Source organism: Cupriavidus sp. 22TCCZM01-5 (genome assembly GCF_057798915.1).
Window position 1 is genome coordinate 1 of the sequence record NZ_JBYOJR010000017.1, and the last position, 57,413, is coordinate 57,413.

General features: G+C 67.0%; 46 protein-coding genes and 1 tRNA gene (1 of these 47 running past the window's edge). 16 read left to right on the plus strand and 31 right to left on the minus strand.

Annotation, left to right across the window (positions count from 1 at the left end):
* The coding region (locus AC3FNH_RS17015; RefSeq protein WP_488720909.1) for an ATP-binding cassette domain-containing protein at positions 1–394 on the minus strand (394 nt) is incomplete at its 3' end.
* A gap of 333 nt (positions 395–727) precedes the next feature.
* Complete coding sequence (locus AC3FNH_RS17020) at positions 728–2,347, minus strand: GMC family oxidoreductase (RefSeq protein ID WP_488720910.1); 1,620 nt, start codon at positions 2,345–2,347, stop codon at positions 728–730.
* A gap of 265 nt (positions 2,348–2,612) precedes the next feature.
* Here AC3FNH_RS17020 and AC3FNH_RS17025 point away from each other — a divergent pair, with 265 nt between their 5' ends.
* Positions 2,613–3,500: a LysR family transcriptional regulator gene (locus AC3FNH_RS17025; RefSeq protein ID WP_488720911.1), complete on the plus strand. Its 888-nt coding sequence runs from the start codon at positions 2,613–2,615 to the stop codon at positions 3,498–3,500.
* On the opposite strand, the gene AC3FNH_RS17030 is transcribed toward AC3FNH_RS17025, so the two are convergent.
* The 3 genes from AC3FNH_RS17030 to AC3FNH_RS17040 form a co-directional block, all read right to left on the minus strand.
* A complete protein-coding gene (locus tag AC3FNH_RS17030; protein WP_488720976.1) occupies positions 3,497–4,327 on the minus strand; it encodes an alpha/beta hydrolase in 831 nt (276 codons plus the stop codon). The genes AC3FNH_RS17025 and AC3FNH_RS17030 overlap by 4 nt on opposite strands.
* Positions 4,328–4,495: 168 nt before the next feature.
* Positions 4,496–4,939, minus strand: coding sequence for a Cu(I)-responsive transcriptional regulator (gene cueR, locus AC3FNH_RS17035; protein ID WP_276098947.1), 444 nt, complete (start codon positions 4,937–4,939; stop codon positions 4,496–4,498).
* Positions 4,936–7,395: a heavy metal translocating P-type ATPase gene (locus tag AC3FNH_RS17040; RefSeq protein WP_488720912.1), complete on the minus strand. Its 2,460-nt coding sequence runs from the start codon at positions 7,393–7,395 to the stop codon at positions 4,936–4,938. Before AC3FNH_RS17040 ends, cueR begins: the two co-directional genes overlap by 4 nt.
* A 200-nt stretch (positions 7,396–7,595) precedes the next feature.
* On the opposite strand from AC3FNH_RS17040, the gene AC3FNH_RS17045 reads away from it, so the two are divergent.
* On the plus strand, positions 7,596–7,796 hold the full coding sequence (locus AC3FNH_RS17045; RefSeq protein ID WP_276098949.1) for a heavy-metal-associated domain-containing protein: 201 nt from the start codon (positions 7,596–7,598) through the stop codon (positions 7,794–7,796).
* Between the two features lie 91 nt (positions 7,797–7,887).
* On the opposite strand, the gene AC3FNH_RS17050 is transcribed toward AC3FNH_RS17045, so the two are convergent.
* Together AC3FNH_RS17050 and AC3FNH_RS17055 are read right to left on the minus strand one after the other, a co-directional pair.
* Complete coding sequence (locus AC3FNH_RS17050) at positions 7,888–8,613, minus strand: OmpW/AlkL family protein (RefSeq protein WP_276098950.1); 726 nt, start codon at positions 8,611–8,613, stop codon at positions 7,888–7,890.
* A gap of 278 nt (positions 8,614–8,891) precedes the next feature.
* The gene (locus AC3FNH_RS17055) at positions 8,892–10,853 is read right to left on the minus strand and encodes an alkyl/aryl-sulfatase (protein WP_488720913.1); all 1,962 of its coding nucleotides are present in this window, start codon (positions 10,851–10,853) and stop codon (positions 8,892–8,894) included.
* Between the two features lie 216 nt (positions 10,854–11,069).
* Between AC3FNH_RS17055 and AC3FNH_RS17060 the strand changes: the two genes are divergently transcribed.
* Positions 11,070–11,687, plus strand: coding sequence for a TetR/AcrR family transcriptional regulator (locus AC3FNH_RS17060; protein WP_488720914.1), 618 nt, complete (start codon positions 11,070–11,072; stop codon positions 11,685–11,687).
* 18 nt (positions 11,688–11,705) lie between these two features.
* Here AC3FNH_RS17060 and AC3FNH_RS17065 read toward each other — a convergent pair whose 3' ends face one another.
* Together AC3FNH_RS17065 and AC3FNH_RS17070 are read right to left on the minus strand one after the other, a co-directional pair.
* Entirely contained in the window at positions 11,706–12,662 is a 957-nt protein-coding gene (locus tag AC3FNH_RS17065) for a delta(1)-pyrroline-2-carboxylate reductase family protein (RefSeq protein WP_488720915.1), read from the minus strand.
* 60 nt (positions 12,663–12,722) lie between these two features.
* Positions 12,723–13,736: an aldo/keto reductase gene (locus tag AC3FNH_RS17070; protein ID WP_488720916.1), complete on the minus strand. Its 1,014-nt coding sequence runs from the start codon at positions 13,734–13,736 to the stop codon at positions 12,723–12,725.
* 96 nt (positions 13,737–13,832) lie between these two features.
* Here AC3FNH_RS17070 and AC3FNH_RS17075 point away from each other — a divergent pair, with 96 nt between their 5' ends.
* Positions 13,833–14,771 carry a LysR family transcriptional regulator gene (locus tag AC3FNH_RS17075; protein ID WP_276098953.1) on the plus strand — a complete coding sequence of 313 codons (939 nt, stop codon included), beginning with the start codon at positions 13,833–13,835 and terminating at the stop codon, positions 14,769–14,771.
* Here AC3FNH_RS17075 and pbpC read toward each other — a convergent pair.
* The 4 genes from pbpC to AC3FNH_RS17095 form a co-directional block, all read right to left on the minus strand.
* On the minus strand, positions 14,757–16,961 hold the full coding sequence (gene pbpC / locus AC3FNH_RS17080; RefSeq protein ID WP_488720977.1) for a penicillin-binding protein 1C: 2,205 nt from the start codon (positions 16,959–16,961) through the stop codon (positions 14,757–14,759). The two genes, AC3FNH_RS17075 and pbpC, sit on opposite strands and share 15 nt — an antisense overlap.
* Before the next feature lie 26 nt (positions 16,962–16,987).
* Complete coding sequence (locus AC3FNH_RS17085; RefSeq protein WP_488720917.1) at positions 16,988–17,698, minus strand: lysoplasmalogenase; 711 nt, start codon at positions 17,696–17,698, stop codon at positions 16,988–16,990.
* On the minus strand, positions 17,695–23,772 hold the full coding sequence (locus AC3FNH_RS17090; RefSeq protein WP_488720918.1) for an alpha-2-macroglobulin family protein: 6,078 nt from the start codon (positions 23,770–23,772) through the stop codon (positions 17,695–17,697). The genes AC3FNH_RS17085 and AC3FNH_RS17090 overlap by 4 nt, the downstream gene beginning before the upstream one ends.
* 97 nt (positions 23,773–23,869) lie before the next feature.
* Entirely contained in the window at positions 23,870–24,343 is a 474-nt protein-coding gene (locus tag AC3FNH_RS17095; RefSeq protein WP_224080162.1) for an Lrp/AsnC family transcriptional regulator, read from the minus strand.
* Between the two features lie 156 nt (positions 24,344–24,499).
* Here AC3FNH_RS17095 and phhA point away from each other — a divergent pair, with 156 nt between their 5' ends.
* The 4 genes from phhA (at position 24,500) to AC3FNH_RS17115 (ending at position 28,443) form a co-directional block, all read left to right on the plus strand.
* Entirely contained in the window at positions 24,500–25,450 is a 951-nt protein-coding gene (gene phhA / locus AC3FNH_RS17100; RefSeq protein WP_276098957.1) for a phenylalanine 4-monooxygenase, read from the plus strand.
* A 99-nt stretch (positions 25,451–25,549) separates the two neighbouring features.
* Positions 25,550–25,852 carry a 4a-hydroxytetrahydrobiopterin dehydratase gene (locus AC3FNH_RS17105; protein ID WP_488720919.1) on the plus strand — a complete coding sequence of 101 codons (303 nt, stop codon included), beginning with the start codon at positions 25,550–25,552 and terminating at the stop codon, positions 25,850–25,852.
* Positions 25,853–26,042: 190 nt separating this feature from the next.
* On the plus strand, positions 26,043–26,747 hold the full coding sequence (locus tag AC3FNH_RS17110; RefSeq protein ID WP_488720920.1) for a response regulator transcription factor: 705 nt from the start codon (positions 26,043–26,045) through the stop codon (positions 26,745–26,747).
* 61 nt (positions 26,748–26,808) lie between these two features.
* Positions 26,809–28,443: a sensor histidine kinase gene (locus AC3FNH_RS17115; RefSeq protein ID WP_488720921.1), complete on the plus strand. Its 1,635-nt coding sequence runs from the start codon at positions 26,809–26,811 to the stop codon at positions 28,441–28,443.
* A gap of 23 nt (positions 28,444–28,466) precedes the next feature.
* On the opposite strand, the gene AC3FNH_RS17120 is transcribed toward AC3FNH_RS17115, so the two are convergent.
* The gene (locus AC3FNH_RS17120; RefSeq protein WP_488720922.1) at positions 28,467–28,988 is read right to left on the minus strand and encodes an SET domain-containing protein; all 522 of its coding nucleotides are present in this window, start codon (positions 28,986–28,988) and stop codon (positions 28,467–28,469) included.
* Positions 28,989–30,053: 1,065 nt separating this feature from the next.
* Between AC3FNH_RS17120 and AC3FNH_RS17125 the strand changes: the two genes are divergently transcribed.
* Together AC3FNH_RS17125 and AC3FNH_RS17130 are read left to right on the plus strand one after the other, a co-directional pair.
* A complete protein-coding gene (locus tag AC3FNH_RS17125) occupies positions 30,054–30,332 on the plus strand; it encodes an HU family DNA-binding protein (protein WP_211946049.1) in 279 nt (92 codons plus the stop codon).
* A 252-nt stretch (positions 30,333–30,584) separates the two neighbouring features.
* Complete coding sequence (locus AC3FNH_RS17130) at positions 30,585–31,559, plus strand: DUF2272 domain-containing protein (RefSeq protein ID WP_488720923.1); 975 nt, start codon at positions 30,585–30,587, stop codon at positions 31,557–31,559.
* A gap of 65 nt (positions 31,560–31,624) precedes the next feature.
* Here the strand turns inward: AC3FNH_RS17130 and dinB are convergent, their stop codons facing one another.
* The 3 genes from dinB to AC3FNH_RS17145 all read right to left on the minus strand — a co-directional run bounded on the left by dinB (position 31,625) and on the right by AC3FNH_RS17145 (position 35,069).
* Positions 31,625–32,710 (minus strand): DNA polymerase IV, encoded by a 1,086-nt coding sequence (dinB, locus tag AC3FNH_RS17135; RefSeq protein ID WP_276098963.1) that lies wholly within the window; start codon positions 32,708–32,710, stop codon positions 31,625–31,627.
* A gap of 150 nt (positions 32,711–32,860) precedes the next feature.
* A complete protein-coding gene (gene rarD / locus AC3FNH_RS17140) occupies positions 32,861–33,772 on the minus strand; it encodes an EamA family transporter RarD (RefSeq protein ID WP_488720924.1) in 912 nt (303 codons plus the stop codon).
* 163 nt (positions 33,773–33,935) lie between these two features.
* Entirely contained in the window at positions 33,936–35,069 is a 1,134-nt protein-coding gene (locus AC3FNH_RS17145) for a TRAP transporter substrate-binding protein (protein WP_488720925.1), read from the minus strand.
* A gap of 478 nt (positions 35,070–35,547) precedes the next feature.
* Between AC3FNH_RS17145 and AC3FNH_RS17150 the strand changes: the two genes are divergently transcribed.
* Complete coding sequence (locus AC3FNH_RS17150; protein WP_276098967.1) at positions 35,548–37,143, plus strand: carbohydrate porin; 1,596 nt, start codon at positions 35,548–35,550, stop codon at positions 37,141–37,143.
* On the opposite strand, the gene AC3FNH_RS17155 is transcribed toward AC3FNH_RS17150, so the two are convergent.
* The 10 genes from AC3FNH_RS17155 to def form a co-directional block, all read right to left on the minus strand.
* Positions 37,127–37,855 (minus strand): aquaporin, encoded by a 729-nt coding sequence (locus AC3FNH_RS17155; RefSeq protein WP_276098968.1) that lies wholly within the window; start codon positions 37,853–37,855, stop codon positions 37,127–37,129. The genes AC3FNH_RS17150 and AC3FNH_RS17155 overlap by 17 nt on opposite strands.
* Before the next feature lie 353 nt (positions 37,856–38,208).
* Entirely contained in the window at positions 38,209–38,700 is a 492-nt protein-coding gene (locus tag AC3FNH_RS17160) for a hypothetical protein (RefSeq protein WP_488720926.1), read from the minus strand.
* A 231-nt stretch (positions 38,701–38,931) separates the two neighbouring features.
* Positions 38,932–39,007 (minus strand) — tRNA-Phe (locus AC3FNH_RS17165).
* Between the two features lie 52 nt (positions 39,008–39,059).
* Positions 39,060–39,770, minus strand: coding sequence for a response regulator (locus AC3FNH_RS17170; protein WP_276098970.1), 711 nt, complete (start codon positions 39,768–39,770; stop codon positions 39,060–39,062).
* A gap of 51 nt (positions 39,771–39,821) precedes the next feature.
* Positions 39,822–42,257 carry a sensor histidine kinase gene (locus tag AC3FNH_RS17175; RefSeq protein ID WP_276098971.1) on the minus strand — a complete coding sequence of 812 codons (2,436 nt, stop codon included), beginning with the start codon at positions 42,255–42,257 and terminating at the stop codon, positions 39,822–39,824.
* On the minus strand, positions 42,254–43,108 hold the full coding sequence (locus tag AC3FNH_RS17180) for a DUF4390 domain-containing protein (protein ID WP_276098972.1): 855 nt from the start codon (positions 43,106–43,108) through the stop codon (positions 42,254–42,256). The genes AC3FNH_RS17175 and AC3FNH_RS17180 overlap by 4 nt, the downstream gene beginning before the upstream one ends.
* Positions 43,109–43,117: 9 nt before the next feature.
* Positions 43,118–44,491 carry a 16S rRNA (cytosine(967)-C(5))-methyltransferase RsmB gene (rsmB, locus tag AC3FNH_RS17185; protein ID WP_488720927.1) on the minus strand — a complete coding sequence of 458 codons (1,374 nt, stop codon included), beginning with the start codon at positions 44,489–44,491 and terminating at the stop codon, positions 43,118–43,120.
* Positions 44,492–44,668: 177 nt separating this feature from the next.
* Entirely contained in the window at positions 44,669–45,529 is an 861-nt protein-coding gene (htpX, locus tag AC3FNH_RS17190) for a zinc metalloprotease HtpX (RefSeq protein ID WP_488720978.1), read from the minus strand.
* 203 nt (positions 45,530–45,732) lie between these two features.
* Positions 45,733–46,737: a methionyl-tRNA formyltransferase gene (gene fmt / locus AC3FNH_RS17195; protein WP_488720928.1), complete on the minus strand. Its 1,005-nt coding sequence runs from the start codon at positions 46,735–46,737 to the stop codon at positions 45,733–45,735.
* A 128-nt stretch (positions 46,738–46,865) separates the two neighbouring features.
* Positions 46,866–47,372, minus strand: a complete 507-nt coding sequence (def, locus tag AC3FNH_RS17200) for a peptide deformylase (protein WP_276098975.1) — start codon at positions 47,370–47,372, stop codon at positions 46,866–46,868.
* A gap of 161 nt (positions 47,373–47,533) precedes the next feature.
* Here def and AC3FNH_RS17205 point away from each other — a divergent pair, with 161 nt between their 5' ends.
* The 4 genes from AC3FNH_RS17205 to AC3FNH_RS17220 all read left to right on the plus strand — a co-directional run bounded on the left by AC3FNH_RS17205 (position 47,534) and on the right by AC3FNH_RS17220 (position 53,161).
* A complete protein-coding gene (locus AC3FNH_RS17205; RefSeq protein ID WP_488720929.1) occupies positions 47,534–48,703 on the plus strand; it encodes a LysM peptidoglycan-binding domain-containing protein in 1,170 nt (389 codons plus the stop codon).
* Positions 48,700–49,839 carry a DNA-processing protein DprA gene (gene dprA / locus AC3FNH_RS17210; protein WP_488720930.1) on the plus strand — a complete coding sequence of 380 codons (1,140 nt, stop codon included), beginning with the start codon at positions 48,700–48,702 and terminating at the stop codon, positions 49,837–49,839. The genes AC3FNH_RS17205 and dprA overlap by 4 nt, the downstream gene beginning before the upstream one ends.
* 79 nt (positions 49,840–49,918) lie before the next feature.
* Complete coding sequence (locus AC3FNH_RS17215) at positions 49,919–50,323, plus strand: thioredoxin family protein (protein ID WP_488720931.1); 405 nt, start codon at positions 49,919–49,921, stop codon at positions 50,321–50,323.
* 147 nt (positions 50,324–50,470) lie between these two features.
* Entirely contained in the window at positions 50,471–53,161 is a 2,691-nt protein-coding gene (locus AC3FNH_RS17220; protein WP_276098979.1) for a DNA topoisomerase III, read from the plus strand.
* A gap of 75 nt (positions 53,162–53,236) precedes the next feature.
* Here the strand turns inward: AC3FNH_RS17220 and AC3FNH_RS17225 are convergent, their stop codons facing one another.
* A complete protein-coding gene (locus AC3FNH_RS17225; protein WP_276098980.1) occupies positions 53,237–54,142 on the minus strand; it encodes a LysR family transcriptional regulator in 906 nt (301 codons plus the stop codon).
* A gap of 187 nt (positions 54,143–54,329) precedes the next feature.
* Here AC3FNH_RS17225 and AC3FNH_RS17230 point away from each other — a divergent pair, with 187 nt between their 5' ends.
* The gene (locus AC3FNH_RS17230) at positions 54,330–54,548 is read left to right on the plus strand and encodes a hypothetical protein (RefSeq protein WP_276098981.1); all 219 of its coding nucleotides are present in this window, start codon (positions 54,330–54,332) and stop codon (positions 54,546–54,548) included.
* Positions 54,549–54,807: 259 nt separating this feature from the next.
* Here AC3FNH_RS17230 and AC3FNH_RS17235 read toward each other — a convergent pair whose 3' ends face one another.
* From AC3FNH_RS17235 to AC3FNH_RS17245, 3 genes are all read right to left on the minus strand, one after another.
* Positions 54,808–55,257, minus strand: a complete 450-nt coding sequence (locus AC3FNH_RS17235; protein WP_488720932.1) for a hypothetical protein — start codon at positions 55,255–55,257, stop codon at positions 54,808–54,810.
* Positions 55,258–55,460: 203 nt separating this feature from the next.
* Complete coding sequence (locus AC3FNH_RS17240; RefSeq protein WP_211946023.1) at positions 55,461–55,655, minus strand: YbdD/YjiX family protein; 195 nt, start codon at positions 55,653–55,655, stop codon at positions 55,461–55,463.
* Between the two features lie 25 nt (positions 55,656–55,680).
* Positions 55,681–57,413, minus strand: partial view of a carbon starvation CstA family protein gene (locus AC3FNH_RS17245; protein WP_488720933.1) — the 3' portion only. The gene runs 340 nt beyond the window's last position; only the last 1,733 of its 2,073 coding nucleotides appear in the window; the start codon falls outside the window, past its right edge — the gene reads right to left on this strand; it ends in the stop codon at positions 55,681–55,683.

The following is a 57,413-nucleotide window of genomic DNA, read 5'->3' on the forward strand; positions in this document are numbered from 1 at the left end:
TCGCGCGGTCGTTGAGCACGTCGAGCGAACGCTCGCTGCGCCAGAACTGGAACGCGGTGCCCAACTGGCGCTGCAGGCCGATGCGCACGTTCTCCATCACCGTCAGGTGCGGGAACACGGCCGAGATCTGGAACGAGCGGATCACGCCGCGGCGCGCGATCTGCGCGGGCTTCTCGCGCGTGATGTCGACGCCGTTGAAGAGGATGGTGCCGGTGGTCGGCTCCAGGAACTTGGTGAGCAGGTTGAAGCAGGTGGTCTTGCCGGCGCCGTTGGGCCCGATCAGCGCATGGATCGAGCCGCGGCGCACGCGCAGGCTGACGTCGCTCACCGCCGTGAAACCCTTGAATTCCTTCGTCAGGTTTCGCGTTTCCAGGATGGTTTCCTGTTGATTCATAGTCTCCTGCCCGCCCTGTTGCTGAACTGCCGGCTTGTGCCCGGCACCACTGACAATCGGTTCGAACTCGGCGTTTCGCCGTTGGGTCGCTTTAGTGTTTTTTTGCGCGGCGCGACTACCGCTGTTACCGGTGGCAGCTCTCACCATGTGCTGGGTGGTGCACCAACCGCAACGTCTATTGTGTGCGCCTGTTGCATCGCAAAACATCGGGGTTTGCACTATAAGACATGAACCGCGTGTCAGGTTTTTGACGCGCTGCGACAAGGACTTGCGGACGATCGGGCTCCCGAGCCCCCCCCCCTTTTGGGGCATGCCCCGGGACACGCTCCGTGCTCAGGCCGCGAGTTGCTGGCGACGGTCCTCGCGCAGCATGTCGCTGGCCCGTTCGGCAATCATGATCGTCGGCGAATTCGTGTTACCCGAGGTGATCAGCGGCATCACCGAAGCGTCCACTACCCGCAACCCGTCGATGCCAAGCACGCGCAACCGGTGGTCCACCACGGCAAGCGGATCCTCCGCGCGGCCCATGCGGCACGTGCCGACCGGATGGAAGATCGTCGTGCCGATATTGCCGGCAGCCTCGGCCAGCGCCTCATCGGTTTCGAAGCCGGGCCCCGGCAGCCATTCCTCCGGGCGGTATGGCGCAAGCGCGGGCGACGCCACGATGCGCCGCGTGAGCCGCAGCGAATCCGCCGCGACCTTGCGGTCTTCCTCCGTGGACAGGTAGTTCGGAGCGATCACGGGAGCCTGGCGGAAATCAGCGCTGTCGATATGCACGCTGCCGCGCGATGTCGGCCGCAGATTGCAGACGCTGGCCGTGAATGCATTGAACGCATGCAGCGGCTCGCCGAACTTGTCGAGCGACAGCGGCTGCACATGGTACTCCAGGTTCGGGCGCGCCTGCGCGGCATCCGAACGCGCGAACGCGCCGAGCTGCGATGGCGCCATGCTCATCGGCCCGCTCTGATTGAAGGCGTACTCCAGGCCGATGCCGAGCTTGCCCCACCAGCTCGCCGCGCGCGTGTTCAGCGTGCGCACGCCGTTTACCTTGACCACCGAGCGCAGCTGCAAGTGGTCCTGGAGGTTCTCGCCCACGCCCGGCAATGCGTGCCGCACCGGAATGCCCAGGGCCTGCAGCCGCTCGCCCTGCCCGATACCCGACAGCTCCAGCAGCTGCGGCGTGTTGACCGCGCCCGCGGCCAGGATGACTTCATGCCGCGCCGCCGCGCTGTGCGCCTGCCCGCCGCCGACATAGTTCACGCCGGTGCAGCGGCGCCCCTCGAAGGTCAGCGCGCTGACCTGCGCGCCGGTGACGATGGTCAGGTTGGGCCGGTCCGCCGCGCGCCGCAGGAACGCCTTGGAAGTGTTCCAGCGGATGCCGCGACGCTGGTTGACCTCGAAGTAGCCGACGCCAAAGTTGTCGCCGCGGTTGAAGTCATCGGTGCGCGGGATGCCGGCCTGCTCGGCCGCCTCGATGAACCGCTCCAGGATGTCCCACTGCAGGCGTTGCGCCTCGACGCGCCATTCGCCGCCGGCGCCATGGAATTCACTGGCGCCGCGATGGTGGTCTTCGCTGCGCTTGAACAGCGGCAGCACATTGTCCCAGCGCCAGCCGTCGTCACCGGTCAGGCGCGCCCAGTCGTCGTAGTCCTCGCGCTGGCCGCGCATGTAGATCATGCCGTTGATCGACGACGAACCGCCCAGCACGCGGCCGCGCGGATAGCCAAGCGAACGCCCGTTGAGCCCCTTTTCCGCCACCGTGCGATACAGCCAGTCCGTGCGCGGATTGCCGATGCAGTACAGGTAGCCGACCGGGATATGGATCCAGTGGTAGTCGTCCTTGCCGCCCGCTTCCAGCAACAGCACATTCACGTCGGCGTCCTGCGTCAGGCGGTTGGCCAGCACGCAGCCGGCCGAGCCGGCGCCCACGATGATGTAGTCGAAGGTCTCCATACGAGTCGTCTTGTCTCCGCTTGTTGTGTTCTGGTGTCCGCCGGCAAAGTCCGCCGCACAGTCGCACAGTCGCACAGTCGCACAGTCGCACAGTCGCACAGTCGGCCGGCAACGTCCCATCTTTGCGTCGGGTGAAGATGGCTGGCGCGCCTGCCACCCCGTTCCGCAAGGTTGGCGCAGTTGCACGGCCCCGTCCAATGATTTATCGTCAATCGCAATATAAGCCGCCCAAAATATTGCACCGCACACTCGCGCGCCCCTGAACGTGGACCTCCATCACTTGCGCGCCTTCGTTGCCGTCGCCCGCGAAGGCAACCTCACCCGTGCCGCCCGGCGGCTTCACCTGACGCAGCCGGCCGTGAGCCTGCAGCTGAAGGCACTGCAATCGGCCTGGCGCATGCGCGTATTCGAACGCACCGCCGCCGGCCTCACGCTGACCGCGGACGGCGCCGCGCTGCTGCCGCTGGCCGAGCGCATCCTCGACAGCGTCGGCGACCTGCAGCACACCGTCGACGCGATGCACAGCACCGTGCGCGGCAAGCTCGCCATTGGCACCATCCTCGATCCCGAGTTCACGCGGCTTGGCGTCATGCTGCGCACGCTGGTCGAACGCCATCCGCAGATCGGCACCGAGCTGCGCCATGGCATGTCGGGCTGGGTGCTGCAGCAGGTGCGCAGCGGCGCGCTCGACGTCGGCTTCTATCTCGGGCAGCCGCCCGATGCCGGCTTCCATGCGCTGGCGCTGACGCCGTTCTCGTATTACGTGGTCGCCCCCAAGGGCTGGAAGGAGCGCACCGCGCTGCGCTCATGGGCGCAGCTCGCGACGCTGCCGTGGATCTGGACACCGCCCGAGTCCGCACACAACCGGCTGCTCTCGGCGCGCTTTGCCGAAGCCGGCGTGGATGCCGCCAGCGTGCACAAGGTCGCGCACGTGGACCAGGAGGCTTCGATGCTCGATCTCGTGCGCTCCGGCGTCGGCCTGTCGCTCGTGCGCGATTCCATTGCGCTGCGCGAGTCGCATGCGCACGGTCTCGTGGTCGTGGAAGGCATGTCGGTGCAGACCGAACTGACGCTGGTCGCGCTGGCCAGCCGGCGCGATGACCCCGTGGTAAGCGCCGTGTTCGGCGTGGCGGAATCCGTATTCCGCGCTTAACGCTGCAGCGGCGCCAGATGCCGCCGCAGCCATTCCGTCAGCGCGGCGAACACTTCGCTGCGCAAGGGCTCGGCCTCGTTGAAGACCTCGTGGTACCCCTGGTCGAACCACACCTGCTCGCGCAGGTCGGCCGGCGCATGCTCGAAGAAGGTACGGCTGCCGGCCGGATCGACGACGCGGTCGGCGCCGCCCACCAGCATCAGCATGGGGGCTTCGAGCCGCGCCGCATCGGCCTGCGCCTGGGCCATGCCGTGGATAAAGCTCTCCAGCACGCCTGCCGTGATCGTCGTCTGCACAAGCGGATCGGCGCGGTAGCGTGCGACGACCTGCGGATCGTGCGACAGCATGCGCGCATCGATCGGGTTCGGCACGCGCAGCCGTGGCGCGAGGGTCAGCAGCACCCGGTGCAGTGTCATCATGGCCGGCGACAGCCGCAATGCCAGCGCCGGTGACGACAGCACCAGCGCGCGCACCGGCCGCACGCGCGCGGTCGCGAAGCGCGCCGCCACCAGGCCGCCCATGCTGTGGCCGAGCAGGATCGGCAGTTCGTTCCACGCACGCACTGCCGCATCGTGGATTTCCGCGAGGTCGTCGAGATAGCTATCGGGATGATCGGCCACCATGCGCGCGCCACCGCTGGCGCCGTGGCCGCGCTGGTCATAGGCGCGCACGCGCAGGCCCAGTCCGCACAGCACCTCGGCCACATGCTGGTAGCGGCCGCTGTGCTCCGCCAGGCCGTGCACGATCAGCACACAGCCCAGCGGTGCGGACCCGCCGCGCGGGTCCGGCTCCCAGGTGCGCAGCAGCAGTTCCGTGCCGTCGCGCATGCGTTGCCGGCTTTGCAACGCTACCAGGTCCCGCACCGCCTCCGGCGCATCTGCGCGCGCTGACTGCCCGCCCTCGGCAGGATGAACGGGGTCTTCCGTCATGGGCTTGTCCATCCGCTGCTCTCCTCCGGCTGCCCCGCCCGCCGCCGGGGGGCACTGCGCTTCGGGTTATGGTCCGGGTTCCCCTGCACCGCCGTACGCGTCATGGCAATGCGCATGGCCATCCGGTTGTGCGAAGTCGGCAAGGATCGGGCAATCGGGCCGGTCGTCGCCGCTGCACGACTCGGCCAGCGCGCGCAGCGTATCGCGCATGGCGGCGAGTTCGGCAATGCGCTTTTCCAGGTCGGCCACATGCCGCAGGGTCATCGCCTTCACGTCGGCGCTGGCGCGCTGGCGGTCATGCCACAGCGACAGCAGCCCGCGAATCTCGTCGAGCGAGAACCCGAGATTACGGGCGCGCCGCACGAAGCGCAAGGTGTGCACGGCACGCTCGTCGTAGCGGCGATAGCCGCCTTCGGTGCGCGGCGGCGCGTCGACGAGGCCGATGGACTCGTAGTGCCGGATCATCTTGGCGGAAACGCCCGAGGACTCCGCTGCCTGTCCGATGTTCATGCCCTGGCTCCCTGTTCGCCGGCGCCGGCACCGGGATGCCAGCGGCGCAGCAGCAGCGCGTTGCTGACGACGCTCACGCTGGAAAATGCCATCGCCGCGCCGGCGACCACCGGATTGAGCAGCCCCGCCGCCGCCAGTGGAATGCCCACCACGTTGTAGAAGAACGCCCAGAACAGGTTCTGGCGGATCTTGCGCACGGTGCGGTGCGACACGGCCAGCGCATCGGCCACCAGCGCGGGATCGCCGCGCATCAGCGTGATGCCTGCGGCGTGCATGGCCACGTCGGTGCCGGTCGACATGGCAATGCCGACATCGGCCGCGGCCAGCGCCGGCGCGTCGTTGATGCCGTCGCCGACCATGGCCACGACCGCACCGTCCTGGCCCAGCGCACGCACGCGCGCGGCCTTGTCTTCCGGCAGTACTTCGGCCTGCACTTCGTCAAGGCCCAGCGCCTGCGCCACGCGCGCGGCCGCGCCGCGGTTGTCGCCAGTCAGCATCACCGTGCGCACGCCGGCCGCGCGCAGCCGTGCGATCGCCGCAGGCGCGCCGGGCTTGATGGCATCGCCAAAGGCCACCAGGCCAGCGACGCGCGGCGGCTGTGTTTCGACCAGCCACGATACCGTGCGGCCTTCGTCGCGCAAGCGGTCGGCCACGGCCTGCAGCGTACCCGCATCAGCGCCCAGCGCTTCACGCAGCCGTTCGCTGCCGAGCTGCAAGGCTTGCCCTTCGACCACGCCGGCAATGCCGCGCCCCGGCAGCGCCTGCACGTCGGTGGCTGCCGGCGCTGCCATGCCGCGCGCCTGCGCTGCGTTCAGCACCGCGCGCGCCAGGGGGTGCTCGCTGCCGGCCTGCAGCGCTGCGAGCCGTGCCAGCAGCCGCGCGCCGTCGGCATCGTCCGCGTCGGCAGCATGCAGGGCCACGACTTCCGGCCGCCCCACCGTCAGCGTGCCGGTCTTGTCGAAGGCCACCACGCTCACGCGGTGGGCAATCTCCAGCGCCTCGGCGTCCTTGATCAGGATGCCCGCGCGCGCGCCAGCACCGGTGCCGGCCATGATCGCGGTCGGCGTGGCCAGCCCCAGCGCGCACGGGCAGGCAATCACCAGCACCGCCACGGCATTGAGCAGCGCAGCTTCCCAGTCGCCCGCGAACAGGCCCCAGCCGAGCAGCGCGGCGAGCGCGATGCCAAGCACCACGGGCACGAATACCGCGCTGACCTGGTCCACCAGGCGCTGGATCGGCGCCTTGGCCGCCTGCGCGTGTTCGACCATGCGGATGATGCGGGCCAGCACGGTCTCGGCGCCCACCGCCACGGTGCGCGCGACGAGCAGCCCTTCGAAGTTGATCGCGCCGCCGGTAACCTTGTCGCCGGGGCCCTTGGGCACGGGCAGGCTCTCGCCGGTCAGCATCGATTCGTCCGCATGGCTCGTGCCCTCGACGACCACGGCATCGACCGGGATCCGCTCGCCGGGTCGCACCACCACTTCGTCATCCACGCGCACCGAACCCAGCGGCACGGTCACTTCCTGCCCTACACGGCGCACGCGTGCGGTGTCGGGCCGCAACGCGGCGAGCGCGCGGATAGCATCGGCGGTCTGGCGCTTGGCGCGCGTCTCCAGCCACTTGCCCAGCCGTACCAGCGTGATCACCACGGCCGCGCTTTCGAAATAAAGATGCGGCATGCCGCCCGGCGAACGCCACATCAGCCACAACGACAAGCCGTAGGCCGCGCTCGTGCCCAGGGCCACTAGCAGGTCCATGTTGCCGGCGCCGGCACGCACGGCCTTCCACCCGGCCTTGTAGAAGCGCCAGCCGAACACGAATTGCACCGGCGTGGCCAGCAGCCACTGCACCCAGGCCGGCAGCATCCAGTGCACGCCGAACCATTGGAGCACCATGGGGGCCACCAGCGGCAGCGACAGTGCCGCCGAGACGATCACGGGCCAGGGGCCGCTCCAGAAGTCCCGGGCGGCAGCATCGCGCGCCGCGGCAGGCAGGGTTTCGGTCACCGGCGTCGCGCCGTAGCCCGCGCGCGCCACGGCGGCCGCAAGCGCGCCGGCATCGGCGGCGCCGCGCAGCAGTGTCACGCTGGCGCGCTCGGTCGCCAGGTTGACCTGGGCATCGAGCACGCCAGGCACTGCCCGCAGCGCACGTTCGACGCGGCCGACGCACGACGCGCAGGTCATATCGGAGATATCGAGTTCCACCGTTTCGCACGGCACTTCATACCCGGCATCCGCGACGGCCTTGGCCGCGGCAGGCAGCACGGCGCCGCTGTCCGCGTAAAGCGTGGCCTGCTCGGTAGCCAGGTTCACGGCAACGTCCCGCACGCCCGGCACCCTGGCCAGCGCATTCTCGACACGCCGCACGCACGAAGCGCAGGTCATGCCATCGATCGGCAGCCGCCATTCCGGCGCCTGGCTGCCTGTCAGGGAAGGGGAAAGGCTGGCATTCGACATCGCTGGACTTATCCACAGTTTCGGTGACTGCATGATGGACCTTACCATGATAGGAAGGTCAAGGATGTTCTCAGTGCCGCAAACTGCCCTTGTGCTGACCGACACCTCGTTTTGCTTGCGCTTCCCACCATGGGAAGGTTCAAACTACGTCTGTCGCGGCAATCGCGCCGCCAGTCCATGTCAATCAGGAGATCCCAGCCATGATCCAGTTCCAGGTCGAAGGCATGTCGTGCAACCACTGCGTCGGCGCGATCACGCGTGCGGTGCAGGAGATCGACCCCGGCGCGCGCGTTTCCGCCGATGTGCCGGCACAGTCGGTAAAGGTGGAAAGCGGCGCCGATGTGCAGGCGTTGCGGGCCGCCATCGAGGAGGCTGGTTATCCGGTTAAGTCCGCCGCGTAAGACCGGGCGCCACGTGCGCTGACGACCCAAGCGAAACGGGGCGCCGTGGGCGCCCCGTTTTCGCATCTGTCGTAACCGCAACCCGAACCGGTCAGAATTTGTAGCCCACGTTGAGGAACGTCACCACCGGATCGATCTTGATCTTGGTGTGCGAAACGATCGTCGTCGCGCCCGCCTGCGTGGTGAGCGTGGCACGCGTCGACAGCGGCAGGTAGGACACCGACAGGCCGACAAACCAGTTGTCGGTGATGGCGTAGTTGGCACCGATATTGAACACCGGGTTCCACGAGCTTTCGGCATTGGCGCTCATCCTGGCGCCGGGAATGCCAAAGGTATGGTCGACGAAATTCTGGTTGGTGATGGATTCATCCGTGAACCACGTGTAGTTCACGCCCAGGCCCACGTACGGACGGAACTTTGTCTTGGCGTCAAAGAAGTGGTACTTCACCAGCAGCGCCGGACTCCACTGCCGGACCGACCCCAGCTTTCCATATTGCGCGAAGTCGCCAGTGCCCTTGACATCATGCTTGGGCGGAATGCCGACGACGAACTCGCCGGAGATGTTGTCAGTGAAGTAATGCGTGAAGGCAAGGCCCAGCGTGTCGGCGGTCTCGACTTCCGCGCCGGTGTTCGGGCGGGTCAGGCCTACCGGGTGGCCATTGATGCTGTCCACCGTGAGCGGATCTGCCGAGCTGTTCGGCATGACACGGAACCAGCCCAGGCTGACGATATTGCTACCTGCGGATTGTGCCTGCGCGGTACCTGCCAGCGCCATGACAGCGCCTGCCGCCAGCATCTTCTTATAAGTCAATTTCATAGTCCTCGTATTCCTCTTCGGGTTACTACCGAAGAGCATTATCCGGCCTACGGTGACAGGACTGTTTCATCAACGATACTGATTCATAGAAGGGCTCCCCTAAACAAAGGGTTTACCAGTAGGAAAACCGCATCGAGGCTGACCTCGGCCTCCGGCACCGCAGCATTCGCGCAACGTTTTTGCGGCGTAGCGCAAAAAACCCTCGAATCTTTAGGGGTTTGGGCGGGCGGCGGCAGGTTTTTCCCGTATCGCCGCCCGGATGACGCAAACCTGTTGCGTCAGGGCGTCACGATGGCGAAGTTGGTATCGAACTTGTCCATCAGGCCTACCCACGTACGCAGTGCGCCGGCATCGCCGTCGACGCGGGCCCGTCCGGCCTGAACCTCGGCCGGCAGCGTGGTCTGGCCGGCCAGCACGCCGGCCAGGGTCTGGCGCGGCATGCTTATCGTTACCTGAGGGGCAACATGCTGGGCGTCGGCCTTGTAGCGGAACACGCCGTTCTCCACCGTCAGTGCATAGCGCTTGCCGGTATCGGGCTGAATCCAGTTGATGGCCAGCTTTTGCCCGGCTGCGCGCTCGCCATTCAGGCGGATCGCCAGGTAATCCAGGAACATGGTGTCGGTCATGGCTCGCAGCACATCGGGACTCGACGTGCGCGCCCCCGAATCCTTCGGCATGCCATGGCGCAGTTCCTGCGCGCCACTCAGGAAGGCGCTGCGCCAAGTGGCCGACTCGGTCTGGTAGCCGAGCTGCTCGAAGGCATCGGCTTCCAGGTCGCGCGCCGCCTGGTTGGACTGATCGGCGAAGACCACATGCTTCATGACCTCGGCCACCCAGCGGTACTCGCCGCGCGCGTACGACGCCCTGGCCTGCTCGATCACCTTGTCCGCGCCACCCATGAACGCGACATAGTGCCTGGCTGCCTCTTCCGGCGGCAGCGGGTAGAGGTTGGCGGGGTTGCCGTCATACCAGCCCAGGTAGCGCTGGTAGATGGCCTTGGCGTTGTGGTTGACGGTGCCGTAGTAGTCGCGCAGGTCCCACTGGCTGGCCAGTGACGGCGGCAGCTTCAGGCGCTCGCCAATCTCGGCCGGCGTGAAGCCCTGGTTGGCCAGGCGCAGCGACTGGTCATGGATGTATTTGTACGCATCACGCTGGTTGCCAAGGTAGCTCACGATGTTCTGCTGCCCCCACTTGGGCCAGTGATGCTGGGCGAATACCACCTCGGTACGGCCGCCGAAGCGGTCGATGGTCTCGTCCAGCGCGCGCCACCACTGGTTGGCGTCGCGCACCTGCGCGCCGCGAATGGTGTACAGGTTGTGCAGGTTGTGGGTGGCGTCCTCGGCCGCGCACAGCGCCTTCCACTGCGGGAAATACATCAGCATCTCGGCCGGGGCCTCGGTGCCGGGTGCCATCTGGAACTCGATCCGCACGCCGTCGATGGTGCGCGTCTCGCCGGTCTTCGCGATCAGGTCGGTCGGCGCGATCAGTGTGATGGTGCCGTGCGACACCGCCTTGCCCAGTCCCGAATCGACATGGCCGGTGGCCGACCGCGGCAGGTTGGCGCCATACATGTACTGGGCGCGCCGGCCCATGGCCGTACCCGCGAACACGTTCTCGCTGACCGCCTCCTCCATGAAACCTTCCGGCGCCAGCACCTTGACGCGGCCGGCCTTGACGTCCTCGTCCGTGGTGACTCCCTTGACGCCGCCGAAGTGGTCGCCGTGGCTATGGGTATAGATGACCGCCACCACAGGCTTTTTCGGGCGGTGCTTGTAGTACAGGTCCAGCGCCGCATGCGCGGTTTCCATCGAGGTCAGCGGATCGATGATGATCAGCCCGCCATCGCCCTCGATGATGGTCATGTTCGAGATGTCGAGCCCGCGCACCTGGTAGATGCGGTCCGTGACCTGGAACAGGCCGTTGTTCAGGTTGAGCTGGGCCTGGCGCCACAGGCTCGGGTTGACGGTATCGGGCGCCTTCGCGTCGCGCAGGAAGGCGTAGGTCCCGAGCGACCAGACCAGGCGGCCCTGCGCATCGCGGATCTCGTTGCTGTCCAGCGTGCCGATAAAGCCGCGCTGGGCGTCCTCGAAATCCTGGCGGTTGGCAAAAGGCAGCTGCTGAAGGACGGCCGCATTGGCCTTTGCCGTGGCGGGCGTGGCTGGCCCCGGACCTTCGGCGGCATGGGCCGTGCCGGCGAGGCACAGCGCTGCGGCGGCCAGCGCCGCATATCGGTGAAGCATTCGGTTCTCCTTGAGACATTGGCTCCGTGCGAGCCCGGGGAAGCAACTGGGCGGCAGGCGAAGCTGCCGTCCACGAGACGGGGGCGCATTGTCCTGAACGTTCAGTACAATTCAGGAGTTTGGTTCGAATGCCGTCACACTGTCAAATTCGAGTGACCACCATTTCCAGCGCGGACTCGTCCCAAAGGTGACCTGAACGCCCTATTGTTGCGCCCCATGCCTGTCATCCCACCGTCCGCTTCGTCGGCAACCCAGAAGAACCGCCGCGGCCTGGAGACGCGCCTGCGCGTGCTCGAGGTGACGCGCGACCTGATCCGCATCCACGGCTATGCAGACGTGACGCTGGATCAGATTTCCAGCGGCGCGGGCGTGGCAAAGAGCAGCCTGCTGTGGCACTTCGGCAGCAAGGAAATGCTGCTGGCTGAAGCCGCGACCACCTTGTTCCAGCAGATCGGGCAGGAAATTGCGCCGGACATACGCGCAGAAGAGACGCCGGTGCGCCGTCTCGACCGCGTATTCGAGCAGGTGGCGCAGGCCTTCACGGCCAGTCCCGAAGCCAAGGGCGTGGTGCTCGGCATGCTGTTTTCGGGCAGCGTGCCGGCCAGCGTGCGTGCGGAAATCCGCCGCGGCTGGGACAGCCACGTGCAGGCGTTGGTCGACGCGTTCTCGCAGCCGCAACGGCCGATGCCGGCCGCGATGGCGCGGCTGATGCTGGCCACCTTCCATGGCTGCTACTGCCACTGGTATGCAGGCGGCTGCAGCGAGCCCATTGCCAGCTACCTCGAGCCAGCGCGGGAACTGTTCCGGACGTGGCTCGCGTCGGCGGCGGCGTAGTGCCTGTAGTCGTGCCGCTCAGCCCTGCCGGCTCGCCAGCACGCAGGCCGCCAGGTCCCATAGCGCGTAGCCGACGCTCTTGAACACCAGCGGACTGCCGCTGCGCGCGCGGATCTCGTCGGCCTGCAGGATCGCGGTTTCGAACGGCTGCACCGTGGCCCAGTCGATGCCGGCCTGCAACAGGTCGCCGGCCTCGTCCTCGATGCCGAACAGCGTATCGGCAAGCAGCCGCCCGCTGGCCGAGGCCGCGTGGCACAGGGCCGGTGGCAGTTCGCACATATCGGGACGGAACGCGCCGACCGCGGCAATGAAATGGTCGTCGCGCCACAAGCGGCAATCGAGGTCCGGCAGCACCGGGCTGCGGCTCGATGTCACCGTCACCACCATCGACACGCGCGGCAGCACGGCAGCGACGTCATCCACCACCTCAGCCTGCGCGCCGAGCGTGCCGGCATGCGCGGCCAGCGCTTCGGCCTTTTCGCGCGTGCGCGAGTGCAGCCAGACGCGGCGCACCGGCAGTCCGGCGATAAAGGCTTCCAGGTGCGTCAGCGCCTGCACGCCCGCGCCGATGATCAGCAGTTCGCCATCCGGCTGCGCGGCAAAGCGCTGTGCAGCCAGCAGCGACACCGCGGCCGTGCGCCGTCCCGTCACCGTGGGGCCGTCGAGCATCGCCACGCGCTCGCCGGTATGCGCATCGGCCACCACCACTTCGCCAAGGATGTTCGGCAGCCCGCGCCGTGGATTGTTCGGATGCACGGTGATGTTCTTGGTCATGACCAGGCGCCGGTTGCGCGCGGGCATGACCAGCAGCGTGCCCTCCCCGTCCTGCGCATCGCCCACCGGCAGCGCGATACGCGGCGGCGCCATGGCCGTCCCCTCGCGCAGTTCGGCCAGCATGTCGGCAATCGCTGCGGCCAGCTCGGGGTAAGGCAAGCGTGCCGCCGTGCTGGCGGCATCGAGGGGAATCAGGGACATGCGGCACTCCGGCGGGCACGGTTCGGGACCCGCCATTATGCGGCAGGCCCCGCACCCGCATCAGCGCGCCAGCATCGGCATCACATGCTCGGCATAGCGCGTACCCGCCGCTGCGCCGGCCGGGAAAACGGCATCGATCTCGGCGAGCTCCCTTGCGTCGAGCCGCACCTCCAGCGCGCCCAGGTTGTCGTCGAGATTGGCGACGCGGCGCGTGCCGGGAATCGGCACCACCTGCGGCCCGCGCGCGAGCACCCAGGCCAGTGCCAGCTGCGCCGGCGTGCAGCCCTTGCCAGCCGCCAGTGCACGCACCTTGTCGACGAGCGCGAGGTTGCGCGCGAAGTTCTCGCCCATGAAGCGCGGATTGGTGCGGCGAAAATCATCCGCGTCGAAATCCTCGGGGCTGCGGATCGCGCCGGTCAGGAAGCCGCGCCCGAGCGGGCTGTACGGCACGAAGCCGATGCCCAGCCGTTCGCATGTAGCCAGGACGCCGTCCAACTCCACATCGCGCGTCCACAATGAATACTCGCTCTGCAGCGCCGTGACCGGGTGCACCTTGTGCGCGCGCTCGATGGTCTGCGCCCCGGCCTCGGACAGGCCGATCCAGCGCACCTTGCCGGCCTTCACCAGCTCAGCCATGGCGCCGACGGTTTCCTCGATGGGAACCTGCGGATCGACACGGTGCAGGTAATACAGGTCGATATGGTCCACGCCGAGCCGCTTCAGGCTCGCCTCGCAGCTCGCGCGCACGTACTCGGGCCGGCCATTGACGCCGCGCGCCGCCGGCTGCGACAAGTCCCGCACGATGCCGAACTTGGTCGCCAGCACGACCTGGCCGCGCCGCCCGGCAATGGCGCGGCCCACCAGTTCTTCATTGGTATGCGGGCCGTAGATGTCTGCGGTGTCGAGCAGCGTGATGCCGTGGTCCAGCGCATGCCGGATCGTGCGGATCGATTCGGCATCGTCATGCGCGCCGTAGAAATCGCTCATGCCCATGCAGCCGAGGCCGATGGCGGAGACCGTGGGCCCGTGGTTGCCCAGTTGGCGCGTAGGAATCGAAGTGGTATTTCCGGTCATGCTGGCTCCCGTCTGGTGGCGTCGCGCACGGCGACGAATGCAGGCAAGTATGGCCAGTCGACGGCGCCGGAACCAGCGTGCTACGCTGCATGCATCATGAAGCCTGACTTCACAATCGATGCCGATTCTCTGCCCGCGCTCGCGGCGTTCGTGCGCGTGGCGCGCCTGGGCAGCTTCACGGCCGCGGCGCAGGCACTGGCCGTGAGCCCCTCGGCCGTCTCGCAGACCGTGCGCCATCTGGAAAGCCGCCTCGGCGTGCGGCTGTTGCAGCGAACCACGCGCCGGGTCGGGCTGACCGAAGCCGGCGCGGCGCTGCTTGCACGCGTGGAGCCGGCGCTGGCCGAAATCGGCGCCGCCACGGACGACGTGCGCGCCAGACGCGACATGCCGGCCGGCACGCTGCGGCTGACCTCCTCGGTGACCGCCGCCGCCATTGCGCTGCGGCCGGTGCTGACGGACTTCATGCGCGCCTATCCGGCCATCTGCGTGGATCTCGTGACCGACGACCGCCTGGTCGACCTGATCGCCGAAGGCTTCGATGCCGGCCTGCGCCTTGGCGAGGCGCTGCAGCAGGACATGGTGGCCATTCCCGTGACCGGCCCCATGCGCTTCGTGGTGGCCGCGTCGCCCGAGTACCTGGCGCGCCATGGCACGCCGCAATCGCCGCGCGACCTGCACGCGCATGCCTGCCTGCAATACCGCTTCGGCGCGACGGGCCAGGTGTACCGCTGGGAATTCTTCGAGCGCCCGCAAGGCGGTCGCGTCGTCACCGTCGAGACGCGCGCGGCGATGATCGCCAACGACAAAACGATGCTGCACCAGGCGGCGCTGGCGGGACTCGGACTGGTCTACGAATTTCCGTCGCACATCGCGGCGGCGCTCGCCTCGGGCGAGCTGGTCACGGTCCTCGACGACTGGCAGCCAACGTTCGACGGCTTCTATCTCTACTACCCGGGCCGCATGCTGATGCCACCCAAGCTGCGTGTGTTCGTCGACTTCCTGAAAGCGCGCGGCCCCGCTTCAGCGCCGCGCTGACCCACTCGCCTTGCCAGGCGTAACGACGGCGCCGCGCACCTCGATGCCGATGCGGTGCACCACCTTGCCGGCCGCGTCCAGCAGCTCCACCTGATGGCGGCCGGGCCACGGCAGCCACGATACTTCGCCACCGCGCCCGAGCGGCTTGCCATCCATGCGCCAGCTCACCGTGCGCGCGGTCTGGCCGGACACGCCTTCGGCGTGGAACCACACGCGCTGCGCCGACGGCGGCATGTCGGGATCGAGCGCGAAAATGGTTCCGTCGGACGGGTTTGCAATGGCCGGCACGCCAGCCCGCGCGGACGATGTCCCGACACTGACGCGCGTGAGCGCCGTGCCTGCCAGGAACACTTCCTCGCGCGCGGGCTCAAGGTCATCGGAGAAGGCCAGGGCCACCCGCTCGACACCCGCCGGCGCGCCAGGGGCCATGCTCGGCTGCGAACGGTGCAGCGCCTCCATCACGTCGTGCCAGACCGGCGCCGCGCCCGACACGCCGGACACGTCATGCATGCTGGCCCCGCTGGCGTTGCCGATCCACACGCCCACGGTGTAGCGCTGCGACCAGCCGATGCACCAGTTGTCGCGCATGTCCTTGCTGGTACCGGTCTTCACGGCGGTCCAGAAACGCGTGGTCAGCGGGCTGTCGAGACCGAAGGTGCGCGCGCGCGCATGGCGGTCGGAGAGGATGTCGCCGACCACATAGCTCGCCGCCGGCAACATCACCGCCGTCGGTGGCATGGGTGCCATGCCGGCGCGCATGCGCACCGGGCCATAGCGGCCGCCATTGGCGAGGGCGCGATACGCATTGGTCAGCGCCAGCAGCGACACATCCGCGCTGCCCAGCGCCAGGCTGTAGCCGTAGTAGTCGCCGGCCTCGGTCAGCGGCAGGCCCAGCGCCACCAGGCGCTTGTGGAAGCGGTGCGGGGTCACCATCACCAGCGTGCGCACGGCCGGCACGTTCAGCGATGCCGCCAGCGCCGCGCGCGTGCTGACCCAGCCCGCGTAGCGATGGTCGTAGTTCTGCGGCACGTACAGTCCGCCGCCAGCGGGCAGGTTGACCGGCCGGTCATCGAGCAGCGAAGCCGCCGTCAGCCTGCGCTCCTCCAATGCCTGCTCGTACAGGAATGGCTTCAGCGTCGAGCCGGCCTGGCGCAGCGCCTGCGCGTGGTCCACCTGTGCCGCGCCGGACAATTCGCCCGACGAGCCCACGTAGGCCAGCACGTCGCCGCTCGCGTTGTCGATCACCACCACCGCGCCGTCTTCCACGTGGCGGCCGGCCAGTTCGCGCAGATGCCGCTGCAGGCTCGCCACGGCCACGCGCTGCAGCCCCGCATCCAGCGTGGAGCGCAGGTACGGCGGCACCGGTACTCCGGGACCCGCTTGCACTCGCGCCTGGCCCGTCAGCATCCGCCCCAGGTGCGGCGCCAGTTGCCTTGGCTGCGGCGATGCGGCCGTGCCGCCCTGCGCGACGCTGCCCGTGCGCAGCAGCGCCAGTTGCGCAAAGCCCTCCAGCCCCTCGCATTCGCGCGGCACGCGCATCTCGCGCAGGATCCCGCACGCGCGTCGCGCGACTTGCGCGGCGCCGGCATTGGGTGCGCGCACGAGCGCCACGGCCAGCGCCGCTTCGCGCGCATCCAGCCCTTGCGGAAACTTGCCGAACAGTGCCTGCGACATCGCCGAAAGGCCGACCAGTTCGCCCCGGAACGGCACCAGGTTCAGATACGCCTCGAGGATCTGGTCCTTGCTCCAGCTCCGCTCGAGCGACGCGGCGCCGGCGGCCTGCCCCAGCTTCTGCGTGACGCTGCGGCCCTGCCCCGCGCTGCCCGGCCTGCGCAGGTCTTCATCGAGCAGCCCGGCCAGCTGCATGGTCAGCGTGGAAGCGCCGCGCGTGCGCGTGTTCCAGAGATTGGCCCAGGCCGCCGCGGCCACGCCCTGCCAGTCGACGCCGCTGTGTGCGTAAAAGCGCTTGTCTTCCGACAGCACGATGGCCGTGCGCAGCGCCGGCGAGGTTTCCGCGAGCGTGACCCAATCACCGCGGCGCACGCGGAAATCGTCGCGCACGCGCGCAACGGTTTCGCCGTTGCGGTCGGTGATGACCACGTCACTGCTGCGCCAGTCGGCCCGGACTTGCGTGAAGGACGGCAGTGCGTGCGCCGGCAACGCTATCGAGGCCAGCATCACTGCAGCCATGCAGACGGACGACGCCACGAACCGCTTCATGTCGCACGCTCTGGGCGCCTGGCCACGATGCCCGCGACGATCAGCACCTGCGCCGCCGCATACGTCCACCAGATGCCAAGCTGGAAGCTGTCGAACGGCACCAGGAAGCGTGCAATGCCGATCATCATGTCCGAGGCCGCAAAACACAGCGCGCCGAGCGCCGTCAGCGGCGTCGGCAGCTTCGCCACCAGCGCGCCGCACACCATCGCCGCCAGCACGATGACGTACACCGTGACCGGCCCCGCGAGCGAGCCCAGGTTGGGCCAGAAGCGGCCCAGCATCGTACCCGCCACGCCGATCATCGCGCCGCACGCGATCAGCCGGTGCGCGCGCCAGTCCCCCGCGAGCGGCACCAGCACGCGCAGATAGGCCAGGTGCGCCAGCAGGAACGCACCGAGCCCGCCCACGAACGAGACGCGCAGCGCGGGCACGGCAAGCAGGAAATCCCCGATCGCCGAGCACACCAGCGCAATCACCAGCCAGCGCCGCTCGCCCAGCGGGCGATGGAACCACGCGGCACGCGCCAGCATCAGCGCCATCGCGGTCTTCCACGCGGGCTGCATTGCAATCTGCCCGGTCAACGGCGCGCCGTCCGGCAACTCCATCGATACCTGCACCAGCAAGGCACCGTAGACCAGGCCCGCCAGGGTGCCGGCCAGCCACCACTCGCGCACGCGCGCCGGCATCATGAGCGCGAGCCAGCTCATGGGCGAGCCCCTACGGCCAGGCGCGCATTCGGCGCGGCACCGAACACGTCCGGTGCGTACATGGCTTCGACGCGCGTCGGCGGCAGCGCGAAATCACCGGCATTGTTCAGGCGTACCGTGTACTCGACCGAGATCGCGCCCTTGGGCAGGTACTCGTAGTACTCGCGGTAGGCCTGCGGCGTGCGTTCGGTGTAGGCGGCCCAGGCCATGCCCTTGCGCCGCTCGCCGCGCGTGGCGATCTCCGAATCACGTCCCAGGCCGCTGCCGAGGATGGTTGCGCCCGCCGGCACCGGATCGCTCACCACCACCCACGTCATATCGGCCTGCGCATCGATCTCGAGTTTTACGCGATACGTGTCACCGCGCGACCACTTGCCCGACACCGCCTGCTCGACCGGCGTCACCGTGCGGCGCACCCGGTAGCCGGCGGCCAGCGGACCCGACAGGGGCACCGCGGCCATGGCGCGCACCGTGGCCCACGGATGGCCCGCGCCGGCATGCTCGAGCTGCAGCGTGCCGCCGCCCTCCCCGGCCGGCCACGGCAGGTCGACGCTGCCTTGCGCCACGCCGTCGCGGCGTTGTGCACGGCTCCAGTCGAAGCTGCGCGCGCCTTCCCCGCCACCGCTCACCGACAGGCGCGTGCTGCCCGCCACCGCCGTTTTTTCGAACGCCTGCGCAAAGCGCGCGATCGCGAGCATGCCCCACGCATTGGCATTGGTTGTGCCCCACGCGCCGCGCACCTGGCGCCCGATCAGGCCGGTGGCAAGCTGCGGTGCTTCGTCCTTCCAGCCCGGCAGTTCCGCGGCGAGTGCGAGCAGGCGCGCGGCATTCACATCGCCGCCGGCCATCAGCCACCACCAGTCGTCGCTGCGCTCGGTCGAGAACGCCAGCCGCGTGCCCTGCACCATCAGGCGCGCGCGCAGCAACTGCTGCGCTTCGGCCAGGCGGGTTTCACGTTGCGGGATATCCTGCATGCGCGACAGCAGCATGGTCCAGTCGATCAGCGCGGAGGTGGGCCATTGCGCCGGCAGGATCTGGATCGACCCGAGCATGCGTGCCTGCGCGTGTCCCGTGCGCGACAGCGCTTCGAGCGCGGCCAGCTTGCGGACTTCCAGATCCATCGTGGCTGCCGAAGGGCTCCACGCATCCGGACGGATGCGGCCTTCGACGAACGCCGCCAGGCCGCGTTCCATCTGCGCGCGCAGCTCGTCCGGCACGCGCAGCGTCAGCCCCGCTTTCGCGGCTTCGTCGCTGACCGACAGCAGGTAAGCGGTCAGCGCGACGCTGCCACTCTGGCTGTCGCTGCGCAGCGGGAAGTACGAGGCCAGGCCGTTCGCATCCAGGTACGACGGCAGCTGGTTCATCAGCGCTTCCCATGCCGTGCCGTCGGCCAGCCCGACGGCCTTCGACGCGCGCTGCTCCAGGCAGCTGAACGGGTAGTTGAGGAACCACTCGCGCACGCCTGGCATGCCACCCGCGAGCGATGACTGCAGGTTCACCTGCAAGCCGCCGCGCAGCTTGCCGGCCGGATCCTTGAGCGCACCTGGCGGCGCCTTCACGGGCACCGACAGCCCCGGCGCCAGTTGCGCCAGCGTGGCCTGCTGCGCCGTCACGGGCTCCGCCGGCACGATCTGCTGCGATACCTTGATGCGGTCCGCCGCGCCACCGGCGCCTTGCTCGGCGGCCTGCACCTCCCACTGGATCGTGCCGCTGCGCGAGTACGCGAGCAGCGCCGGCGCGGTGACATCCCAGCCGATCTCGCGCGCCTCGCCCGCGGGAATCTGCACGGTCTGCGCGGGTAGTGCGGGTGGTGCGGGTGGTGCGCTGGCATCGCCGACCAGCGTGGCGCGTGCACTGGCCTGCACGGTCATGGCCCGCTTTGTCGTATTGCGCAACGTGAACATCGCGCGGTAGCGGTCGTCCTCGCGCACCAGCAGCGGCAGGCCGGAAATCAGCTGCAGGTCCTGCGTGGCCGCAATGGTCGCGCTGCCGGTACCGAAACGCCCCACGCCGAGGTCAGCGACGGCGACGATGCGGAAGCTGGTCAGCGAATCGTTGAGGGGCACTTCCACGGTGGCCTTGCCATCTGCGTCAAGCTGCACGCGCGGGTTCCACAGCAGCAGCGTGTCGAACAGCTCGCGCGTCGGGCTCTTGCCGCCGCCACCGCCGGCCGGTACCGCCTTGCGCCCATAGTGGCGGCGCCCGATGATTTCCATCTGCGCGGTAGACGTCTCCACGCCGTAGCTGCGTCGCTGCAGCATGGCGTCGAGCAGGTCCCAGCTGTTGTTCGGCATCAGTTCCAGCAGCGCCTGGTCCACCGCGGCCAGCGCGATCTCGCCATTGGCCGCGGGCTTGCCGTCCGGCAGCTTCACCTGCAGCGCAATGCGCGCCTTGCCGCGCACGGTATAGGACGCTTTGTCGGGCGTCACGGTGACGTCGAGCCGATGCGCCTCGTTGCCGACGCGGATCTCCGCCAGGCCAAGACGGAAGGCCGGCCGGGACAGGTCCACCAATGCCGTGGGCGCCGCGTATCCCTTGCCCTCGCTGCGGAACGCCCGCCACCATTCGCCCGGCTGGCGCCAGCCCCAGGTAAAGAACGAATACCAGGGCACCTCGTGCAGGCGTCCGCGGATCGTCATCACCGACACGTAGACGTTGGGTCCCCACTCGGGCTTGACCTTCACACGTACGGTGGGATCACTGCCATTGAGCTCGACCACCTGTGTCTCGAGCACGCCTTCACGCTCCACCGCGATCAGCGCCGTGGCCTGGCGGAATGGCATGCGCACCTGAAAGACAGCGGTCTCGCCGGGTGCGTATTGCTTCTTCTCTGGCAGCACGTCGATGCGGTCATGGTTCTCGCCGCCGAACCACAGCTCGCCCTGGCGCGTGACCCATACCGTGGATGCGGCCTGCGCATTGCGACCGTCCTTGTCTCGCGCAATCGCAATCAGTTCGACCTGGCCGGCCTGGTCCAGCGTGACATCGCAGCGCGCACGGCCCTGCGCATCGGTACGCGTCTCGCACACCGTGCCGAGATCGCGGCTGCCGCTGCGATTGTCATAGCGATAGAAGCCGCCGACCACGCGCTTGCGCGTCGACGTAGTCATGCGCAGGCGCGCGTTGAATTTCACCGGCGCATCGGCTACCGGCTTACCCTGCGTGTCGAGCACCAGGCCGCGCACGGCCAGCTTCTGCTTCACCGATACCCAGCCATCCGTGCGGATGCCTGCCACGACGGCGGCAGGCCATACCGGCACGGTCTGGCGCAGCGTCTGGACCTCGCCGTTCGGGTCGGCGAAGCCGGCTTCCAGCACCAGGTCGCGCGGCGCATCGGTCTTTGGCAGCTTGCGCAGCGTGACGGTGCCGTTGCCGTTCTTGTCGAGCGTCAGCGGCAGCTTGTCGGCGACCAGCTTCTGGCCGCCGTCGCCGGCCTGACCCTCGTCGGCCTGGTCCATCTCCTCATCGCCGGAGGCGTTCTCGCGCGCGACACGCGGCGGCGCGAACGAGTACTCGTCGTAGCCCGGGAAGCTGACCCATTTGTCGCGCAGCAGCGCCGATACGCGCACCGGCAGGCCGATGGCGGCGCCACCGGACACGTAGTGCACTTCGACACCGACCGGCAGCTCGGCCGGCGCCACCACGGCGCCGCCCTTGCCCCCCTGTCCGCCGTTGGCCTGCAGTGTGCCGGTCAGTACTGGCAGCCGGAAGGCTTCCACGCGGAAGCTGCCGCCGGCATAGGAACGCGCGTTGTCGTCGTCGACATCGCCGCCGTGGTTGGCTTCGGCCTGCAGCTCGACGTTGTAGACCCCGAGCTTGGCCGCCGGTGGCACCTGGAAGCTGCTCTCCGCGCTGCGCCCGCCGGTGGCGGTGTTGCGCCACTGCAGCGGCAACTCATAGGTCTGGCCGCTGCCTTCATGGCGGATCACCACCGTGTCCGGCAGCTTGCGGTTCGCCGGCGGCAAGGCAAAGCCCTGCGCGGTCTCGGCGCGGATGAAATGCTTCATCGACACGGTTTCGCCGGCGCGTAGCAGCGTACGGTCGAACACGGTATGCGCGCGCACGGTCTGCGCGGCGCTGGCATCGGTCGGCACATGGAAGCGCCACGTCTCGATGCCACGGTTCCAGTCGGACATCACGAAGGCCATGTCGGCCTTGCCGCGTGCCTCCGGATGCGTGGCCGCGATACGCGCGGAGACGAAATAGCCAGACAGGCCGTTGCCGTCGCAGCTGCGGCCGCGCACATCGTCGAGCTTCGCGAAACGCGCGATGCCGCTGGCATCGGTACGGCCTTCGCCAAGCAACCTGCCGGAGCAATCGCGCACGGCGACGGCGGCGTCGCGCACGGGCTTGCCATCGTCAAGCGCGGTGATCCACGCCAGGCCGCTCATCGAACCGTCGCCTTCGCCGCGCGCGAGCTTGAAATGCACGCCCAGGTTGGTGACCAGCGCGGCGGTACGCACATACATGGGCGCACGCTTGCCCAGCAGCGCTTCGCCAAGCATCGGCGAGGCGATCTCGACCACGTGGAAGCCCGGTTCCGGCAGCGGAATGCCGACTACCTCGAACGGCCGCGGCGCATCGCCCGAAGGCTTTGGCACCGAGAGCTTCTGCACGCCCGCCGCACGTTCCAGCAGCGACACCGAGCGCGATTCGATCGACGGCGCATTGCGCGGATTGTTCACGCCGTAGGGCGAGCGGCCCGCCAGTACCGCGTCGAGTTCCAGGCGCGTCCAGCTGGTCTCGTGCATGCGGCGCACCAGGCCGAGCCAGCGCAGCACGGCGCCATCGTCATCGACCTTGAGCTTCATCACCGTACCTGCCTGCGCCTGCACGCCGCGCACCTGCAGATCGGCTTCCACGTTGCGCAGCGTGACCGGCAGCAGCGGCGGATAGTCGGCCGGCAGCTTGCCCCTGGGCAGTTCGCCGAAGCGTTCGACCACGCCAAACGGCGCCGCGGCGAACTTGGCCAGCGGCGGCATGGCCGCGGTCGACACCTTGAGCGGGAACAGGTCGGCGTTGGACAGCGTGCGGCCGCTGTCGTCCTTCAGGTCGCGCGGAATCTCGATCGTGAAATCGGCCTTCTCCGGGAAGGGCGCGGCGAAGGTCAGCGACGTCACGCTTGCATCGGGCGCGAGATCGGCCTCGAACTGCGGCTTGCGCGGGCCGGACGACGTCTTCAGCACCACCTGCTCGGCCAGCTTGCGCGCGAGCGGTGCCGAGAACGAGACCGTCATGGGCCGCAGCGGCGTGCACGGCGACTGCGCGTGCTCGCGCTCGCAGCTGAAGCTCGCCCTGAACGGCTCGCGCACGGTGTAGTCGAAGCGGCGCTCGTCGCGCGCGGCAACGCCGGACGGCGTGGCGATGCCGGCGCCGAGCACGAGCTGCATGCGCGCCCCGGCCGGCAGCCGCTGCTGGCAGGCCAGCAGGTGGATCGCATCGGGCGCGTCCTTGGCGAGGCGCTTCCAGTAGATGGCCTCGAGCACGGCGTCGCGCTCCTTGCCGGTCAGCAGGCGTACGGGAATGCGCTCGCCCAGGCCCTCTGCCTGGCACCACGCGTGATCGCGCACCGAGGCCGACGTGGCGGCGCCATTGAAGCGCAGCGCAAAGACCTGGTCTTCCTCGATCTCGCCGCCCGACGGACGGCTGGACACGACCGTGGGGCCGCCGGTCTCGAACCGGTACTCGGCCTTGCCTGCGTAAGGCTTGCCCGCCACGCTGCGCAGGCTGGCGGACATCCGCACCGAACACCGCACGCCCGGCGGCAGGTCGCGCTCGAAGTCGAAGACCCAGTTGCTGGCGTCGACCCAGCGTCCCTGCCCCGCCGTGGCGGCGCCGGTACACGAGAGCGCCGCCGGCGCGGCCGCCTGCACGTCGCCCATTGGCACCATGGCCTCGTCGAAGCGGATCGCCACCTGGCGCACTTGCGGAACCGTTCCCTCCGGCGAGAAGCGCGTCACCTGCGCCGCGAGCGCGGCCGACACCGACAGCCAGGCCAGCGCGCCCGCCATGACGGCGCGGCAAGCCGCGCGCCTGCCAAGTCCCCGACCCGATCGGGCAACGATTCCCATCATCCTGCGATCCTCCCGTCAAAGCACCCGGCGAGGGTGACATGTGACGTTTGGGAGTGCAAGGCCGGCACGCAAACCTGCAACGCGGCCGACAAAAAATTCAGCGCAGGTGCGACAGCGGCAAGGCGCCCTCGCACTTGAGCGCGGTCAGGACAATGTTGGAACGAATACTCTCCACGCCGGGCACCCGCATCAGCCGCTTCATGGTGAACTCAGCCAGGGTGGGCAGGTCGGGCACGACTACGCGGATCAGGTAATCGGCCTCGCCCGCCACGGAATAGCATTCCTGCACTTCCTCGAGCAGCAGGATTTCCTCGCCGAAGCGTTCGATGATGGTGTCGCCGTGGTGCGCCAGCTTGACGCTGATAAAGACCTGCACACCGAGCCCGAGCGCCTGGGTCGACAGGCTCACGCGATAGCCCGTGATGACGCCGTCGGCTTCCAGCCGCGCAAGCCGCCGCCCGACCTGGCTGGGCGACAGGTGTACGCGCTCGGCCAGCTGCTGGTGGGTGGAGCGCCCGTCGGCCTGCAGGGCCGCGATCAGCGCCAGGTCGAACTGGTCAAGTGAAACCATACGCAATTTCCGCATTGATCATCAGCATGGTGCGGATTATATGCGCCGAGCGTGCCATGAAGGCCGATTTTGCGGCCAGATTGCACCCACGCACGCCTAAACTACGCAGATAAACCGCATCACGGCGCCCCGCGCCAAACCCAGGAGACAAATTCGATGCTCGCTTCCGCCAGCGCCCCAGTCCAGGAGGCTTCCGGCCAGTTCGACGGCGCCTTCCAGGGCACCATGACCGAAAAGCTCAGGGAGCAATTCGACGCCGGCCTGCTGTCCGGCCAGGAACTGCGCCCGGACTTCACCATCGCGCAGCCCGTCCACCGCTACACCAGCACCGACCACGCCATCTGGCGCAAGCTCTACGAGCGCCAGGCGTCGATGCTGCGCGGTCGCGTCAGCAATGAATTCCTGCAGGGCCTGGCCACGCTGGGCATGGAAAAGGACCGCGTGCCGGAATTCGACCAGCTCAACGAGACGCTGATGCGCGCCACGGGCTGGCAGGTGGTCGCCGTGCCGGGCCTGGTGCCCGACGAGGTGTTCTTCGAGCACCTGGCCAACCGCCGCTTCCCGGCCAGCTGGTGGATGCGCAAGCCCGAGCAGCTCGACTACCTGCAGGAGCCGGACTGCTTCCACGACGTGTTCGGCCACGTGCCGCTGCTGATCAACCCGGTCTTCGCCGACTACATGCAGGCCTACGGCAAGGGCGGCCTCAAGGCGGCTGGCCTGGGCGCGCTCGACATGCTGGCACGCCTGTACTGGTACACGGTGGAATTCGGCCTGATCCGCACGCCCGAAGGCCTGCGCATCTACGGCGCCGGCATCCTGTCCAGCCAGGGCGAGTCGATCTACAGCCTGGATTCGGCCAGCCCCAACCGCATCGGCTTCGACGTGCGCCGTATCATGCGCACGCGCTACCGCATCGACACCTTCCAGAAAACCTACTTCGTGATCGACGACTTCGAACAGTTGTTCGACGCAACCCGGCCGGACTTTGCGCCGCTGTACCAGGAACTGCGCAACCTGCCGACGCTGGGCGCGGGCGACGTGGCCGAAGGCGACCAGGTGCTCAACGTGGGCACCCGCGAAGGCTGGGGCGACAGCGACGATATCTGACCCCGAGCAGCCGACCGCACGGTTTTCCGCTTTGTGAAACAATGCCGGCAAGCCCGCCAGGGCGGGCCGGTTTTTTTCTTTCCCCTGATCGAGCCCCTCATGACACCCCTATCGCCCCAGGTGCGCGCCACCCTGCTCGCCGAACTTCCCGGCTGGACCGACGTCGACAACCGCGATGCCATCCAGAAGCGCTTCACCTTCTCCGATTTCAATGCGGCGTTCGCATTCATGACGCGCGTCGCCATCCAGGCGGAGAAGGCCGACCACCATCCCGAGTGGTTCAACGTCTACAACCGCGTAGATATCACGCTGTCCACGCACGACGCTAACGGCCTGACCCAGCGCGACATCGACCTGGCCCGTTTCATCGAGCGGGCCGCCGCTTCGCTGCAGGTGGCCTGAGGCGCGCTCGGCCGCGCTGGCCGCGGCACCGCTGGCCGGTGCTGAAGGCAAACCGAAAGGAAGACAAGGGCCCTGGCCTGTACAATCTGTGGATCGCGGTGTCCGCGTGTGCGCCAAGCCGCGCCTGCCGCCTCCTGTCTTCCTTCCCGGCTGATCCAGCCATGCCCGACGTCCTGCCCCAACTGCCGCCATGCGTATCCTGCTGATCGAAGACGACCGCCAGATCGCCAGCGGCGTCGAAGCCGGCCTGACACGTGCCGGCCACCAGGTGCGCGTGGTCCATGACGGCGTCTACGCCACCGAACACCTGCTGCGCGATCAGCACGACCTGGTCATCCTCGACCTGGGGCTGCCCGGCATCGACGGCATGACGCTGCTGGCGCGCTACCGTGCCCGCAACCGCACCACCCCCGTCATCATCCTGACCGCGCGCGACGAGCTCGAAGACAAGCTGTCCGGCCTGAACGCCGGTGCCGACGACTATCTCGTCAAACCCTTTGCCCTGCCCGAGCTGGAGGCGCGCGTGCGCGTGCTGCTGCGCCGCAGCCAGCATGGCGAAGCCGTGCCCGACCGCGACGTGCGCCTGGGCCGCCTGCGCCTGTCCGGCAACGACCGCCGCATGTTCATCGACGGCAAGCCGCTGGAACTGTCGCCGCGCGAGTTCGCGGTGCTGGAACTGCTGCTGCAGCGCCAGGGCCGCGTGGTTAGCAAGGCCCAGCTGCAGGACCACCTGGCGACCTTCGCGCATCCGGCCGGCGAAGGCGGCGACACCGTTGGCGACACCGCCATCGAAGTCTATGTGCACCGCGTGCGCAAGAAGCTCGAGGAAAGCGACGTCGAGATCGTGACGGTGCGCGGCTTCGGCTACCTGCTGCAGGCCCGCGCCGGCCAATGAACGCGCGCCCGTGGCGCTGGCCGGCACCGCGCCGGCCAGCTGACTGAAAGCTCCCCGCCCCATGTGGCCGCGCTCCCGTAGTTCCCGCTCCGCCGCCGATCCCGGTACTCAGCCGGTGTCGCCACCGGCCCGCCGCGGCATGGGCCAGGCGCCGCGCGTGGCGGTCAACGCCAGCCTGCGCGTACACCTGCTGCGCGCGCTGGCCACGCCGCTGTTCGCGCTGGTGCTGGTCAGCGGCTCGCTCTCCTACTGGCTGGCCGCGCACTACACCACGCAGGTATTCGACCGCGCGCTGTATGGCGTGGCCAATAGCATCGCGCAGCAGATCCGCATTGCCGGGCCGCGGCTGGAGCAGGACATCCCGATGATCGCCCAGACGCTGGTCGAGGCCGAGGGCACCGACCGCATCTACTGGCGCATCCATGGCCCGGACGGCCTGATCGGCGGCATGGACACGTGGCTCGGCTATGGCACCGGCCAGACCACGCTGCATGACGCACGCCTGTTCTATGCCTGGTTCAGCGGCCGCCAGGTACGCGCGGTCCGGCTTCCGGTCATGCTGCCGAGCGCCGCCACCGACGAACTCGGCACCAGCGAAGACGGCAAGCTGGCGCGCGGCCCCATCGTGGTGGAGGTGGCGGAACTGCTGGACCGGCGCGAGACCGCGGCCAACGAGATCCTGCTATCGGTGTCGGTGCCGCTGATCCTGCTGCTGCTGGTGGGCAGCCTGATCCTCTCGCACGTGCTCAAGGAAGAGCTGGTGCCGCTGCAGATCCTGACCGACAAGCTGAACCGCCAGACTGCGCGCTCGCTGGCCGCACTCGACGAAACCCAGGTGCCGGCCGAGGTGGCGCCGCTGATCCGCGGCCTGAATGCACTGCTGTCGCGGCTGCGGGATGCGCTGGACGCCCAGCGCAAGTTCATTGCCGATGCCGCGCACCAGCTGCGCACGCCGCTGACAGCCGTGAAGCTGCACGCTGACCGGGCCATGGAGGCCGATTCGCTCGAAGTGGCCCGCCATGCGCTGCGCGAGCTGCAGACCGCCTCCGACCGCGCCGTGCGCCTGTCCAACCAGCTGCTGTCGCTGGCCCGCGCGGAGCCCGGGCTGTCGCTGGAGCGGCTGGGTCCGGTGGAGTATTTCGACCTGGCCGAGCTGGCCTTCGAGACCGGCGCGGAATGGGTGCCCCAGGCGCTGGCGCGCCACCTGGACCTGGGCTTCGAGGTCCTGCCCGGCCCGACCTTTACCTGCAGCTCGCCGGCCATGGTCCGCGGCAACCGGCTGCTGATGCGCGAAGCGCTGTCCAACCTGATCGACAACGCCGTGAAGTACGTGCCCCCGGGCGGGCGCATCACGGTGCGCGCGGGCGGCGAGGCACTCGGCAACCGCGGCATGGCGGTGGTGATGGTGGAAGACAATGGCCCCGGCATCGCCCCGCAGCGGCGCGAAGAGGTCTTCAAGCGCTTCTTCCGTGGCGACCGCCAGGGCGATCAGGCTCCGGCGGCACAGACTGCCGGCGCCGGGCTGGGGCTCGCGATCGTGCATGAAATCATCGGCCTGCACCACGGCACCATCCGCATCGAGGACGTGCCGGCCGAGGCCTCCGCGTCCGCGGAACCGGGTGCCGGCTGCGAACGGCGCCCGACCATGCGCTTCGTGATCCGCATCCCGTGCGAGGCGGCCGGGGTGGCCGCCTGATGCGGAGTACGGCGTAGCGTCACTTACTTGCCGCCCGACTTCTTGCCCTTGGGCGCCAGCATGGTGCCGCGGCACTCCGCACTGCCGCAGCGGCACTCGAATTCCTTCTTCAGCTTCTTCGTATAGCGGGCCTCGATTACCAGCCCGTAGTCATAGAAAAGCTCTTCGCCCGCGGCAATATCGCGTAGCGCATGGATAAATACGCGGCCCTTCTTCTCGCGCGCCTCGCAGTTCGGGGCGCAGGCATGGTTGATCCAGCGCGCGCGGTTGCCGCCGAACTTGGCGTCGATCACGCTGCCGTCGTCCAGGCTGAAATAGAACGTGTGGTTGGGATCGTTCGGGTCGTGCGGGTGGCGTTCCAGGGCCTTCTTCCAGGAAATGTGCTCGCCCTTGTACTCGATCACCCGCTCTCCCTCCGCGATCGGCGCAATCGCGTAAACGCCCTTGCCATGCACGCCCGACTGGCGCACCTCGATGCGGTCGCTCGCCGACTTGCCCGCCTTGCTTTCCTTGCCGCTGTCCTTGCGCTTTGCCTTGTCCGCCATTTGCCTTCCCGTGCTGTTCGCTTTCCATTGCGTTGCAGGCGCGGGTCGCGCCGACGCGATCGGGATGATACCGGGGCGCCCGGGGACCGTATACGCAAGTCTCATGGCTAGCGCCACGTATACGCCGAATCACTACTGAAGGGGCAGGTCATCGATCTGGCAGGACCGTATACGCAGCCACTGGAATGTGGATAAGGCCGGCCGTTTCTGTGGATAAGCAGCCGGATTGCGTGTGGGCCGCCTGGGGTTGGCCTGGGGACGCGACAGGAACAAGTCAGGCCCTCGACACGGGCACCCCCGCACAGACCCCCGAGTCATCCACGCCCGCCAACACTGCGTCCCTGTGGTTCTGGTTTACGTAAACCTTTGATCAGCTTGGCGTTTACCAGCTTATCCACAGAAATAACCGGTGTTTACCTACTACCACTATTTGTATACATGAAAAGAAAGATGTAAACCCAGTGGCCACCTTCAGCCGAGGCACGAAATTGGGGGGAGTTCGCGAACGTAAACCCGGCGCAGCGCGTATACGCTCCAGCAGTCCCACGCGATTGCCAGAAGCCGTATACGCGGACCGACGTATACGCCGCCCAACATCATTCACCGCGCGAATGCCGCCCAAAGAAGAATGCTTGCCATGCAACATAGTGCATGGGCTGGTTGGAATAGTCGGTCGAAAGTGGGCTGTGGGCCGGCCATGCTGTAGCAGGCTCTGGAAAGCCTCCAGGAGCCCTTCAGGCGCTACGGAGGGCACTCCTCCACCCGATAGAGGTCGTAAGGCTGTAAAGGGCGTATACGCGGTCAGAGGAGTCCTGAAGGCGCTTCAGGGGCCGGAGGGCGTAAACATCACTCTCCGTGCGCGCTTCCGGGCTCGCCGAATGGTCCGGCGGCAGCCGAATCACGGCCCGAAGCCGCTTTCCGGAAAGGTCCTCGTAACAATCTTCATCCGGTGCGCCTTGTCCGGCACGGTATCATGTGGCCCGCGACGTCTTTGCCGGTCCGGCCCAACCGTGGGCGGACCGTGTCTGGACGTCTGTGTTTTATCAACTCGATACGGAGTGAAGCATGACGAAAACCGAACTGATCGACGCTATCGCGTCTGGCGTGGACGGTCTGACCAAGGCAAAGGCCGAGCAGGCACTGAACGTGACCCTGTCGGCCATCATGGACGCCGTTGCCAAGGGCGATACGCTGAGCCTGGTCGGCTTTGGCACGTTCAGCAAGGGCGAGCGCGGCGAGCGCATGGCCCGCAACCCGCGCACCGGCGAAGAAATCAAGGTGGAAGCAGCCAAGACGGTGAAGTTCAAGGCTGGCCAGAAGTTCAAGGACGCCGTCAATCAGTAAGCCCGGAAAGCCTGGCGGGCCACTGCGGCACCCCGGCTTTGCATGACCCCGCCATGCCGCCACCGTGTCGCCCGAGGGCGCTGGTGCGCGCCGGGCGGGGAAACGTTATCCACAGCACTGGCAAGATACTTCTGCAGCGACCGCTGCACCCCGGACCGGCCCATCCCGCGGCTGGCCGGCCAGACTGGCAAACTGCCGTTCAGGCGCGCTTGATCAAGGCCGCAGCGTGTGCGGCACATCATTGGGGGCCACATGCTTCCCAGTTGGGACCAGGCCATATTTCCACAGCGTTATTCACAGCGCTCTCCACAGTGGATTCCACAGGTTTTTCCACAGGCCCGGGGTTGGGTCCTGTGCGCCGCCGTGGCCCTGGCATGCCTCGCCGGCTGCAGCACGGTGAGCGAACCGGCGCGCCCGCAGGCGGCTCCGCTCCCCGACATGGAACGTCCCGCGACCACGCCGGGGGCAACCACGCGCGAACGCATCGTGGAAATCGCCATACAGGAATGGCGGCGCTGGGGCTCGCAGACCGTGCGCCTGGGCCGCGACGATACCGCCTGCGTGACGTTCAGTCCCCTGCCGGCGCCGCAGCCGGATGAGGCGCCGCTTTCGGCAGATGCCGGCGCGCCTGCCCAAGGCTCCGCCGACCAGGAAACGGATGCCGATGGCGCCGAGTCCGGCTGTGTCTCGTTCCCCGACGGCACCGGCATGGAAGCCACGCCACTGGGCTGCCAGATGGCGCGGCGCTACTGGGGCATCGTGGGCCAGGTGCCCCGTTGCACGCAGGTCACGCAGCCGTCCTGGGCCTGGTCGGCGGTATTCATTTCCTGGGTCCTGCGCAAGGCCGGACTCGACGAGCGCCAGTTCCTGACCGGCCAGTCACATTCCATGTATGTCGTGGATGCGCGCGACGGGATCCTGCCCCGGCCCGCCTTTCATCTCGAACCCGTTCCTGCGCTGCCACGGACGGGCGACATCATCTGTGCGCCGCGCGGCCGCGAAAGATACCTCGAGGACATCGCCGGTATCGGCTTTGGCACGACGCCCATGCATTGCGACATCGTGGTGTCGGTGGATCCCGCCGCGCGCCTGGTGAAGGCCATTGGCGGCAACGTCCAGCAGTCTGTGTCGATGGAGGAGATCGAGTTGGGGGATTCGGGCAGGCTCGATGGCGTCACGAACTCGCACATGCCCTGGCTGCTGATCATGCGCAACGATCTGCAGTAGATTATTTATGCTAAAAATCAACTAGCGGATTTTTATGCGATTTTGATTTATCGGGTGAATATGACTCAGGGAAACAGTTCGAGTTGCGCCGTATCGCGGTCACTGGTCCCGACACCGACACCGAGCAATCGCACCGGCAGTCCGCGCCGCGCGTGGCCCTCGGCTAGCAGGCGGGCGTAGGTGCCGCGGTCCGGCGCATGGCCACGGCATTCCACGGTGGTCTGGCGGAAGTCCGAGAAACGCAGCTTCACGGTGAGCTTGTCGATGGTGTCATGCGCCTGCGCGCGCGCAATGCGGACCTCCAGCATGGCGACCAGCGGTTCCAGTTCCGCCAGGCAGGCCTGCAGGTCCGGCAGGTCGTCTGCATAGGTCTCCTCGACACTGATCGACTTGCGTTCGCGCTCGGGAGATACCGTGCGGGGATCGACGCCTCGACACAGGTTGTAGAGCCGTGCGCCGAAGCGGCCAAACTCGCGATGCAGCCGGTCCGCCGGCCAGTCCCGCAGATCGCCACAGGTCTCGGCGCCAAGGCGTTTGAGCTTGGCCGCGGTGACCGTGCCCACACCATGGATGCGTCCGACCGGCAGCACGGCGATAAAGGCATCCACTGCCGCCGGCCGCACCACGAACAGCCCGTCGGGCTTGTTCCAGTCGCTCGCGATCTTGGCGACGAACTTGTTCGGTCCGACCCCTGCCGATACCGTGACACCCACCTCCTCCCGCACCCGGCGCCGGATTTCCTCGGCAATGCGCGTGGCGCTGCCGCCATGGTGCGGACACTCGCTCACATCGAGATAAGCCTCGTCCAGTGAAAGCGGTTCGACCAGGGCCGTGTACTCGCGGTAGATCGCAAAGATCCGGCGCGAGACTTCGCGGTACTTGTCCATGGCCGGGCGCACGATCAGCAGGTCCGGACAGCGCCGCAGGGCCTGCGCCGACGACATGGCCGAGCGCACGCCGAACGCGCGCGCCTCGTAGTTGCAGGTAGCGATCACGCCACGCCGGTCCGCGGCTCCCCCGACAGCCATGGGCCGGCCGCGCAGCGACGGGTCGTCGCGCATTTCGACCGACGCGTAAAAGCAGTCGCAGTCGCAATGGATGATCTTGCGCTGGATGGCCGGTTCGCTGGGCGGGGACGGGGTCGCGGGCATGCGGTACAGGGATGGGGGACGCCCCTATCCATAGATGCTATTTATGATGGTAGGTAAATTTTTATATCGTTGATTAATCTGGCTGATGGAATTGGACCCTGATTCTGCGTTCGTGCAGTCAATTTCATCTACCTCACGAATGAGGTGTGGCTAATTGTTGATGGGTTCATCGTTCGCGCTAATGGATTCCGGCTTCTGTCGGGTACTGACCCAAATCCCTTCGGCCGCGTACAAGGCCAGGGACACCCAGATCAGCGCATAACCCAGCTGCTTCTGCGGCGGGAACGGCTCATGCCATAGCCAGACGCCAAGCAGCAGCTGCAGCGTCGGGCCCGTGTACTGGAGCAGGCCAAGCAGGGACAGCGGGATACGGCGGGCACCGGCGGCAAAGAACAGCAGCGGCACGGCGGTGACCGGCCCCGCCATCAACAGCAGGAATTGCGTACCTGGTGCTGCGTGCCGGAAGCTGTCCTGGCCGGTTGCAAACAGGTAGGCCAGTGCCGCGGCGGCCAGCGGGAACAGCAGCAGGGTCTCGAGAGACAGCCCTTCCAGCGCCCCAAGGGCTCCCGTCTTGCGCAGCAGCCCATAGCCGCCGAAGGTGGCCGCCAGCGCCAGGGCAATCCACGGCAGCTGGCCCGATGCCACGGTCAGCCAGGCGACCCCTGCCGCCGCCACCGCGATCGACAGCCATTGCCCCGGCCGCAGCCGCTCGTGCAGGAACACCACGCCCAGCAGCACGCTGAACAGCGGGTTGATGAAATAGCCCAGGCTGGCATCGACCACCCGATTGGCGGACACGGCCCAGATATAGATGAACCAGTTGCCGCACAGCAGCGCGGCGCTCGCGGCAAAGGACAGGATCAGGCGCCGGTCCGTGGCCACCTTGCCCAGCCAGGCCCACTGGCGCCGGGCGGCCAGGACGACGGCCAGGAACACCAGCGACCAGACCATCCGGTGCAGCAGGATTTCGGCCGGTGCGATGCCGGGCAGCGACTTGATGTAGAGCGGGAGCAGCCCCCAGATGGTGTAGGCCAGTAGTGCGTAAAGGATGCCGAGTTGCATGGGGAATTCCGATAGATCTGCGCGCGATTCTACCGGCGGGGGTGTTTTATTGCCGGAGCCCGCTGCAGGCCCAGGCATTGCACTCACGTAAAACAAAAACCCCGTGCCCTCACGGGAACACGGGGTTTGCGCCGAGGGGGCAGCCTGCCCCCGCGTGGCGAAATTACAGCTTGCGTGCGTAGCTGAACTGCGCGAATGCCTGCTCGGCCACGTTGAACCAGGCGGCCTCGTTGTTGCGGAACACGCGCCAGTCGTCGTAGATCTTCTTGAACGACGGGTTCTTGGCGACTTCGTCGGCGTAGGCTTCCTGGGTGGCCTTGAAGCAGGCTTCCATGATTTCCTTGGAGAACGGGCGCAGCTTCACGCCGTTTTCCAGCAGGCGGGCCAGCGCCTGCGGGTTGACCGTGTCGTACTTGGCCATCATCATGGTGTGGGCTTCGATGGTGGCGGTTTCCAGCGCGCGCTTGTACAGCGCCGGCAGCTTTTCAAATTCGCTGGCCGAGGCGTAGAACGACAGCTGCGCGCTGCCTTCCCACCAGCCCGGATAGTAGTAGTACGGGGCCACCTTGTAGAAGCCGAGCTTCTCGTCATCGTACGGGCCCACCCACTCGGCCGCGTCGATGGTGCCCTTTTCCAGCGCCGGGTAGATGTCGCCGCCGGCGATCTGCTGCGGCACCACGCCCAGGCGCGACAGCACCACGCCGGCAAAGCCGGCAATGCGGTACTTCAGGCCCTGCAGGTCGGCCACGGTCTTGATTTCCTTGCGGAACCAGCCGCCCATCTGCGCGTTGGTGTTGCCGCCCAGGAAGTTGACGACGTTGTATTCCTTGAAGAACTCGCGCATCAGCTTCATGCCGTTGCCTTGCAGCATCCACGCATTCTGCTGGCGCGCGGTCAGGCCGAACGGGACGGTGGTATCAAAGCACAGCGTCGGGTTCTTGCCGAAGTAGTAGTAGCCCGCGGTATGGCCGATCTGCACGGTGTTGTTCTGCACCGAGTCCAGGACCTGCAGGCCCGGCACGATTTCGCCGGCCGCGAAGACCTTGATGTTGAACTTGCCATCGGTCAGTTCCTTGACGCGGGCCGACAGCAGTTCGGCGGTGCCGAAGATGGTGTCCAGCGACTTGGGGAAGCTCGATGCAAGGCGCCATTCCACGGCAGGGTTGCTGCCGACGACGGCCGGGGCGGCTGGGGCGCTTGCGGCCGGCGCTGCGGCCTTTTCATCCTTGCCACATGCGGCAAGTGCCCCGGTTGCGGCCACGGCCGACGCTTTCAACAGGAAGGAACGACGCTGCATTAACTTCTCCTCTTTTATAGATATTGGTGCGGATGCGGGCCTGGGACGCCGATCGTGTCATCGCGCCTTGCGCCGGACCGTGACGCGCCCATGGCCGGGATGGTGCCGCGGGCGCAACGCTGTGCCTGTTACGGACGGGAACCCTTGCAATGCCGGGACGATAGGTGACCTTGCACAACCGCCATCGAGGCACCCGTTCGTAACAGGCCGCGGCTGTCTTACCCGAAAGACAAGCCCACCGATTATAGCGGTGCCTTTTTCGGCACGGAGCCCTGCGGGTGTCCGGGTTTTCGCTAGTCCTGTTGCGCTTGTCCACAGTGGGGACAACTCGCGCAAAGGCGTGCCGCAGCACTGGCTTTTCGTATTGTGAGAAGGCCAACGTTGCGATGGATTTTGTAACCCGGCTTGCAGTCAAATCGTGCGACTGTTAAAAAAAGGACCCCGTACCGGTGGTCCGTGGTTCCGGTCCGCTCGTTGCATGTTGTCCGAATTTCTTGCTGCCTCCTGCCGCCGTTTTCCCCGCCGCCGCCTGAGTGTTGCCGTACTGGCTGCCTGGGGGATGACCGCGTGCGCGCAGACGCCGCAGAACATCCAGTCCCTGGCCCCGCCACGCATACAGGAAGCGCGACCCGTTCCGACCGTGGTGGCCATGGCCACGCCAGCCGATGACCCGCTCGGCGCATTGATCGCCGGCGAACAGGCGCCCGAGGCTGCGCGTCAGCCCGCTACGCCGCCAGCCGCCGACGTACCGGCGGCAGAAGCCGCTGCGCCGTCTGATGACTTCGTCGGTCCGCCCGATTCCGCCGCCCCGGCGCCCGCTCCCGTGGTGCTGTTTCCCGCAAGGCTCGGGCACTTCGTGGCCGAACCGCCCGCGCAAGGCGAAAGTGGCGATGCCACGCCGAGCGACGCGCCGCCGGTCCTGCGCTCGCAGCTCCCCGCCGATGATGCCGCGGTGGACTCGGTCTGGCGCCTCAGCTACAGCGGTCGTGCCGCCGCCGAAGAGCGCGACGCCACCATGCGCGCCTGTGCCGGCGGCGCCTTGTCCACGGGCATCGGCCATGGCCTGGCCTGCCGCAGCTCGGGCGAAGTCAAGATCCGCGAGTCGGTGCTCGACCTCGATGGCGGTGCCCAGGTCATGCTGATCGCCCAGGCCCGCGGCACCGACGCCACGTCCATCAACGGCCGGCCCGCGGCGGTCGATCCCTACGCGCTGGTGCCGCAGTTCTATACGGCAGTGAATGGCCTGTCGGTGCTGGACGGCGCCACCATGTGGGCGGGCCGCCGCGACGGCGACCCGTTGCTGATGTCGTCCGGCCTGCTGCCGCCCAATTCCGCGGCCATGCGCTTCGGCGTGGACAATGCGCGCGTACTTGGCGACATCGGCCTGAACTACCAGTACACCGCCCGCAACGACCAGAACGGGCAGAACCTGCCGAGCTACCACTCGCTGCGCACGGCGCCGATCTCGACCAATCCGCAGGGCTCGGTGCAGCTCGGCTTCACCCGTGTCGAGACCCAATCGCTGGCCGCCGATTCGGGCAGCGCCTGGTGGGCGTCGGCGATGCATGAGCAGAAAGGCGTGCTGGCGGGAACCAACCGTGTCGGCTTGCAGTTCGGTTCCGGCGCGCGCAGCGCCATGGCGGGCTACACGGGCATGGGGCCATCCCTGTCGCGCGTGCGTGTCGCGGAATCGCTCGAATGGAAGGGCAAGTCCGGGCTCGGCGGCTCGGTCGAATCGAGCATGCAGTTCGACCGTTCGCCGGTCGGCACGCTGCAATGGGCCGCTACGCGAATCCGGCCGGCCTATGTGGCCAGCGACCAGTTCAAGCTGGTCTTCGAAGTCGCGCGCGACCAGATCTCTTCCGGTTTCGGCGCCAGCGGCCAGCGCACCGCGCTGACCGTCGCGCCGACGCTGACGCTGGGCAAGTCCGCCGGCAATGCGAACCTGCGTGCGTTCTATACCTACAGCCGCGCTACCGATGTCGATGGCATTGCCTTCAGGCCGCCGGCCGAAGCCTGGGCTATGCAGAACAGCGGCTCTATCTTCGGCGTGCAGCTCAATCGGCGCTGGTAACGGCCGGCTTGCCCTGGCGCCAGTGCGCCGCGGCCGCTGCTTCCGTTTGCGCGACCGGCTTGCGGCACAGCCAGTGGAATAGCAGCGTAGCGCTCAGTCCTCCGGCAATCTGCGCGAGCACGAAGCCCGGCACATCGACGGGACGGATGCCGGTGAAGGTGTCGGTCATGGCGCAGGCAATGGTCAGCGCCGGATTGGCGAATGACGTCGATGACGTGAACCAGTAGCCGGCGGTGATGTAGCCCGCCACGACAAACGGCACCAGGGCCGGCCGGCTGCGCAGCGTGCCGATGCCGACCCCGACCAGCCCGAACGTCGCCACGAACTCGCTCCACCACATCGGCAGGCCCGTGCGGCTGTGGGCCGACCACGCCAGCACCGGTTCGCCGAACATGGCATGCGCGGCCATCACGCCGGCAATGCCGCCGCCGACCTGCGCCAGCGCGTAGCTGAGTGCGTTCAGCGGCGAAAGCGTGCCCTGCACCAGCGCCGACAGGCTCACCACGGGGTTGAAGTGCCCGCCGGACACGGGCCCGAGCGCGACCAGCAGCGCCACGAGCCCGGCACCGGTGGCCAGCGCGTTGCACAGCAATGCCAGGCCGATATTTCCGTCCGCCAGCCGCTCGGCGCGGATGCCCGAACCCACCACCACGGCGATCAGCAATGCCGTACCCAGTCCCTCTGCCACCAGCCGGCGCGAAAGCGTACTCACTGCTGCGCTCCCGGGTTGCCGGTCATCAACAGTCGGGTCATGCGGGGCGGCCGCGTCGCGCGGCGCAAGGTCTTCAGGGGCATATCTGGCCAGGGTGCGGGCATGTCCTGCACGGAACAGGACACCAGGCCGAAAGAGAGGACGACAGCAGCGTGGCAGCGGGATGCGCAACGTCGCCTGAGACGACGCCTCGATCGGGGGCGAAACTGGCGCCCAAACATGGCGCGCCGGAAGGCGAAGTGTTCCGCCCGCGGCCATGGGCGTCAATGCGCCCACGCGATCTTGTGAACAGACCGCAGGTATCGAATCAGCGCGCGTGCAAGGCGTTCCCGGTTCAGCGGTTGCCGCCGCGCTCAGCGCAACAGGAAGGCGATATCCTCCACGCCGATCTTCGCGACAGGAATGCCGCGGCGGCGCTGGAATAGGATGTGCTGCTGCACGCGACTGCGCTGTTCGGCGAACAGTTTGGGATCGATGGGCGTGCCGATGCGCATGTAATGCTGCACGAGCAGCTTGTAGGCGCGGTGGCGGATCTGCAGCGTTTCGGCTTCGGCGCGCAGCCGCTTCATTTCGGCGGGGCTCCGATCGACAGCCTGGTGGAGTTCATCCACGGTACGCGCGTGCAGTTCGCGGTAGACATCGCGCTCGGCCTCGACGTGGTGCAGTTCATCACGCAATGCGCGGATCTTCTGCTGCAGCTTCAGCGTCTGCGCCATGGCCTGCTGCACATTCCTTGCTGCGCCCAGCGCCTGGCTGGCCGCGGCCATGGTGCTCTTCCAGATGCCGCGCTCGGCGGCGTCGGGTTCCTGCGGCCAGCCAATTCGTGCCTCGGACAGCGTATCCATATTGACCCCCAAATAGAAACAGCCTGACCCGGCCGCGCATTCTGTGTGCGCGATACCGGCTACTGTTCAGCGTCAGGCAATCGTAAAGATATGTCTATCGGCAGCCAAGTCAAAAGTTTTTAGATCTGGGTTGTACCGCACGGACGGATAGCAACGTCCCGCAACGGTTGAGCCAAAACGGCGGCGCCAAAACAAAAAGCCCGACTCGGATGAGTCGGGCTTCTGATGTTCTGGTGGCCTGGGACGGAATCGAACCGCCGACACAAGGATTTTCAATCCTCTGCTCTACCGACTGAGCTACCGGGCCAAAGAAGCGAAACTATAACAACGTATCAGGTGCCCGTCAAGCGTTCATTGCATCACTGTTCCGCGGGTTCCTGCTTGTTGCGGCTCAGTTCCACGCCAAGCTGCTTGAGCTTGCGGTACAGGTGCGTGCGCTCCAGGCCGGTTTTCTCGGCGACTCGCGTCATGCTGCCGTGTTCGCGCACCAGGTGGTACTCGAAGTAGGCGCGCTCGAACAGGTCGCGCGCCTCGCGCAGCGGCATGTCGAACGAGAAATGCATTTCCGCTTCGGGCGGACGGGCCGCGTTGCTGCCATTGGGCGCGGCTTCACCGCCGGCCTCGGTGGCAGCAGGCGCCAGCGCAGCGTCGATGGCAGGCACCGCCGGTGCCGGCGCCACGGCGGCCGCCGCGCGCGGGCGCTCGATGCCGCGGGCCAGGCCCTGTTCCACGGCCGACAGCAGCTTCTGCAGCGCGATCGGCTTTTCCAGGAAATTCAGGGCGCCGATCTTGGTGGCCTCGACCGCGGTGTCGATGGTGGCATGGCCCGACATCATGATCACGGGCATGGTCAGCTGGCCTTGCGCGGACCACTCCTTGAGCAGCGTCACGCCATCGGTATCCGGCATCCAGATATCAAGCAGTACGAGATCAGGGGTAGTGCCCGCCCGGTACTCGCGTGCCTGCTGCGCGTTCTCGGCGACCTCGACCACATGGCCTTCGTCGCTCAGGATTTCCGAGAGCAGTTCCCGGATTCCCATTTCGTCATCGACTACGAGGATGGTTGCCATACTTCCCCTCTTAACCCCACCAAAGCGTTCCGTGACGGACCGCCAAGTTGACTATGCCAGTTTAACGAACAGGATCGAGATCTGTGCACCGACGATATCGGCACCTTCCATTCGATTGCGCAGTTCGATGCGCGCGCCGTGTTCGTCAATGATCTTTTTTACCATTGCCAGCCCAAGGCCCGTACCTTTGGCTTTGGTGGTCACATAAGGCTCGAACGCGCGGCTCAGGATGCGCGGAGCAAAGCCCGGACCATTGTCCGCAATGGTTAGCTTGACTGCCTGGCGGTTTTCGCCGGCAGAATCTTTGTATTCTACAGTCTCGGTGTGTAGAGCGATATGGGGCGCCGCCCTACCCGCCGCGACGTTCTCAGCCGCCGCATCCTGCGAGTTCTGCAACAGGTTGTGGATCACCTGGCGCAGCTGCGTCGGATCTCCCTTGATCTCGGGAAGCCCCGGGTCCAGCGCCGCATGGATCACCGGATGCTCCTGCACGGCAGGATCGTCGATGCCATACAGGTGCAAAACCTCGGATACCAGCGCGTTGATCTGCAGCGACTGCAGCACCGCCGGTGGCGTGCGCGCATAGTCACGGAAGTCGTCGACCATGCGCTTCATGGCGGCCACCTGGTTGACGATCGTCGCCGCACCGCGCTTGAGGACCTCCGCGTCCTTGTCCTCGAGCTTTGGCGAGAGTTTCATCTGCAGGCGTTCCGCAGAGAGCTGGATCGGTGTGAGCGGGTTCTTGATCTCATGCGCGAGACGGCGCGCCACCTCGCCCCAGGCCACGGACCGCTGCACGGAAATCACGTCGGAGATGTCGTCGAACACGACCACGTAGCCAGGCTCGTCGCGTTCGCCGCCGGGCAGGCGAGCACCGCGCACCAGCAGCGTCAGCGGCTGCTCTTCATGGCCTTGCGGCAGTTCGATCTGCTTCTGCCAGTGCTCCGCACCGCCGAGCACTTCGCGCGTGCTCTGGTCGAAAAAAGCCTGGCGCACGATCTCGCCGAACGGGCCCATGCCGGGGATATGTTCGATCGGCAGTCCCAGCACGGCCCCGAATGGCTGGCGGAAGATACGTTCGGCGCCAGGGTTGGCAGTGATCAGCACGAAGCGGCGGTCAAAGACCAGCACGCCGGCGGTGAGGTTCTGCAGCACGCTTTCCAGGTAGGCCTTCGATTGCTCCAGCGCAGTGCGGTTTTCCTCGACCGCAAGGCGCGCTTCGGCGAGCTGGCGCGTCATCTGGTTGAACTGCTGCGTGAGCATGCCGAGTTCGTCGCGGCTCTTGAGCTCGCGCTTGGGCGAGAGATCGCCTTCGGCGACCTCCTTGGTCCCCTGCACCAGCATCAGCAGCGGACGCGCGAGCTGGCCACCGAGCAGCAACGCGAGCATCACCGCGATGAATACTGCCAGGAACAGCGTGAGCGTCAGCGTGCCGATATACATCTTGCGCAGGCCAGTGCGGCCCAGCGCCTTTTCCTGGTATTCCTGATAGGCGCGCTGCACTTCATCCGCGTTGCGCGCGAGCACGGCCGGCACGGGATGCACGACCTGCAGGTAGCGCTCTTCACGCACGGTGTCGCCCACCAGGCCGAACCCGCTCGACGGCGAATCTTCGGGCCGGCGCTCGACCGAGAGACCAGAGCCAGCCCAGCGCGCCTTCGGCGCGGCGGCGGCGCGCGGGGCGCTTGCCGCGGCCGTGCTCGTGTCGCCGGCGGGCGCGGCGCCGAGCGGAATGATCACGCGCAGCCGGTACAGGTGGCTGCTGTCGATGCGCTCCGTGCGGTTGCCGTCCACGGAGGCATCGGTTCCGCCTTCCACCGCGGCGTAGCCGCCCGCCAGGCGCGCCTGTTCGGCCAGCACGCCCGAAGGCAGGTCGGGAACCAGCGTGGCATAGCTGCTCGAAGCCGTGGCCAGCACGCGGCCGCTGCCAGTGAAGATCGCCGCTTCCTGTATGCCGTATTGCTCGCGCAGGCGGTTGAGCTGCAGCGAGGTGGCGATGCCGGAGGGGCCGCTCAGCTGTTCGGCCATCAGGCGCGCCTTGCCCTGCAGGTCGGCCAGGGCACCGTCGATGGTGGAGCGTCCCAGGTTCAGGCCCGCTTCGAGCGCGGTTTCCACGCGCACATCGAACCACGATTCGATGCTGCGCGAAACGAACTGCAGCGACACCAGGTAGATCAGCACGCCGGGCAGCACGCCCACCACGCCGAAGAACACGGCGAGCTTGGTCATCAGGCGCGTGCCGAACTTGCCGCGGCGGTAGCGCAGCCACAGCGTCAGCGCAAGCGCGCCGACTGTGATCACCAGCAGCGCGCCGACGACCAGATTGATCTTGAAAAGCAGCGTGAAGTAGCGGTCGAAGAATTCCGTGTTGGCGGAAGCGCCGGCCAGCAGACCCACCAGCACCAGCGCCAGGAAGACGATGATCCCGGCCACTACCCGGTAAAGCACGCGGCGGAACCGGCTGTCCCAGAGACCGCTGGTGTTCATGGCTGGCCGGGGGCGGCCTGCACCAGCGCGAAGGGCGATAGTGCGGTCGACACGGTCTGGGCGAACGGACTGGCGCGCAGTTCGGCCGACGCAGCCGGTGCCGAGGCGGGGACCGGGGACGCAGGCATGGCCGGCATGGCCGGCGAGGCCGGCAGCGCGGGTGCGGACGCAGGAGGTGGCGGTGGCGGCGGCGCGTTCAGGTCAGTGGGCACCGTGTAGGTGAAACGGCGCCAGTCCGAAGCCAGGTTCCATTCACGCGTATTGACTGCATTGATCTGGAAAGGCTTGGGCAGTTGGGAGAGGTCCAGCTTCATGCGCACTTCGGCATGATAGGACTCGCCCGGCTTGACCGCGCCGCGGTCGAACACGCGCCAGCCGTGCACGCGCTGGATGAATTGCAGCGCGCTCTTCAGGCGCGCGAACGGGATCTGCAGGCCGCCCGTGGAAACGCGGTACTGGCGCGTGAGCGGCTGGTAGGACAGGCGGATGGTGCGGCTCGTATTGACCGGCTTTTCGTCGAACCAGTACCAGCGCGGGCGGGAGAGCTGGAACTCGACCATGAAATACAGCGAGATGCCCTTGTTCAACGCGTCTTCGACCGCGGGGGGCAGGTCGAAGTCGAAGCTCGCCGTCAGTTCGAAGCCGTTGTCCTGGTACTCGATGCGCGCTTCGGTGGCCTCGATGACCTGCGCCCCAACGGTGCCAGCCCACAGCAGGCAGGCCAGCACCAGGGCAAGGGCCGCGCACGCGCGCTGCAGCAGGCAGGTGGTGTCATTGCACCACGTCCCGGCAACCGTACGCGCGCGGTCTGCAGGGACGCGGAAGTCTGACAAGCGCAGCGTGCTCACCATTGGATCTGATCAGGCGCGTTTCTGGAAGCGGGCGTAGAAGAAGCCATCATGATCAGACGGCAGGCCGTCCCGGCCAGCATCGTTGTTGCTGGCGGGCTGTGTTGCTTGGGTACCGGGCAGTAGCTGCCCCGGCGCCTGCAATCGTATCGCATCTGTCAACTGTGCACCAAACCAGCGCGCCTGCTCCTCTCCTTCCGTTGGGAAAATAGAACAGGTGACATAGACCAGGATGCCGCCCGGCTTGAGCAGTGGCCAGAGTTGCGAAACGATGCGTCGCTGTTCATTGACAAGCCGGGCGATATCGGCTTCGCGGCGCAGCCAGCGGATATCAGGGTGGCGGCGCACGATGCCTGACGCCGAGCACGGCACGTCGGCCAGGATGCGGTCGAACGGCCGACCGTCCCACCAGTCGCCGGGCCGGCTGGCGTCGCCCACCACGATGTGCGCGCGCTTGCCCAGTCGGGACAGGTTTTCGTCGATGCGGGCGGCGCGCTGCGCGTCGCTTTCCACCGCGGTCACGTCGATGTCGGCCAGTTCCAGCAGGTGGCCGGTCTTGCCGCCCGGCGCGGCGCAGGCATCGAGCACGCGCATGCCGTCGGCAACTTCGAGCAGCGGCGCGGCCAGCTGCGCGCCGCCATCCTGCACCGACACGTCGCCCTGCGCGAATCCCGGAATCTGCGAAACCGGGAATGCGCGCACCAGGCGCACCGCTTGCGCACCGATGGCCTGTCCCGCCAGGCCGGCATTGGCCAGCTCGGTCAGGTATTGCTGCAACGGGATGCGTGCCGTGTTGACGCGCAGCGTCATCGGCGGACGCACGTTGGCGCTTTCCGCCAGCGCCATCCACTGGTCGGGATAGGCTTCGCGCAGCATGCGCAGCCACCATGCCGGCAGGTTCCAGCGGGCTTGCTCATCGCGGTTCACTGCTGCCAGCAGCGGCTTTTGCTCGCGCAGGAAACGCCGCAGCACGGCATTGACGAGTCCGCGCGCGTGCGCAGTCTTGGGTTCGGATGCGGCGGCACTGACCGCCTGGTCCACCACGGTGAATGCGCTGTAGCCGCCGCGGCCCACCTTGGCCGAGTCGCCCTCCTCGCCTTCGAGCAGCAGCGACAGCGCGACCGCCAGCAGGGAGTCCACCTGCGCACCGGGCGGGCGCGTGACCAGCTGCGTCACCAGCGCGCGCGCGGTCCCGAACTGGCGCATGGTGCGGTAGGCCAGGTCCTGCAGGGCGCCGCGCGTGGCGGCATCGCGCACGCGGTCCAGGCGCAGGTGCGTGGCGGCATCTTCAATGGCCTGCGGCAGGGCCGTGCCTTCATTGACGGCACGCACGGCCATGGCGGCACCGAGCATCTGGAAGGCAAGCGAATCGTGGGGCAGGCGCATATCGGTAAGGCTTAAGACAATAGAACAGGAGAGCGTGGCAACGGCATGCCGGGCCATGCAGGCGCTTGCGGCGCCACGCGGGCAACAAAAAGCCCGCTGGCTTGACAGGCAAGACAGCGGGCAGTTTACCCTGTGTGTGGTCCCGCGCCTGATTTGGGCGCCGGCGCGTTGCGGGATTCAGGCCGGATACGTGCCGGTTTGCGCCATCTGCATCAGGCGCGCAATGCGCTCCTCGGTGGCCGGATGGGTCGAGAACAGGTTGGCGATGGCGCCACCCGACAGCGGGTTCATGATCATCATCTGCGCCGTGGCCGGATGCTCTTCCGCGGCCTGGAACGGGATGCCTTGCGCATAGCGGTGGATCTTGTCCAGCGCGCTGGCGAGCGCCTGCGGATCGCCGCTGATCTCCGCGCCGCCGCGATCGGCCTCGAACTCGCGCGCGCGTGAAATCGCCATCTGGATCAGCGAGGCCGCCAGCGGCGCCAGGATCGCCACGGCAATGCTGGCGATCGGATTGCTCCGGTTGCCATTCTCGTCGCGTCCGCCGAAGAACATCGCCATGTTCGCCAGCGCGGAGATGGCACCGGCCATGGTCGCGGCGATGGTCGAGGTCAGGATGTCGCGATGGCGCACGTGCGCCAGCTCGTGCGCCATGACGCCGCGCAGCTCGCGCTCGGACAGCACGCGCAGGATGCCCGTGGTGGCGGCAACCGCCGCGTGTTCGGGGTTGCGGCCGGTGGCGAATGCGTTGGGCGCGTCCTCGTTGATCAGGTAGACGCGCGGCATCGGCAGGCCGGCGCGTTGCGACAGTTCCTGCACCATGCCGTAGAACTGCGGCGCGCTGCCAGCATCGACTTCCTGCGCGTTGTACATGCGCAGGACCATCTTGTCCGAGAACCAATAGGAGAAGAAGTTCATGCCAAGCGCCATCAACAGCGCGAACATCATGCCGTTGCGTCCGCCGATCATGCCGCCGATGACGATGAACAACGCCGTGATGGCGGCCATCAACATGAAGGTCTTGACCCAGTTGAACATTGACGTGATCTCCGTGTAGTCGTGGCCCGCGCCGCGGATGCGGCCAGGCGTACTGAGCATTAGATAGGGTTGAAACGCTGAAAATTCAACGGCTTTGCATCGCCGGCGCGATTCAGCGGAGCCTCAGCCCCGGCCGGTGATAGCTCCGCCCATCAGGATATCTAATCTACACTTCAAGCGTGGTGCTTGCCCGACACGGTGCCTCAGACTGACTCCGCTGGCACGGCAAAGCGCGTTCCCGGCGGCAGCGGCGTTCCCTGCAGGAACTGCTGCGCCGGCTGTCGGCGGCCGCCGGGCTTCTGCAGTTCCGTGACCTGCAGCGCGCTGCCGTCGCCGCAGGCGATGATCACGCCGCCGGCGTCAGCGGCCAGCACCGTGCCCGCCGGATGCGGCAGGCTGCTGCCGGCGGACAGCGGCACGGCTTGCCAGCACTTGATCACGGTGCTGTCGAGCTGCAGCGTGGCGCCTGGAAACGGGTTGAACGCGCGCACCTGACTGGCCAGCTCGGCCGCCGGGCGGCGCAGGTCCAGCGGGGCTTCGTCCTTGCCGATCTTCTCGGCGTAGGTGACGCCGGCATCGGGCTGCGGCGTGGCGGGCAGCGTCTCGCCCGCGGCAAGCTTGCGCAGTGCGTCAACGATCATGCGGCCGCCCAGCGACGCCAGCTTGTCATGCAGCGTGCCGGTGCTGTCATCAGACGCGATCGGCACCGACTCGCGCGACAGCATCGCGCCGGTATCCAGGCCTTCGTCCATCTGCATCAGCGTGATGCCGGTCTCGGCGTCGCCGGCTTCGATCGCGCGATGGATCGGCGCGGCGCCACGCCAGCGCGGCAATAGCGAGGCGTGGATGTTCAGACAGCCAAGCCTCGGCAGTTCCAGCACTTCGGCCGGCAGGATCAGGCCGTAGGCGGCCACCACCATCACGTCGGGCGCGATCTTCGCCAGCGTGTCGACGGCATTGGCGGCTTCCTCCGGGTACTTGCCTGTACGGCGCAGCGAGCGCGGCTGCAGCACCGGCTCAAGGCCGTTGGCGACGGCGTACTGCTTGACGGGGCTTGCCTGCAGCTGCATGCCGCGGCCGGCCGGGCGGTCCGGCTGGCTGAGCACGGCAACCACCGGGAAACCGGCGGCGTGGATGGCTTCGAGCGCGACACGCGCGAATTCGGGCGTGCCGGCAAAGGCGACACGCAGGGACTTGGCTGCGGACATGACTGGCTCCCTGATGTGGACCTGAAAACAGAACCGGCCGCATAGCGGCCGGTACGTTCCTGACTTCGGAAGCCATAACGATAGCAGACACGGCGCGGCTGTCCCAGCCTTGGCGCCGTGCGCGCCCGTTACATGCGCACGCGCTCGCGCTTGTGCAGCTTGGACTTGATGCGGTTCTGCTTGAGCGGCGACAGGTATTCGACAAACACCTTGCCGCGCAGGTGGTCGATCTCGTGCTGGACGCAGACGGCCAGCAGGTCGTCGGCATCGAGCTCGAAGGTTTCGCCCTTTTCATTGAGCGCGCGCACGCGCACGCGGTCCGGGCGCTCCACGCGGTCATAGACTTCGGGCACCGACAGGCAGCCCTCTTCCCAGACCTTGCGGTTGTCGCTGGCCCAGGTGATCTCGGGGTTGATGAAGACCTGCAGCTGGTCGCGCGTCTCCGACACGTCGATCACCACCACCTGCTCGTGCACATTGACCTGCGTCGCCGCCAGGCCGATGCCGGGTGCCTCGTACATGGTTTCCGCCATGTCCTTTACCAGCTGGCGGATGCGGTCGTCCACTTCCTTGACGGGTTTCGCCACGGTGTGCAGACGGGGATCGGGATAGGTCAGGATGTCGAGTTTTGCCATGATGCTCGGGCGCAACGCCGGCTGCTCTGGGCTGTCCGGCCGCGTTGCGGCGGCGGGGGATTACATGCAGAATCGGGGCGCTAGTACAAAAATTCAAGGCGCGCCGCAGCAGGCACGCTCTCCAGGGTCAATCCGGCTGTTCTGCCAGCCGGTTCACGAAAATGCGCGATCTTACCAAAGAACACCAGGCGGCGTCGGGCCGCAGGCTGCATGCGTTCACCCTTGCTGTGCTGAGTGCCGTTGGCATCACTGCTGCGGCAAGTGTTCCAGCCTTGGCGGCGGACCTCACCGTTTCACCCGCCCAGCATGCCGAAGCCCAGCGTGTGGCGCAGCAAGGGATTCCCGCCTCGGAGCTCGCGCCCAATGCGCCGTCGCAGTACACGGTGCGCAAGGGCGACACATTGTGGGGCATCTCGGGCCAGTACCTGCGCCAGCCGTGGCGCTGGCCGGAGCTGTGGGGCATGAACCGGCAGCAGATCCACAATCCGCATCTTATCTATCCCGGCCAGGTCCTGTACCTGATCCAGCGCGATGGACGGGCCTGGCTGTCGACCACGCCGGGCGCCGGCGATACCGTCAAGCTGACGCCGCACGTGCGCGGCGACGCCGAGGGCGCCGCCATTCTCAGTATTTCGGCCAAGGACATCGAGCCGTTCCTGATCCGTCCGCTGGTGGTGGACCAGGGTACGCTGGCAACGTCGGCCCGTATCGTCGCCGTGCCCGAGTCGCACGTCTACCTGGGCCGCGGCGATACCGCCTACGCGCGCGGTATCGCGCCGGAGGCGGCGGCGGTTGGCAGCGACTGGCAGGCCTTCCGGCCGGTCACGCCGGTCCACGACCCGGTCACCGGGCAGGTGCTCGGGTATGAGGCCGAGTATGAAGGCAATGTGCGCCTGACCCGCGAAGCCGGTGGTCCCGACGCGGTATCCACGCTGCGCGTGACGCAGGCCCAGCAGGAAATGGGCGTGGGCACGATGCTGCTGCCCCAGCCGACGCGCGAGGCCGTGCGCTATGTGCCGCGCGCGCCGGAAACGCAGATCGACGGCCGTGTCGCCAAGGTCTACGGCGGCGTGCAATACGGCGGCGCCAAGCAGGTCGTGGTGCTCAATGTCGGCACCAATGTCGGGTTGGAGCCGGGCCATGTGCTGGCGCTTTCTCGCACCGGAGACGTCGTGAATGACCGGACCGACGGCAATCGCAATATTGTGCTGCCTGACGAGCGCTACGGGCTGGCCTTCGTGTTCCGGGTGTTCCAGGGCGTGTCGTATGCGCTGGTGACCGACGCCTCGAACGTGATCGAGGTCGGCGATCGCGCCATTTCCCCGCGTTGACCGCCGGCCCGGCGCCGGCCGCCGCATGGCCGGATGTGGCACGGGGCGCGGATGACACGCTGGCGTGGCTGCGCCTGGCGAGTGCGCCGGGCATCGGCCCGGTGACGGTGCGCCTGTTGCTGGCGGCATTCGGCTTGCCGCAGCAAGTGTTCGCGCAAAGCGTGGAAGCACTGTCGTCGGTCGTGCCGCGCAAGCTCGCGGCTGCCATCCTGGCTGCGCCCGGAGCCACCCTGAGCCAGGCGCTGGCCAAAACCATGGCGTGGCTCGGGCAGCCCGGCAACCATCTGCTGACGCTGGTCGATCCGCGCTACCCGGTGCGGCTGCTCGACCTGTCGGATCCCCCGCCGCTCCTATATATCAAGGGCGACCTCGCCGCACTGGCGCGGCCGGCGCTTGCCATCGTCGGCGCGCGCGGAGCCACGGCGCAGGGCAAGGCCGATGCCGAAGCATTCGGCAGGGCTTTCTCGCAGGCGGGCCAGACGGTGGTCTCGGGGCTCGCGCTGGGCGTGGATGCGGCGGCCCATGAGGGCGGGCTGGGGGGCGCAGGCGGCACGATCGCAGTGATCGGCACCGGGGCCGACCGGGTCTACCCTGCCCGCCACCTGGAACTGGCGCATCGCATCGCCGAACACGGCGCCATCGTCAGCGAGTTCCCGCTGGGCATGCAGGGGTTCAAGGACAATTTCCCGCGGCGCAACCGCCTGATCGCGGCATTGGCGCGCGGCGTGCTGGTGGTGGAGGCCGCGGCCCGGTCCGGCTCGCTGATTACCGCCCGGCTCGCGGCGGACCTGGGGCGCGAGGTCTTTGCCATTCCGGGCTCCATCCACGCGCCGCTTTCGGGCGGGTGCCACTTTCTGATCCGGCAGGGGGCCAAGCTGGTCGAATCGCCAGAGGACGTGATGGAAGAATTCGGCCTGTCGGTCCGGCCGGGGAAGGTGACGGATTCGGCGCAGACGACGTCCAAGGCGCCGCAGGATCCGCTGCTGGCCATCCTGACACACGATCCCGTCACGCTCGACACGCTGTGCGAGCGCAGCGGTCTGGCTCCGGAGGCGTTGGCTACGCGGCTGCTCGAACTGGAACTGGAAGGCCGCGCGGAACGTCTACCGGGGAACCTCTTCCGCAGTCTGTCCTAGACTTCGCCAGTGGCCCCGGACCCATTGCCGATACAATCGCCAATCTACGGTGCCTGAATAGGCTCATGTTTGAACCGTCATGACCGTTTACTTTCCAGAACGTGACGTTGCCGCCATCGGCGCAGCACTGTCCGCCCATCCACAAGGACGGCTGGTCGCTTGCCTGTGCGCGCAATGGTGCGGGACATGCCGGGACTACCTGAAGGCGTTTTCCGCGCTGGCCGCGCGCCACCCGGAGGACTGCTATGTGTGGATCGACATCGAAACGCACGCGGACCAGCTTGGCGACATCGATATTGAGAATTTCCCCACGCTGCTGGTCCAGCCGGTGGCGGGGGGGCCGACGCAGTTCTATGGCACGCTGCTGCCGCACATCGAGGTACTGGAACGGATGCTCGCCCGGGGCACGACCATGCCTGGTGCGCAGGAGGATGTACCGGAAGTGCTGGAGTGGTTGCTTGCCGGGGGGCGGCGCGCGGCGTAACGGCGGATTTCCCGCCGCTGCGGCTGGCTTGCACCGCCGTCGAAACCGCGCTTATGATTGGCGCCTCAAAGCCCTCCGGGGGCGATGTCTACTTATATTGCAGTGCAAAACGCGCGTTGCCGGAAGCAACCCGCAAGGACCCGTTCAATGTCAAAAGCCCTCATCATCGCGGAAAAGCCATCGGTCGCGGCCGATATCGCCCGTGCCCTCGGGGGCTTTACCAAGCACGACGAGTACTTTGAAAGTGACGACTTCGTGCTGTCGTCTGCCGTGGGTCACCTGGTCGAGATTGCCGCGCCCGACGAATACGAGGTCAAGCGAGGCAAGTGGAGCTTCGCCAACCTGCCCGTGATCCCGCCGCACTTCGACCTGCGCCCGATCGCCAAGACCGAGTCGCGGCTGAAGGTGCTCAACCGGCTGATCAAGCGCAAGGACGTCACCGGCCTGATCAACGCCTGTGACGCGGGGCGCGAGGGGGAACTGATCTTCCGCCTGATCGCGCAGCAAGCCAAGGCCAAGCAGCCGATCCGCCGCCTGTGGCTGCAGTCGATGACGCCGCAGGCCATCCGCGACGGTTTCGCCAGCCTGCGTGCCGACGAAGACATGCTGCCGCTGGCCGATGCCGCGCGCTGCCGCTCCGAGGCCGACTGGCTGGTCGGCATCAATGGCACGCGTGCCATGACCGCCTTCAACAGCAAGGGCGGCGGCTTCTTCCTGACCACCGTCGGCCGCGTCCAGACGCCGACGCTGTCGATCGTGGTCGAGCGCGAGGAGAAGATCAAGCACTTCGTGCCGCGCGACTACTGGGAAGTGCACGCCGAGTTCATCGCCGCCGCTGGCCTGTACGAAGGCCGCTGGTTCGATCCCAAGTTCAAGAAGAACGAGTTCGATCCCGAGGCGCGCGACTCGCGCCTGTGGAGCGAGGCCGAGGCCAAGAGCATCGTCGCCGCGTGCCGCGACAAGCCCGGCACTGTCACCGAAGAATCGAAGCCGTCGACGCAGCAGTCGCCGGCGCTCTTTGACCTGACCACGCTGCAGCGCGAGGCCAACTCGCGCTTCGGCTTCTCGGCCAAGAACACGCTCGGCCTGGCGCAGGCCCTGTATGAAAAGCACAAGGTCCTGACCTACCCGCGTACCGATGCGCGCGCGCTGCCCGAGGACTACATGGAAACGGTCAAGCAGACCATGACCATGCTCGCCGACAGCTCGCCCAACTACCTGCCGCACGCGAAGAAGATCCTGGCGCAGGGCTGGGTCAAGCCGAACAAGAAGATCTTCGACAACAGCAAGATCAGCGACCACTTCGCCATCATCCCGACGCTGCAGGCGCCCAAGAACCTGTCGGAGCCGGAGCAGAAGCTGTACGACCTGGTGGTGCGCCGCTTCCTGGCGGTGTTCTTCCCGGCCGCCGAGTTCCAGGTCACGACCCGGATCACGGAGGTTGCCGGCCACCACTTCAAGACCGAAGGCAAGGTGCTGGTCAATCCGGGCTGGCTGGTGATCTACGGCCGCGAGGCGCAGGGCGACAAGGACGCCGCCAACCTGGTGCCGGTGGCCAAGGACGAGAAGGTCAAGACCGACAAGGTCGACAGCGTCGGCCTGACCACCAAGCCGCCCGCGCGCTACAACGAAGCCACGCTGCTGTCCGCCATGGAAGGCGCCGGCAAGCTCGTGGACGACGACGCGCTGCGCGAAGCCATGGCCGGCAAGGGCCTGGGCACGCCGGCCACGCGCGCGGCCATCATCGAAGGCTTGCTGACCGAGAAGTACCTGGTGCGCGAAGGCCGCGAGTTGATCCCGACCGCCAAGGCGTTCCAGCTGATGACGCTGCTGCGCGGGCTGGGCGTGCAGGAACTGACGCAGGCCGAGCTGACCGGCGAGTGGGAGCACAAGCTTTCGCAGATCGAGCGCGGCCGCCTGAAGCGCGACGAGTTCATGCTCGAGATCGCGCAGATGACGCAGCAGATCGTCAAGCGCGCCAAGGAATACGACAGCGACACCATCCCGGGCGACTACGCCACGCTGGACACGCCGTGCCCGCAGTGCGGCGGCCAGGTGAAGGAGAATTACCGCCGCTTTGCCTGCACCGCGTGCGAATTCTCGATCAGCAAGATCCCGGGTGGCCGCCAGTTCGAGATCGACGAGGTCGAGGAACTGCTGCTGAAGAAGGAAATCGGCCCGCTGCAAGGTTTCCGCAGCAAGATGGGCCGGCCATTTGCCGCCATCCTCAAGATCGCCAAGGACGACGAAGGCCATTACAAGATGGAATTCGATTTCGGCCAGAACGATGAAGAGGGCGACGGCGAACCGGTCGATTTCAGTGGCCAGGAGCCGGTCGGCACCTGCCCGAAGTGCAGTGGCGCGGTGTTCGAGCACGGCATGAAGTACGTGTGCGAGAACAGCGTGGCCAGCCCGAAGAGCTGCGACTTCACCACCGGCAAGATCATCCTGCAGCAGGAGATCAGCCGCGAGCAGGTCGGCAAGCTGCTGAACGAGGGCCGCACCGATCTGCTGACGGGTTTCAAGTCGTCGCGCACGGGCCGCAACTTCAAGGCCTTCCTGGTAAGGCAGGCGGACGGCAAGATCGGCTTCGAGTTCGAGGCACGCGAGCCCAAGGCCGGCGCCAAGGCGCCAGCCAAGACCGCGTCGCGCGCGGCCGCCAAGGCGGATGAGGCTGAGGCGGCTCCGGCCAAGGCACCGGCGAAGAAGGCCGCGGCGACGAAGACCGCCACCAAGGCGACAGCCACCAAGACCGCGGCCAAGAAGGCACCCGCCAAGACGGTCGCGGCCAAGAAGACCCGCGCCGCGGGCAAGGCCACGGTCGAAGCCGAGGAATGAGCGCTTAGGCGGACAAGGAGGCGGACAAGCGGCAAGAGGCGGCGGCGCGTCAGCGCCTGCCTCTTCCTGCCTGCCTTATGAAACCTGGTCCCGGTTCCGGACGCCCTCTTCCAGCAGGAAGTCAATGAACGCCCGGACCTTGGTCGGCAGGAATTTGCGGCTCGGGTAGACCACGCTGACATCGCGCCGTGGCAGCTGGTACTGCGGCAGGACATGCACGAGGTGGCCGGCTTCGATCCCAGGCCTGGCCAGGTACGACGAGAGCATCGCCACCCCCATATTGGCGAGCGCGGCCTGGTGCGCAAGTTCGGCATTGCTGCACAGCAGCCCCGGGCGGATCGGCACTGTCACTTCGCCTTCCGGTCCCAGCAGCGTCCACTCGTGTTCCACGTTGGGTAGCCGCATAGCGATGCAGCGGTGGTTGGTCAGCTCGTGCGCATGGCGCAGCGGCGTGTGCATGCGGACGTAATCTGGTGATGCACACAGCACAATCTCCGCGGAAATCAGCGGCCGGGCCACCAGATGCGAGCCCAGTCCCAGATCAGAGAGCATGACCGCGACGTCGCGGCCCTCTTCCACAATGTCCACGTTGCGATCGGACAGCAATACGTCGAACACCACGTCGGGGTAGAGCTGCTGGAACCGGGACATCAGGTTGGGTAGCAGGTGCAGGCCGAACATCACGGGTGTCACCAGGCGCAGTGTTCCCGATAGTGACTGACTTCGCGCCGTCACTACGCCCTCGGCTTCTTCCACGTCTTCGAGGATCTGCTGGCAGCGTTGCAGATAGGTTTCCCCGGCGTCGGTCAGGGACAGGCTGCGGGTCGTCCGGTTCAGCAGCCGCGTGCCGAGGTGGCTCTCCAGGTCTGCGACATAACGCGTGACGACCGCATTGGACATCTCCAACTGCTGCGCTGCACGAGCAAAACTCCCCAGCTCTACCACTTTGGCGAAGACGCGCATCGATTGCAGGCGATCCATGACATAGTCTCCCGTCGGCTCCCTGAATTTTTCCTCGTTCAGGCCACTTTATTGTTGGAATCAAAACTAATCATTGTGGCAAGCAGTATTTATTGATATCAGGGAAACGCCTAATATCTAGCCATCGGATGCCGCAATGCAGCAAGTCAGACTGCCCGGACGGCACCAGTTGAAGAAATACTGAGCCATGAAAACTACCCGTCATACCCTGATCGCTATTGCCACCCTCGCCGCAGCCCTGTCCGCTGCACCGGCATTTGCCAAGGCCGGCAAGTACGATGTCTACAGCGATGGCGCCAAGGCCGCCAAGTACGACGTCTATAGCGACGGCGCCAAGTCTGGCAAATTCGACACCTACAGCGACGGCGCCAAGTACGATCTGTCGTCCGACCGCATGCCCCTGTAAGCAGGGACTGCAAGTGCGGTCCGGGGCCGTTTCTCCCCTATGCGGCCCCTTCTGTATCAACCTGGTCTCCACAGGTCGTTTGGAGAGCGTCTGATAGACCTCTCCGTATTTATTGGAGAAGAAGCCCGCACTGGTTGCGGGCTTCTTTGTTTCTGCGCCCGATCAAACCAGTATCTGTTGCCAGGCATTATGCCTGAGCGTGCAAAGAAAAACGGGCCAGCGCGGCCCGTTCCTGCATCCTGCCCGGCTGAGCGTCGGCTCAGTCGTCGTGATGGTGGTGCTTGTGCTTCTTGTACTTGTAGTGGCTATCGCCATAGTAGTGGCGGTCATTTTCATACGAGTTGCTGCGCGAGACATTTCCGCCCAGCGCCGCGCCCGCGCCACCGCCCACGGCCGCACCAACAAGGCCGCCCGCGCGGCCGCCCATGGCGTTGCCCGCCGCCGTGCCTGCACCACCGCCCAGCGCACCGCCAATGATGGCACCCGTGCGCTCGCGTCGGTTGGACGTCACCGCCCCACCCGCACCGCCGCCGACGGCACCGCCGATTACGGCACCGGTGCTGCCGCCCAGTGCGCCGCCTACAGCCGCCCCTGCGACGCCGCCGAGGGCGCCGCCAAGGGCATTGTTCATGTCGCTCGCGAATGCCGGCAGCGCGGATGCCGCCAGGGCGATAGCCAGGGTCATGTTGCGAACGGGATGGCGAGACATATCGTTTCCTTTCTTTGCCATGTTGTGCCGCAAGTGTAGAGAACGAGCCCCGGCCTTGCTGTAACCACGTGTAAAGCCATGTAACTCGCTGCTGAAACGTCTGATTCGTGCGACAACATAAGGCAACGGTGGCGATTTCGGCGCCTGGAATGAAAACGGGCAACCCGAAGGTTGCCCGTGCTGTCAATGCCGGCCGGTACGTTTTAGCAGCACTTGCCCTGTCCGCCGCCATAGCGCGCTTCCTGGCGTTCGCGGAAGAATTCCTCGTAGGTCATTGGCGCGCGATCCGGGTGGGTGCTTTCCATGTGGGCCACATAGGTCTGGTAGTCGGGCAGGCCAACCATCAGCCGCAGCGACTGCCCGAGATAGCGTCCCATCGTTCCCAGTTGTTCCAGCATGGCGGGCTCCTTCTGCTTGAGCGGATCAGGATTGTGCCGAGGCGGCCGCCGGCAGCGGCTCGAACGGCGTTTCCCTGTCGGTCGGACGGCTCGCGGTGCGCGCCTGCATCGCGGTCTTGAAACCGTAGACCACGATCGACAGCACCACGAACATGAACAGCGCGCACAGGCCGGCGTCCAGGTAGTCATTGAAGACGATGCGGTGCATCTGCTCCATGCTCTTGGCCGGGGCCAGCACCTTGCCTTCGGCGATGGCGGCGCTGAACTTGCCGGCGTGGGTCAGGAAGCTGACCTTCGGATCGGCATCGAACAGCTTTTGCCAGCCGGCGGTCAGCGTGCAGATCAGCAGCCAGACGGTCGGCAGCAGCGTCACCCAGGCGTACTGGCCGCGCTTCATCTTGACCAGCACACAGGTGCCGAGCACCAGCGCCACGGCGGCCAGCATCTGGTTGGAGATGCCGAACAGCGGCCACAGCGTGTTGATGCCGCCCAGCGGATCGACCACGCCCTGGTACAGGAAGTAGCCCCAGGCCGTCACGGTCAGCGCGGTGGCGATCAGGTTGGCCGGCAGTGAGTCGGTGCGGCGCATGCTCGGCACGAAGCTGCCCAGCAGGTCCTGCAGCATGAAGCGGCCGGCGCGGGTGCCCGCGTCGACGGCGGTCAGGATGAACAGCGCCTCGAACAGGATCGCGAAGTGGTACCAGAAGGCCATCATGGCCTGGCCGCCCACCACCTGGTGCAGGATGTGGGCGATGCCCACGGCCAGCGTCGGCGCGCCGCCGGCGCGCGAGATGATGGTGTTCTCGCCAACGTTCTTGGCGGTCTGGATCAGCACGTCAGGGGTGATTACGAAGCCCCAGGTCGACACGGCCTGCGCCACGGCTTCCGGCGAGGTGCCGATCACGGCGCTCGGGCTGTTCATCGCGAAGTAGACGCCCGGCTCGATCACCGAGGCGGCCACCAGCGCCATGATGGCGACGAAGGACTCGGCCAGCATCGCACCATAGCCGATGAAGCGCGCGTGGCTTTCATTCTCCAGCAGCTTGGGCGTGGTGCCCGACGAGATCAGCGCGTGGAAGCCCGACACCGCGCCGCAGGCAATGGTGATGAAGAGGAACGGGAACAGGTTGCCCGACCACACCGGTCCGCCACCCTTGGCGAACTGCGTGAAGGCCGGCATCTTGAGTTCCGGCGCGACGATCAGGATGCCGATGGCCAGCGCGATGATGGTGCCGATCTTCAGGAAGGTCGACAGGTAGTCGCGCGGGGCCAGCAGCAGCCACACCGGCAGCACGGCAGCGATGAAGCCGTAGATGATCAGCATCCAGGTCAGCGCCTTGCCGTCATACGTGAACAGCGGCGCCAGCACGGCGCTTTCATGCACGTACTGGCCGCCGATGATGGCGAGCATCAGCAGCACGAAGCCGATCACCGACACCTCGCCGATGCGGCCCGGGCGGATGTAGCGCGTGTAGATGCCCATGAACAGCGCGATGGGGATGGTCACCGCCACCGTGAACGTCCCCCACGGCGAGCCGGCCAGCGCCTTCACCACGATCAGCGCCAGCACCGCCAGGATGATGATCATGATCATGAAGCAGCCGAACAGCGCGATCATGCCCGGCACCGTGCCCATCTCGGACTTGACCAGGTCGCCCAGCGAGCGGCCGTCGCGGCGCGTGGAAATGAACAGCACCATGAAGTCCTGCACCGCACCGGCGAACACCACGCCGGCCAGGATCCACAGCATGCCCGGCA

What these genes read in the sequence shown, in the direction of transcription:
- AC3FNH_RS17020 (WP_488720910.1), bottom strand. Translation starts at nt 2,347, where the DNA reads ATGGAGACCTTCGACTACATCATCGTGGGCGCCGGCTCGGCCGGCTGC.
- AC3FNH_RS17030 (WP_488720976.1), bottom strand. Translation starts at nt 4,327, where the DNA reads ATGCGCGACGGCACGGAACTGCTGCTGCGCACCTGGGAGCCGGACCCG.
- cueR (WP_276098947.1), bottom strand. Translation starts at nt 4,939, where the DNA reads ATGAACATCGGACAGGCAGCGGAGTCCTCGGGCGTTTCCGCCAAGATG.
- AC3FNH_RS17040 (WP_488720912.1), bottom strand. Translation starts at nt 7,395, where the DNA reads ATGTCGAATGCCAGCCTTTCCCCTTCCCTGACAGGCAGCCAGGCGCCG.
- AC3FNH_RS17045 (WP_276098949.1), top strand. Translation starts at nt 7,596, where the DNA reads ATGATCCAGTTCCAGGTCGAAGGCATGTCGTGCAACCACTGCGTCGGC.
- AC3FNH_RS17050 (WP_276098950.1), bottom strand. Translation starts at nt 8,613, where the DNA reads ATGAAATTGACTTATAAGAAGATGCTGGCGGCAGGCGCTGTCATGGCG.
- AC3FNH_RS17055 (WP_488720913.1), bottom strand. Translation starts at nt 10,853, where the DNA reads ATGCTTCACCGATATGCGGCGCTGGCCGCCGCAGCGCTGTGCCTCGCC.
- AC3FNH_RS17060 (WP_488720914.1), top strand. Translation starts at nt 11,070, where the DNA reads ATGCCTGTCATCCCACCGTCCGCTTCGTCGGCAACCCAGAAGAACCGC.
- AC3FNH_RS17065 (WP_488720915.1), bottom strand. Translation starts at nt 12,662, where the DNA reads ATGTCCCTGATTCCCCTCGATGCCGCCAGCACGGCGGCACGCTTGCCT.
- AC3FNH_RS17070 (WP_488720916.1), bottom strand. Translation starts at nt 13,736, where the DNA reads ATGACCGGAAATACCACTTCGATTCCTACGCGCCAACTGGGCAACCAC.
- AC3FNH_RS17075 (WP_276098953.1), top strand. Translation starts at nt 13,833, where the DNA reads ATGAAGCCTGACTTCACAATCGATGCCGATTCTCTGCCCGCGCTCGCG.
- pbpC (WP_488720977.1), bottom strand. Translation starts at nt 16,961, where the DNA reads ATGGCTGCAGTGATGCTGGCCTCGATAGCGTTGCCGGCGCACGCACTG.
- AC3FNH_RS17085 (WP_488720917.1), bottom strand. Translation starts at nt 17,698, where the DNA reads ATGAGCTGGCTCGCGCTCATGATGCCGGCGCGCGTGCGCGAGTGGTGG.
- AC3FNH_RS17090 (WP_488720918.1), bottom strand. Translation starts at nt 23,772, where the DNA reads ATGATGGGAATCGTTGCCCGATCGGGTCGGGGACTTGGCAGGCGCGCG.
- AC3FNH_RS17095 (WP_224080162.1), bottom strand. Translation starts at nt 24,343, where the DNA reads ATGGTTTCACTTGACCAGTTCGACCTGGCGCTGATCGCGGCCCTGCAG.
- phhA (WP_276098957.1), top strand. Translation starts at nt 24,500, where the DNA reads ATGCTCGCTTCCGCCAGCGCCCCAGTCCAGGAGGCTTCCGGCCAGTTC.
- AC3FNH_RS17105 (WP_488720919.1), top strand. Translation starts at nt 25,550, where the DNA reads ATGACACCCCTATCGCCCCAGGTGCGCGCCACCCTGCTCGCCGAACTT.
- AC3FNH_RS17110 (WP_488720920.1), top strand. Translation starts at nt 26,043, where the DNA reads ATGCGTATCCTGCTGATCGAAGACGACCGCCAGATCGCCAGCGGCGTC.
- AC3FNH_RS17115 (WP_488720921.1), top strand. Translation starts at nt 26,809, where the DNA reads ATGTGGCCGCGCTCCCGTAGTTCCCGCTCCGCCGCCGATCCCGGTACT.
- AC3FNH_RS17120 (WP_488720922.1), bottom strand. Translation starts at nt 28,988, where the DNA reads ATGGCGGACAAGGCAAAGCGCAAGGACAGCGGCAAGGAAAGCAAGGCG.
- AC3FNH_RS17125 (WP_211946049.1), top strand. Translation starts at nt 30,054, where the DNA reads ATGACGAAAACCGAACTGATCGACGCTATCGCGTCTGGCGTGGACGGT.
- AC3FNH_RS17130 (WP_488720923.1), top strand. Translation starts at nt 30,585, where the DNA reads ATGCTTCCCAGTTGGGACCAGGCCATATTTCCACAGCGTTATTCACAG.
- dinB (WP_276098963.1), bottom strand. Translation starts at nt 32,710, where the DNA reads ATGCCCGCGACCCCGTCCCCGCCCAGCGAACCGGCCATCCAGCGCAAG.
- rarD (WP_488720924.1), bottom strand. Translation starts at nt 33,772, where the DNA reads ATGCAACTCGGCATCCTTTACGCACTACTGGCCTACACCATCTGGGGG.
- AC3FNH_RS17145 (WP_488720925.1), bottom strand. Translation starts at nt 35,069, where the DNA reads ATGCAGCGTCGTTCCTTCCTGTTGAAAGCGTCGGCCGTGGCCGCAACC.
- AC3FNH_RS17150 (WP_276098967.1), top strand. Translation starts at nt 35,548, where the DNA reads ATGTTGTCCGAATTTCTTGCTGCCTCCTGCCGCCGTTTTCCCCGCCGC.
- AC3FNH_RS17160 (WP_488720926.1), bottom strand. Translation starts at nt 38,700, where the DNA reads ATGGATACGCTGTCCGAGGCACGAATTGGCTGGCCGCAGGAACCCGAC.
- AC3FNH_RS17170 (WP_276098970.1), bottom strand. Translation starts at nt 39,770, where the DNA reads ATGGCAACCATCCTCGTAGTCGATGACGAAATGGGAATCCGGGAACTG.
- AC3FNH_RS17175 (WP_276098971.1), bottom strand. Translation starts at nt 42,257, where the DNA reads ATGAACACCAGCGGTCTCTGGGACAGCCGGTTCCGCCGCGTGCTTTAC.
- AC3FNH_RS17180 (WP_276098972.1), bottom strand. Translation starts at nt 43,108, where the DNA reads ATGGTGAGCACGCTGCGCTTGTCAGACTTCCGCGTCCCTGCAGACCGC.
- rsmB (WP_488720927.1), bottom strand. Translation starts at nt 44,491, where the DNA reads ATGCGCCTGCCCCACGATTCGCTTGCCTTCCAGATGCTCGGTGCCGCC.
- htpX (WP_488720978.1), bottom strand. Translation starts at nt 45,529, where the DNA reads ATGTTCAACTGGGTCAAGACCTTCATGTTGATGGCCGCCATCACGGCG.
- fmt (WP_488720928.1), bottom strand. Translation starts at nt 46,737, where the DNA reads ATGTCCGCAGCCAAGTCCCTGCGTGTCGCCTTTGCCGGCACGCCCGAA.
- def (WP_276098975.1), bottom strand. Translation starts at nt 47,372, where the DNA reads ATGGCAAAACTCGACATCCTGACCTATCCCGATCCCCGTCTGCACACC.
- AC3FNH_RS17205 (WP_488720929.1), top strand. Translation starts at nt 47,534, where the DNA reads ATGCGCGATCTTACCAAAGAACACCAGGCGGCGTCGGGCCGCAGGCTG.
- AC3FNH_RS17215 (WP_488720931.1), top strand. Translation starts at nt 49,919, where the DNA reads ATGACCGTTTACTTTCCAGAACGTGACGTTGCCGCCATCGGCGCAGCA.
- AC3FNH_RS17220 (WP_276098979.1), top strand. Translation starts at nt 50,471, where the DNA reads ATGTCAAAAGCCCTCATCATCGCGGAAAAGCCATCGGTCGCGGCCGAT.
- AC3FNH_RS17225 (WP_276098980.1), bottom strand. Translation starts at nt 54,142, where the DNA reads ATGGATCGCCTGCAATCGATGCGCGTCTTCGCCAAAGTGGTAGAGCTG.
- AC3FNH_RS17230 (WP_276098981.1), top strand. Translation starts at nt 54,330, where the DNA reads ATGAAAACTACCCGTCATACCCTGATCGCTATTGCCACCCTCGCCGCA.
- AC3FNH_RS17235 (WP_488720932.1), bottom strand. Translation starts at nt 55,257, where the DNA reads ATGTCTCGCCATCCCGTTCGCAACATGACCCTGGCTATCGCCCTGGCG.
- AC3FNH_RS17240 (WP_211946023.1), bottom strand. Translation starts at nt 55,655, where the DNA reads ATGCTGGAACAACTGGGAACGATGGGACGCTATCTCGGGCAGTCGCTG.